The sequence below is a fragment of the Delftia sp. RIT313 genome (assembly GCF_000632165.1).
Taxonomy (GTDB): Bacteria; Pseudomonadota; Gammaproteobacteria; order Burkholderiales; family Burkholderiaceae_C; genus Comamonas; species Comamonas acidovorans.
Genome location: NZ_JFYT01000033.1, coordinates 1 through 56196, shown reverse-complemented (window position 1 = coordinate 56196; position 56196 = coordinate 1). Strand labels below are relative to the sequence as shown.

50 protein-coding genes are annotated in these 56196 nt (G+C 66.2%); 20 read left to right on the top strand and 30 right to left on the bottom strand.

From position 1 onward, the window contains the following. Positions 1-4: 4 nt before the first annotated feature. The 3 genes from rsmA to BW39_RS06885 form a co-directional block, all read right to left on the bottom strand. A complete protein-coding gene (gene rsmA / locus BW39_RS06895) occupies positions 5-772 on the bottom strand; it encodes a 16S rRNA (adenine(1518)-N(6)/adenine(1519)-N(6))-dimethyltransferase RsmA (RefSeq protein WP_043820687.1) in 768 nt (255 codons plus the stop codon). Positions 773-848: 76 nt separating this feature from the next. Then, a complete protein-coding gene (locus tag BW39_RS06890; protein ID WP_043820684.1) occupies positions 849-2276 on the bottom strand; it encodes a peptidylprolyl isomerase in 1428 nt (475 codons plus the stop codon). Between the two features lie 41 nt (positions 2277-2317). Beyond that, on the bottom strand, positions 2318-4753 hold the full coding sequence (locus tag BW39_RS06885) for an LPS-assembly protein LptD (RefSeq protein WP_152547184.1): 2436 nt from the start codon (positions 4751-4753) through the stop codon (positions 2318-2320). Positions 4754-4845: 92 nt separating this feature from the next. On the opposite strand from BW39_RS06885, the gene BW39_RS06880 reads away from it, so the two are divergent. Beyond that, entirely contained in the window at positions 4846-5943 is a 1098-nt protein-coding gene (locus tag BW39_RS06880) for an aminoglycoside phosphotransferase family protein (RefSeq protein ID WP_043820680.1), read from the top strand. 13 nt (positions 5944-5956) lie between these two features. Then, positions 5957-6709, top strand: a complete 753-nt coding sequence (locus BW39_RS06875; protein WP_043820677.1) for a 16S rRNA (uracil(1498)-N(3))-methyltransferase — start codon at positions 5957-5959, stop codon at positions 6707-6709. On the opposite strand, the gene BW39_RS06870 is transcribed toward BW39_RS06875, so the two are convergent. Then, positions 6696-7580, bottom strand: coding sequence for an alpha/beta hydrolase (locus BW39_RS06870; RefSeq protein WP_043820675.1), 885 nt, complete (start codon positions 7578-7580; stop codon positions 6696-6698). The two genes, BW39_RS06875 and BW39_RS06870, sit on opposite strands and share 14 nt — an antisense overlap. Continuing rightward, the gene (locus BW39_RS06865) at positions 7580-9088 is read right to left on the bottom strand and encodes a M20 family metallopeptidase (protein WP_043820673.1); all 1509 of its coding nucleotides are present in this window, start codon (positions 9086-9088) and stop codon (positions 7580-7582) included. Before BW39_RS06865 ends, BW39_RS06870 begins: the two co-directional genes overlap by 1 nt. 11 nt (positions 9089-9099) lie before the next feature. Here BW39_RS06865 and BW39_RS06860 point away from each other — a divergent pair, with 11 nt between their 5' ends. Beyond that, entirely contained in the window at positions 9100-9597 is a 498-nt protein-coding gene (locus tag BW39_RS06860) for a MerR family transcriptional regulator (protein ID WP_235264161.1), read from the top strand. A gap of 52 nt (positions 9598-9649) precedes the next feature. Further along, the gene (locus tag BW39_RS06855) at positions 9650-10300 is read left to right on the top strand and encodes an NAD(P)H-dependent oxidoreductase (RefSeq protein ID WP_043820725.1); all 651 of its coding nucleotides are present in this window, start codon (positions 9650-9652) and stop codon (positions 10298-10300) included. Here BW39_RS06855 and BW39_RS06850 read toward each other — a convergent pair. The 4 genes from BW39_RS06850 to BW39_RS06835 all read right to left on the bottom strand — a co-directional run bounded on the left by BW39_RS06850 (position 10284) and on the right by BW39_RS06835 (position 13934). Beyond that, a complete protein-coding gene (locus BW39_RS06850; RefSeq protein WP_200871502.1) occupies positions 10284-11447 on the bottom strand; it encodes a glycerophosphodiester phosphodiesterase in 1164 nt (387 codons plus the stop codon). The genes BW39_RS06855 and BW39_RS06850 overlap by 17 nt on opposite strands. 72 nt (positions 11448-11519) lie before the next feature. Next, on the bottom strand, positions 11520-12104 hold the full coding sequence (gene metW, locus BW39_RS06845) for a methionine biosynthesis protein MetW (RefSeq protein ID WP_012207840.1): 585 nt from the start codon (positions 12102-12104) through the stop codon (positions 11520-11522). Further along, entirely contained in the window at positions 12101-13249 is a 1149-nt protein-coding gene (gene metX, locus BW39_RS06840) for a homoserine O-succinyltransferase MetX (protein ID WP_043820723.1), read from the bottom strand. The genes metW and metX overlap by 4 nt, the downstream gene beginning before the upstream one ends. A 106-nt stretch (positions 13250-13355) precedes the next feature. Next, positions 13356-13934 carry a TMEM165/GDT1 family protein gene (locus tag BW39_RS06835; RefSeq protein ID WP_034397481.1) on the bottom strand — a complete coding sequence of 193 codons (579 nt, stop codon included), beginning with the start codon at positions 13932-13934 and terminating at the stop codon, positions 13356-13358. Between the two features lie 493 nt (positions 13935-14427). Between BW39_RS06835 and BW39_RS06830 the strand changes: the two genes are divergently transcribed. Both BW39_RS06830 and BW39_RS06825 read left to right on the top strand, forming a co-directional pair. After that, positions 14428-14802: an RNA recognition motif domain-containing protein gene (locus BW39_RS06830; RefSeq protein ID WP_012207843.1), complete on the top strand. Its 375-nt coding sequence runs from the start codon at positions 14428-14430 to the stop codon at positions 14800-14802. A 254-nt stretch (positions 14803-15056) separates the two neighbouring features. Then, positions 15057-15590 carry an RNA recognition motif domain-containing protein gene (locus BW39_RS06825; RefSeq protein WP_043820668.1) on the top strand — a complete coding sequence of 178 codons (534 nt, stop codon included), beginning with the start codon at positions 15057-15059 and terminating at the stop codon, positions 15588-15590. A gap of 104 nt (positions 15591-15694) precedes the next feature. Here the strand turns inward: BW39_RS06825 and BW39_RS06820 are convergent, their stop codons facing one another. From BW39_RS06820 to BW39_RS06805, 4 genes are read right to left on the bottom strand one after another with little or no spacing between them, the layout of a single operon-like run. After that, positions 15695-16495: an SDR family oxidoreductase gene (locus BW39_RS06820; RefSeq protein WP_043820666.1), complete on the bottom strand. Its 801-nt coding sequence runs from the start codon at positions 16493-16495 to the stop codon at positions 15695-15697. A gap of 41 nt (positions 16496-16536) precedes the next feature. Next, on the bottom strand, positions 16537-17154 hold the full coding sequence (gene lptC, locus BW39_RS06815; protein ID WP_013804806.1) for an LPS export ABC transporter periplasmic protein LptC: 618 nt from the start codon (positions 17152-17154) through the stop codon (positions 16537-16539). Continuing rightward, the gene (locus BW39_RS06810) at positions 17151-17711 is read right to left on the bottom strand and encodes a KdsC family phosphatase (RefSeq protein ID WP_012207847.1); all 561 of its coding nucleotides are present in this window, start codon (positions 17709-17711) and stop codon (positions 17151-17153) included. The genes lptC and BW39_RS06810 overlap by 4 nt, the downstream gene beginning before the upstream one ends. Next, positions 17711-18712, bottom strand: a complete 1002-nt coding sequence (locus BW39_RS06805; RefSeq protein ID WP_013804807.1) for a KpsF/GutQ family sugar-phosphate isomerase — start codon at positions 18710-18712, stop codon at positions 17711-17713. Before BW39_RS06805 ends, BW39_RS06810 begins: the two co-directional genes overlap by 1 nt. A gap of 97 nt (positions 18713-18809) precedes the next feature. Here BW39_RS06805 and BW39_RS06800 point away from each other — a divergent pair, with 97 nt between their 5' ends. Then, positions 18810-19367, top strand: a complete 558-nt coding sequence (locus BW39_RS06800) for an adenine phosphoribosyltransferase (RefSeq protein ID WP_012207849.1) — start codon at positions 18810-18812, stop codon at positions 19365-19367. 17 nt (positions 19368-19384) lie between these two features. Here the strand turns inward: BW39_RS06800 and BW39_RS06795 are convergent, their stop codons facing one another. From BW39_RS06795 to rpmH, 7 genes are all read right to left on the bottom strand, one after another. Continuing rightward, the gene (locus tag BW39_RS06795) at positions 19385-20137 is read right to left on the bottom strand and encodes a hypothetical protein (RefSeq protein ID WP_034397495.1); all 753 of its coding nucleotides are present in this window, start codon (positions 20135-20137) and stop codon (positions 19385-19387) included. 176 nt (positions 20138-20313) lie between these two features. Next, positions 20314-20793, bottom strand: a complete 480-nt coding sequence (locus BW39_RS06790; RefSeq protein WP_012207851.1) for a Crp/Fnr family transcriptional regulator — start codon at positions 20791-20793, stop codon at positions 20314-20316. Between the two features lie 218 nt (positions 20794-21011). Next, positions 21012-22433 (bottom strand): tRNA uridine-5-carboxymethylaminomethyl(34) synthesis GTPase MnmE, encoded by a 1422-nt coding sequence (mnmE, locus tag BW39_RS06785; RefSeq protein WP_043820664.1) that lies wholly within the window; start codon positions 22431-22433, stop codon positions 21012-21014. A gap of 98 nt (positions 22434-22531) precedes the next feature. Then, positions 22532-24244 carry a membrane protein insertase YidC gene (yidC, locus tag BW39_RS06780; protein ID WP_012207853.1) on the bottom strand — a complete coding sequence of 571 codons (1713 nt, stop codon included), beginning with the start codon at positions 24242-24244 and terminating at the stop codon, positions 22532-22534. Beyond that, a complete protein-coding gene (gene yidD / locus BW39_RS30115; RefSeq protein ID WP_081816139.1) occupies positions 24241-24531 on the bottom strand; it encodes a membrane protein insertion efficiency factor YidD in 291 nt (96 codons plus the stop codon). Before yidD ends, yidC begins: the two co-directional genes overlap by 4 nt. After that, on the bottom strand, positions 24528-25037 hold the full coding sequence (locus BW39_RS06775; RefSeq protein ID WP_012207855.1) for a ribonuclease P protein component: 510 nt from the start codon (positions 25035-25037) through the stop codon (positions 24528-24530). Before BW39_RS06775 ends, yidD begins: the two co-directional genes overlap by 4 nt. 58 nt (positions 25038-25095) lie before the next feature. After that, a complete protein-coding gene (gene rpmH, locus BW39_RS06770) occupies positions 25096-25230 on the bottom strand; it encodes a 50S ribosomal protein L34 (RefSeq protein ID WP_012207856.1) in 135 nt (44 codons plus the stop codon). A gap of 414 nt (positions 25231-25644) precedes the next feature. Here rpmH and dnaA point away from each other — a divergent pair, with 414 nt between their 5' ends. From dnaA to gyrB, 3 genes are all read left to right on the top strand, one after another. Then, positions 25645-27051, top strand: a complete 1407-nt coding sequence (gene dnaA, locus BW39_RS06765; protein WP_012201941.1) for a chromosomal replication initiator protein DnaA — start codon at positions 25645-25647, stop codon at positions 27049-27051. Between the two features lie 121 nt (positions 27052-27172). Next, a complete protein-coding gene (gene dnaN, locus BW39_RS06760) occupies positions 27173-28291 on the top strand; it encodes a DNA polymerase III subunit beta (protein ID WP_012201942.1) in 1119 nt (372 codons plus the stop codon). Positions 28292-28493: 202 nt separating this feature from the next. Next, positions 28494-31073 carry a DNA topoisomerase (ATP-hydrolyzing) subunit B gene (gene gyrB, locus BW39_RS06755; protein WP_012201943.1) on the top strand — a complete coding sequence of 860 codons (2580 nt, stop codon included), beginning with the start codon at positions 28494-28496 and terminating at the stop codon, positions 31071-31073. Positions 31074-31399: 326 nt separating this feature from the next. Here gyrB and BW39_RS06750 read toward each other — a convergent pair whose 3' ends face one another. Continuing rightward, a complete protein-coding gene (locus tag BW39_RS06750) occupies positions 31400-32329 on the bottom strand; it encodes a LysR family transcriptional regulator (protein WP_043820663.1) in 930 nt (309 codons plus the stop codon). Between the two features lie 239 nt (positions 32330-32568). On the opposite strand from BW39_RS06750, the gene BW39_RS06745 reads away from it, so the two are divergent. From BW39_RS06745 to BW39_RS06725, 5 genes are read left to right on the top strand one after another with little or no spacing between them, the layout of a single operon-like run. After that, positions 32569-33357, top strand: a complete 789-nt coding sequence (locus BW39_RS06745) for a 5-oxoprolinase subunit PxpA (RefSeq protein WP_043820660.1) — start codon at positions 32569-32571, stop codon at positions 33355-33357. 53 nt (positions 33358-33410) lie between these two features. Further along, positions 33411-33659, top strand: coding sequence for an acetyl-CoA carboxylase (locus tag BW39_RS06740; protein WP_012201946.1), 249 nt, complete (start codon positions 33411-33413; stop codon positions 33657-33659). 10 nt (positions 33660-33669) lie between these two features. Next, positions 33670-35067, top strand: coding sequence for an acetyl-CoA carboxylase biotin carboxylase subunit (locus BW39_RS06735; RefSeq protein WP_043820659.1), 1398 nt, complete (start codon positions 33670-33672; stop codon positions 35065-35067). Beyond that, the gene (locus tag BW39_RS06730) at positions 35064-35975 is read left to right on the top strand and encodes a 5-oxoprolinase subunit B family protein (RefSeq protein WP_043820657.1); all 912 of its coding nucleotides are present in this window, start codon (positions 35064-35066) and stop codon (positions 35973-35975) included. Before BW39_RS06735 ends, BW39_RS06730 begins: the two co-directional genes overlap by 4 nt. Then, positions 35965-36942 carry a biotin-dependent carboxyltransferase family protein gene (locus tag BW39_RS06725; protein WP_043820654.1) on the top strand — a complete coding sequence of 326 codons (978 nt, stop codon included), beginning with the start codon at positions 35965-35967 and terminating at the stop codon, positions 36940-36942. Before BW39_RS06730 ends, BW39_RS06725 begins: the two co-directional genes overlap by 11 nt. 119 nt (positions 36943-37061) lie before the next feature. Here the strand turns inward: BW39_RS06725 and BW39_RS06720 are convergent, their stop codons facing one another. Then, on the bottom strand, positions 37062-38186 hold the full coding sequence (locus BW39_RS06720) for a CaiB/BaiF CoA transferase family protein (protein ID WP_043820653.1): 1125 nt from the start codon (positions 38184-38186) through the stop codon (positions 37062-37064). Between the two features lie 133 nt (positions 38187-38319). Continuing rightward, positions 38320-39240 carry a LysR family transcriptional regulator gene (locus tag BW39_RS06715; protein ID WP_043820651.1) on the bottom strand — a complete coding sequence of 307 codons (921 nt, stop codon included), beginning with the start codon at positions 39238-39240 and terminating at the stop codon, positions 38320-38322. A 126-nt stretch (positions 39241-39366) separates the two neighbouring features. Here BW39_RS06715 and BW39_RS06710 point away from each other — a divergent pair, with 126 nt between their 5' ends. The 3 genes from BW39_RS06710 (at position 39367) to BW39_RS06700 (ending at position 41343) form a co-directional block, all read left to right on the top strand. Further along, positions 39367-40338, top strand: coding sequence for a tripartite tricarboxylate transporter substrate binding protein (locus BW39_RS06710; protein WP_043820650.1), 972 nt, complete (start codon positions 39367-39369; stop codon positions 40336-40338). Positions 40339-40349: 11 nt separating this feature from the next. Continuing rightward, positions 40350-40814: a MaoC family dehydratase gene (locus tag BW39_RS06705; RefSeq protein ID WP_043820649.1), complete on the top strand. Its 465-nt coding sequence runs from the start codon at positions 40350-40352 to the stop codon at positions 40812-40814. Positions 40815-40944: 130 nt separating this feature from the next. Continuing rightward, complete coding sequence (locus tag BW39_RS06700) at positions 40945-41343, top strand: YkgJ family cysteine cluster protein (protein WP_013799932.1); 399 nt, start codon at positions 40945-40947, stop codon at positions 41341-41343. 7 nt (positions 41344-41350) lie between these two features. On the opposite strand, the gene BW39_RS06695 is transcribed toward BW39_RS06700, so the two are convergent. The 5 genes from BW39_RS06695 to BW39_RS06675 all read right to left on the bottom strand — a co-directional run bounded on the left by BW39_RS06695 (position 41351) and on the right by BW39_RS06675 (position 49437). Further along, complete coding sequence (locus BW39_RS06695) at positions 41351-42751, bottom strand: sensor histidine kinase (protein ID WP_013799933.1); 1401 nt, start codon at positions 42749-42751, stop codon at positions 41351-41353. 4 nt (positions 42752-42755) lie between these two features. Further along, positions 42756-43460, bottom strand: a complete 705-nt coding sequence (locus BW39_RS06690; RefSeq protein WP_017407046.1) for a response regulator transcription factor — start codon at positions 43458-43460, stop codon at positions 42756-42758. Positions 43461-43691: 231 nt separating this feature from the next. Then, a complete protein-coding gene (locus BW39_RS06685) occupies positions 43692-44897 on the bottom strand; it encodes a TolC family protein (RefSeq protein ID WP_235264160.1) in 1206 nt (401 codons plus the stop codon). A 265-nt stretch (positions 44898-45162) separates the two neighbouring features. Continuing rightward, positions 45163-48267 (bottom strand): efflux RND transporter permease subunit, encoded by a 3105-nt coding sequence (locus BW39_RS06680; RefSeq protein ID WP_043820647.1) that lies wholly within the window; start codon positions 48265-48267, stop codon positions 45163-45165. Positions 48268-48288: 21 nt separating this feature from the next. After that, complete coding sequence (locus BW39_RS06675) at positions 48289-49437, bottom strand: efflux RND transporter periplasmic adaptor subunit (RefSeq protein WP_012201959.1); 1149 nt, start codon at positions 49435-49437, stop codon at positions 48289-48291. A gap of 803 nt (positions 49438-50240) precedes the next feature. Between BW39_RS06675 and dinG the strand changes: the two genes are divergently transcribed. Beyond that, on the top strand, positions 50241-52415 hold the full coding sequence (gene dinG / locus BW39_RS06670) for an ATP-dependent DNA helicase DinG (RefSeq protein WP_081816137.1): 2175 nt from the start codon (positions 50241-50243) through the stop codon (positions 52413-52415). A 1545-nt stretch (positions 52416-53960) separates the two neighbouring features. On the opposite strand, the gene BW39_RS06665 is transcribed toward dinG, so the two are convergent. Both BW39_RS06665 and BW39_RS06660 read right to left on the bottom strand, forming a co-directional pair. Continuing rightward, on the bottom strand, positions 53961-54620 hold the full coding sequence (locus BW39_RS06665) for an acyloxyacyl hydrolase (protein ID WP_043820644.1): 660 nt from the start codon (positions 54618-54620) through the stop codon (positions 53961-53963). Positions 54621-54795: 175 nt separating this feature from the next. Next, entirely contained in the window at positions 54796-55350 is a 555-nt protein-coding gene (locus BW39_RS06660; RefSeq protein ID WP_043820643.1) for a Spy/CpxP family protein refolding chaperone, read from the bottom strand. Between the two features lie 311 nt (positions 55351-55661). Here BW39_RS06660 and rdgC point away from each other — a divergent pair. Beyond that, positions 55662-56196: recombination-associated protein RdgC (rdgC, locus tag BW39_RS06655; protein ID WP_043820722.1), on the top strand; the 535-nt coding region annotated here is incomplete at its 3' end.

The following is a 56196-nucleotide window of genomic DNA, read 5'->3' as shown; positions in this document are numbered from 1 at the left end:
GTGCCTAGGCGCGCGTGAACCGGGCGGCGAGTGCCTCGTATTCGGACACCGGCACTTCCTCGGCGCGGCGCTGCAGGTCGAATTCCCCGTCAAAGCCCTTGGCTTCCAGCCAGCGCCCCAGCGTGTTGCGCAGGATCTTGCGCCGCTGGCTGAAGGCCACCTGCACCATCTCCTCCAGCAGCTTCGCGTCCAGGACCGCCGGCGACTCGCGCGGGACCATGCGCACGACGGCGCTGTCCACCTTGGGCGGCGGATTGAAGCTCTCGGGCGGCACATACAGCACGCTCTCCATCGCATAGCGCCACTGCAGCATGACCGTCAGCCGCCCATAGGCGGCCGTGGAGGGCGACGCCACCATGCGGTCGATGACCTCCTTTTGCAGCATGAAATGCTGGTCCTCGACCACGTCCACCTGCTCGAGCAGGTGAAAGAGGATGGGGCTGGAGATGTTGTAGGGCAGGTTGCCCGCAATGCGCAGCTTGGGCACGCCCAGGCGCGCGGCAATGGCACGGAAGTCCACCTTGAGCACGTCGGACTCGACCACGTCGAGCTGCTCGTGCAGGCGCAGGCGCACGGCCAGGTCGCGGTCCAGCTCGATCACGGTGAGCCGGCCCAGGCGTTCGACCAGGGGCTGGGTCAGGGCCATCAGGCCCGGCCCGATCTCGACCATGAACTGGCCCGGCCGGGGGTCGATGGCGCTCACGATGCCGTCGATGATGCCGTCATCGGTCAGGAAGTTCTGGCCGAAGCGTTTGCGAGGAATGTGTTTCATAGAAAAAGCAAGGCGGTGCGCCATGGCACCGCCTTCCATTGTGGACTGCCGCAGCCGCAGCTGTTCGGGGGGTGTCTTATTGCGGTGGCTCGCGGTACTCGACGTAGGCGCGGCCACGCAGCTCCTGGAGCCAGGTCTGGTAGTCGGTTTCGAGCTTGCGCTCGCGCACCACGTTGCGCACCATGTCGCGCTGCTCGCGCGGCGTCAGCGCAGCCTGGCGGCGCTCGATGAGCTGGATCAGGTGCACACCGAAGCGCGAGACCAGGGGGTCGCTGACCTGGCCGGGCTGCAGCGCATTGAGCACCTGCTCGAACTCGGGCACGAACTGGCCGGGCGAGGCCCAGCCCAGGTCGCCGCCGTTGCGCGCGCTGCCGTCCTGCGAGAACTCGCGGGCCAGCGATTCGAAGCTGGCCTGGCCGCTGTCCACGCGGCGCTTGTAGTCGGCCAGGCGCTTGGCGGCATCGGCCTCGGTCATCTGGTCGCCAATGCGCAGCAGGATGTGGCGCGCATGGTTTTGCGTGACCACGGACGGCATGCCGGCCTGCGACTTCTCCAGCACCTTGAGCACGTGAAAGCCCGCACCCGAACGGAAGGGGCCGACGATGCCGCCCTGCGCCGTCTGGCCCACGGCCTTGGTGAACAGCTCGGGATAGCGGTCCAGCGGGCGCATGCCCATGGCGCCGCCGCCCTGGCCGTCGGGCACATCGGAGAACTCCTTGACCACGGCCAGGAAGTCGCCTTGCGTGCGGGCGGCCTCGGCGGCCTGCTTGGCGCGGGCCTCGCGCTCGGCCACTTCGGCGGAGCTGGCGTTCTCGGGCACGGAAATCAGGATGTGGCCCAGGTTCACGGCGGCCGGTGCCTTGTCGGCACCGCCGCTGCGCTGCTCAGCCAGGTAGCGATCGATGTCGGCATCGGTGACGCGCACGCGGCCGTCCACATCGCGCTCGCGCAGACGTTGCAGCGTGATCTGGCGGCGCAGCTCTTCGCGGAACTGCTTTTCGTTCACGCCTTCGGCCCGCAGGCGGGACTGCAGGCCAGCCTTGTCCAGGCCGTTTTGCCGCGCCACATTGGTCAGCGCCTGGTCCACGGCGTAGTCATCCACGCGCAGGCCCGTGTCCTTGGCTTCCTGCAGCTGGGCCTTTTCGACGATCAGGCGCTCCAGCACCTCGCGGGCCAGCAGCGCCTCGGGCGGCATCTGGCCGCCCTGCTCGGCAATGTTCTGCGCCACGCGCGCCATGCGGGCACGCACTTCGTTGTTGGTCACCGGCTCGGAGTTGACCACGGCGACGATGTAATCGGCCGAGCGCACGCCTGCCTTGGCGCCGCGATCGCGCGACGAGGGCAGGTTGGTGGCGTCCAGCGCACGCGAGACGGAGGCATCGCCGGCCTGGGGCGCCCTGGACTGGCCCGGAACACGCAGGCCTTGCGCCTGGGCTGTGGTGGCCAGCAAGGCCAGCGCCACAGCGGCAGCTGCGCAGCAATGGGTCTGGGAAAGAAAACGCATGGGAGAGATGCCTTGCAAAAAGCGTGTTTGGAGCGTTGGCTCTAATCGTAGTTGGTGAAGCGGCTGGGAGGCGTCACGGACTCGCGCAGGTACTGGTAGCGCGGCACATTCTGCTTGAGGCTGCGCTGCGGGTCTGCACCCAGGCTCAGCCGCGAGAAGCCGACGAACTCGATCTGGAACAGCAGCCGGGTATTGGACTGGGTGATGGAGCTTTGCAGGCGCTCCAGCACCACGCGGCCAATCCAGCAGCAGCCGTCGTACTCCAGCCCGACCACGGTATCGACGAGCTTGCGGTCCTTCAGGCTGTAGTTCAGCCGGCCCACCGTGTACCAGCGCCCGCCGCCCTGGCCACGGCCGGCGCCCAGGTCGCGCCCCTTGTCGCCCCACAGGTCGTTGATGGGCCATTGCCAGCCCACATCGACCAGCTTGCTGGCGTCGGTACGCGCCACGGTGTCGTACTGGGTACGGTAGGCCACGTTCACCGTGCGGTAGGAGCTGGGGCTGTAGCGCGCACCAAAGGTGGTACGCACCGAGCGGTTGAGGTCTCGGTTGTACTGGGTCGTGCCTTCGGTGGACCAGGCGTCGGTCCAGTTGATGGCCGCGCCCAGCAGCACGTCGGACAGGCGGCTGGTGGCCGGCACCTCGCCGGGCAGGATGACCTTCTGGTCGGAGAAACGCACGCGCTGCGCAATGCCGAAGCGCGCCTTTTCCGCACCCGTGGTCCCGTCGATCAGGCGCGTGGTCGCACCCAGGGTCAGCAGGTGGTTGTCGGCAATGCGGTCCTGGCCGTTGTAGTCGTTCTCGGAGTAGATGCTCGCGAAGTTGAAGTCGTTGCGCGCCGTGTCATACAGCGGCAGAAAGCTCTGGTCGCGGTAGGGCGTGTAGGTGTAGAAGGCGCGCGGCTCGAAGGTCTGCAGCAGCTGGCGGCCGAACAGCGTGGTGTCGCGCTCGAACACCAGCCCGCTGTCCACGCTGACCGTGGGCAGCGTGCGCGAGGCATTGCGGCTGCCGTTGCTCATCAGGCTGTCCACCTGATAGTTGCTGGTGTGCAACTGGATCCTGGGCGTGATGAAGGCGCCCGGCGACAGGAAGGGGCGGCTCACCTGGGCCAGCATGTAGCTGCGCTGGCCGTTGTTGTAGGTCATGCCGGCCAGGGGCTTGTCGATCTCGAAGCGCGTGGTGTCGGCCACAAAGCTGAAGTCCAGGCCGTGCGGCAGGTCCAGCGGCGTGTAGCGCCATTGCAGCTGCGGCTTCATGCCGTAGGGCGGGGCAATGGGCGCCGATGCATCCTGCATGGTCTGCCAGTACAGGGTGCGCAGGGTCAGCACATTGTCACCACGTGCCCAGGACAGGTTCACATCGTTGGGCAGCAGGCGCTCGCGCAGCGATTTCGCGGCCAGCGGGAAGTCACGCCAGTAGTTGTCGTCGCTGACGCGGTTGAGGTTCATGTTCAACCCCAGGCCACCGATGGGCGAGTCGATGACGCCCCGGTGCTGCAGCGAGTAGGCCCAGCGGTCCCGGTCGCGCTGGCGGTCGCCGGGCATGTAGGCCGCATAGGCCTCGCCCGAATAGGTCGGCTCCAGGTAGCGGAACTGGGCGCCCAGGTTGACGCCGCGCTTGCTCATGACCGAGGGATACAGGGTCATGTCGCGGTTGGGCGCAAGGTTCCAGTAGTAGGGCTGCGTGTATTCGATGCCGCTGAGCTTGTCCAGGCCCATGGTGGGAGGCAGCAGGCCCGACTTGCGCTTGTCCGACAGCGGAAAGCTCATGCGCGGCACGGGCAGCACGGTCACGCCCTTGAACTGCAGGGCCGCGCCCTCGGCCACGCCCACTTCCTCGGCCATATCGATGTGCAGGGTCCGGGCGCGCAGCATCCAGGCCGGCTCCCAGCTGGCCTCGTCATCGCGCTGGCAGGTGGTGTAGGTGGCGTCGTGGACCACGGCATGGTCGCGGTCGATGAAGTCCACGCGCGAGGATTTGCCGTAGGCGCCATTGGCCAGGAAGCGATATCCGGCGTTGTCGAAAAAGCCCTTGAAGGCATCGACCTCCAGGTCCAGCTGCGAGCCCTCGTAGACATTGCCGGCCTGGTTGATGTGCACTGCGCCCGAGGCATTGACGCGGTCGTCGGGCACCTGGTATTCGAGCCGGTCGGCGCGGATCATGGTGTCGCCACGGCGCAGTTCGGCATTGCCCTCGACCACCGAGTTGATGTCCGGCTGGCCGCTGAGCGCGTCACCGCGCACATAGACGGGCTGCTGGGAGCGCACCGCCTCGGGATAGGTTTCCTGCATCAGCGTGCTGGGGCGCAGCGGGCGGACTTGCTGCAGCCGGCCTTCGTCGGCTGCAGCGGGCTGGGCCTGGGCCATCGTGGAGCCACCGGCCCATGCGAGAGCCACAAGCCAGGCCAGCGGGCGTACAGCGGGGCGCGCGGGCGCGCGGGCAGCCAGCGGATCGGGGAGCGGCGGTCGGAGGTACACGGTGGTCAACAGCGGCGGGTGGACAAAGGCGCAAGCCTAGCATCACCGCCGGGCATTCGCCGGGGTGGCGGTTTGTAGAATCGCGATTATCCATGAGCCATCCAAACACCCCCACGGCCGGCGTTGTCTGGGCCGACCCCGCCCGCCACGCCGCCTTCGACGCCTGGCTGGCCCCGCTGTCCGCCCGCCACGCGCTGCGCCCCGAAACCCTGCGCCCTGCCTCGGCCGATGCCAGCTTTCGCCGCTATCTGCGCCTGGACACCAGCGCGGGCGCCAGCCTCATCGTCATGGATGCCCCGCCGGACAAGGAAGATTGCGCGCCCTTCGCCAAGGTGCAGGCGCTGATGGCCGAGGCCGGGCTGGCCGTGCCGCAGATCCTGGACTGGGATGCGGCGCACGGCTTCATGCTGCTTTCCGACCTGGGCGGCCACACCGTCATCGAGGCGCTGGACCCGGAAAAGCCCCAGGACGCGGAAGCCTGGTACCGCTCGGCGCTGGAGGTGCTGCTGGCCTGGCAGACCGCCTCGCGCCCGGACGTGCTGCCCGCCTATGACGACGCGCTGCTGCGCCGCGAGCTGCAGCTGTTCCCCGACTGGTACATCGCGCGCCACCGCGAAACCGTGCTCGACGACAGGCAGCAGGCCACGCTGGCCAAGGCCTTCGACCAGATCGTGGCCCACAACCTGGCGGCACCCAGCGTCTTCGTGCACCGCGACTTCATGACGCGCAATCTCATGCAGCCCGTGACCGCCAGCGGCCCGCTGGGCGTGCTGGACTTCCAGGATGCGGTCTATGGCCCGGTGACCTATGACATCGCCAGCCTGCTGCGCGATGCCTTCATCAGCTGGGAAGAGGACTTTGTCATCGACATTACCGTGCGTTACTGGGAGAAGGCGCGCAAGTCGGGATTGGTCGGCGCGCGCAGCCAAAGCGGCTGGGGCGACGATTTCGGCGAGTTCTACCGGGGCGTGGAGTGGATGGGCCTGCAGCGCCACCTCAAGGTGGCCGGCATCTTCGCGCGGCTGACGCTGCGCGACGGCAAGCCCCGCTACCTGGCCGACGCGCCGCGCTTCATCCACTACATCCGCTCCACCTGCAGCCGCTACCGCGAGCTGACGCCGCTGCTGCGCCTGGTGGACCAGATCGAAAACATCCAGCCCCAGGTCGGCTGGGCCTACGGGCGCGTCTGAGAACGGATACGCCATGCCACGCTTTCACTGCCCCATTGCGCTGCGCAGCGGCGCCGACATCGACCTGCCGCCCGGCGCGGCGCGCCATGTGCAGGTGCTGCGCCTGCAGCCCGGCGACGGCATCACCCTCTTCGAAGGCCGCGCCGGCGAAGGCTTCAGCGGCGGCGAGTTCGAGGCCACCGTGCTGCGCATGGGCCGCAGCGACGTGGCCGTGCGCATAGGTGCGCACCACGCCGTGGAACGCGAGCCCCTGCGCCCCGTGCACCTGCTGGCCGGCATCACGGCCAACGAACGCATGGACTGGCTGGTGGAGAAGGCGGCCGAGCTGGGCGCCGCCAGCATCACCCCGCTGGTGGCCGAGCGCAGCGTGCTCAAGCTCAAGGGCGAGCGCGCCGAGAAAAAACTCGCCCACTGGCAGGCCGTGGCCGTATCGGCCTGCGAGCAGTGCACGCGCAACCGCGTTCCCCCGCTGCACACCCCGGCAGACCTGGAGGACTGGCTGGAGGGCGGTGCGAAACAGCTGCCGCCCGGCACGCTGCGCCTGCTGCTGTCGCTGGGCGAGGGCACGCGGCCGCTGGGTGAGATCCTGGATGCCACGGCCGAGGATGCACCCGTGGTCTTTCTCTCCGGCCCCGAGGGCGGCCTGTCGCCTTCCGAGGAGGCCCTGGCCCGCGCCCAGGGCTTTGTCCCCGTCACGCTGGGGCCACGCGTGCTGCGCGCGGAAACCGCGCCCCTGGCCGCGCTGGCGGCGCTCACGCTGGCCTGAAGCGGCCCAGCCAGTCGCGCAGCCGCGCGAACACGGGCGCGGCGAAGTCATCGCGCTCGTTGAACAGCTCGTGGTAGGCGCCGTCAAAGCACTGCGCCTGTACCACGGCTGGCGGCGCGCGGTCGGCAAAAGCCTGGCTGCCGGCCGGTGCCACCAGCCTGTCGTCCCCCGCCCACAGCAACAGGCTGGGCACGCTCCACTGCCCCGCGCGGGCCAGCACTTGCGGACCGCCCTGCGCCAGAAACCGCGCCAGCCGCGCGCAGATGCGGTCATGGCACAGCGGATCGGCGCGGTAGGCATCGCAGACCGCCGCGTCATGCGAGAGATAGGGAATCTGCAGGCCGTTGGACACGCGCAGGTCGGGCACCAGGCGCGGCAGCGTGCCCACGAGCAGTTTCTGGATGGGCGACAGGCCCACGTCGAGGGCCGGCGAAGACAGCACCAGCGCATCGACAGGCCGGATGGCACGCGCCACGAACAGCGCAGCTACCAGGCCGCCCAGGCTGTGGCCCAGCAGCACCAGCGGCTGGCCAGCGGGCTGCTGGGCACGCGTGGCATCGACCACGGCCGCCAGGTCATCCAGCAGCCGGCCATCGGCCGTCAAGCCGCCGCGCGGCCCTGCCGAGCGCCCATGGCCGTATTGGTCGTAGCCGCGCACCGCATAGCCCCAGGCATTGAGGCGCCGGGCCAGCGCCTCATAGCGGCCGATGTGCTCGCCCAGGCCGTGCACCAGCAGCACGGTGGCGCGCGCCTGGCCCCCGTCCACGGGCCAGTCGCGCAGTGACAGCTCGGCGCCGTCGCTGGACGCAAGGCGCGTGACCTGGCCTTGCGAGGCAGGTGCAGGAACGGGTGCGGGGGCCGGCACTGCCATCACGCCACGCCAGCAGCGCCCGCCTCGGCGGCTGCCTGCGCCCCTGCCATGGCGGCGATCACCTGGGCCACGGCGGCCGTGAGCTTCTTGGCATAGGGCACGTGCAGGAATTCATTGGGACCGTGGGCATTGCTCTTGGGACCGAGCACGCCGCAGACCATCATCTGGGCCTTGGGGAAGCCCTGGCTGAGCATGTTCATCAGCGGAATCGTGCCGCCCTGGCCGATGTAGCCGCAGGAGGCGCCGAAATGCGCCTGGCTTGCCGCGTTGAGCGCGTCCTCGAACCAGCCGTCCATGGCTGGCGCATTCCAGCCGCTGGCGCCCGACAGGCCCTGCCAGGTCACACGGGCCTGGTAGGGCGCGTTGTCCTCCAGCAGCGCCTTCATTTCCTGCACGCAGGCGGCGGCATCGACCAGGGGCGGCAGGCGCAGGCTGAGCTTGAAGGCGGTATAGGGGCGCAGCACGTTGCCGGCGTCCTGCAGCGCGGGCAGGCCCTCGGCGCCGGTCACGCTCAACGTGGGCTCCCAGGTGCGCTTGACCAGGGCCTGGACCGGGTCGGTGGTGGTGGGCAGGGCGAACAGCGTGGAGCCGCCGCAGTCGTAGTGCGCCCAGGGGAAGCGGGCATAGGTTTCCTCGCCCAGGATGGCCGCCGTGTCGCGCATCTGCGCCATGCGCTCGGCCGGCACCTCGCAGTGGAAACTGGCGGGCAGCAGGCGCCCGGTCTTGCTGTCCTCCAGCCGGTCCAGCACCTGGCGCAGGATGCGGAAGGACGACGGCACGACGCCCGAGGCATCGCCCGAGTGCACGCCCTCGGTGAGGATTTCCACCTTCAGCGTGCCGCTGGCCATGCCGCGCAGGCTGGTGGTCAGCCACAGCTGGTCGTAGTTGCCGGCGCCGCTGTCCAGGCAGATCACCAGGCCCACATCGCCCAGGCGCGGACGCAGGGCATCGACATAGGGCAGCAGGTCACGCGAGCCGCTTTCCTCGCAGGTCTCGATCAGGCCCAGGATGCGCGGGTGTGCCACGCCCTGGCGCTTGAGCTCCTGCACGGCCGCGATGCTGGCGTAGACCGCATAGCCGTCATCGGCGCCGCCACGGCCATAGAGCTTGCCGTTCTCGTACTTGGGCGTCCACGGGCCCAGGTCGCTGCGCCAGCCGTCGAACTCTGGCTGCTTGTCCAGATGGCCGTACATCAGCACCGTGGGGCTGGAGGCCGCCTTGTCCTGCGTGCCTTCCACCTCGAAGAACAGCACCGGCGTGCGGCCCGGCTGGCGCACGATCTCCAGCGTCAGGCCAGCCACCTTCTGCGCCAGCACCCAGTCGGCCGCATTGCGCAGCACGGTCTCCAGGTGGCCCTGCTGCTCCCAGTCGGGCGCGAACATGGGCGACTTGGCGGGAATGGCGATGTACTCGGTCAGCGCCGGGACGATGCGCTCGTCCCAGGAGCGGCTGATCTGGTCAAGCGCGGCTGCGGGCTGCAGCAGCTGCGAAGGGGTGCGTGCGTTCATGGCGGGTCCTCGTGTCATGGGTCGGCGCACCGTTCGAGCGAAGCCAGCGCCGCGATCCGGTCATTGTGCGCCAAGGCGGCACGGACCCCGGACACCCCGCCGCCAACGACTACGATCGCGCCATGTATATCGGAGAACTCGCCCGACGCGCCGGCTGCTCGCCCAAGGCCGTCCGGCTGTATGAATCACGGGGCCTGCTCGGCGCCGTGGCACGGGCAGGCAGCTACCGCGTCTATGGCGAGCAGGACCTGGTGCTTGTGCAGCGCATACGCCAGGCGCTGGGACTGGGCTTTCGGCTGGACGAGCTGCACGGCCTGCACCGCATCCATGAGGCCACAAGCTGGGAAGCGCTGGCCCGGCTGCTGCGCGAGCGCAGCACCCAGGTTCAGGCAGAAATCCGGCGCCTTCAGGCACAGCAGTCCCAGTTGGCGGCGCTGGAGCGCGAACTGCTCGAATGCAGCCTGGAGACGGCAGGTACCCAGGGCGCCTGCGAACCCGCATTGGCCTGAGCACGCGGCCTGAGCCCGGGTGCTTGACCCTGCCCCAAGGGGCAAGGCGAACATTGGCGCCATGTCTCCAAGAACCGCCCACCCTCCTGCCGATACGCATCCCCAGCGCATCCTGATCATCCTCGGCCACCCGTCGGCCAGCAGCCTGTGCGCAGGCCTGGCCGACGCCTACGCACAGGGCGCACGCGACAGCGGCGCCGAGGTACGCCTGCTGCGCCTGGGCGAACTGGACTTCGACCCGCTGCTGCATGCCGGCTACCGCCAGGATCAGCCCCTGGAGCCTGACCTGCAGCGGGCCCAGGCCGACATCCTGTGGGCCAGCCACCTGGCATGGGCCTATCCCACCTGGTGGGGCGGCCTGCCGGCCTTGCTCAAGGGCTTCATCGACCGCATCTTTCTGCCGGGCTTCGCGTTCAAGTACCGCAAGGGCTCGGTGCTGTGGGACCGGCTGCTGGCCGGCCGCACGGCCGACCTGCTGGTGAGCATGGATTCACCGCCCTGGTACTACCGCTGGGTGGCGCACATGCCGGGGCACCATCAGATGCGCCGCGCCATCCTGGAATTCAGCGGCATCCGGCCCGTGCGCATACACAGCTTCGGCCCCGTGCTCGGCGCCGAGGCCGCCCGTGTGCAGCAGTGGCTGGAGCAGGCGCAGGCAGCAGGCAAGCGCGCGGCGGCGCGCCGTCTCAAGGCTTCGGTTTGAGCAGGTCATCGATGGCCGCGCGCCCCACCGACGGATCGTCGGTGAAGATGCCGTCGATGCCGGTGCGCAGGAAATCGTCCATGTCGGCGCGTGCATTGCCGCGCCGGGTGCCGTCCTGTGCGGGCGGCGATTTCAGGCTCAGGGGCAGGAAGGCGTTCTCGGGCCGCAGCGTCCAGGGATGGACCAGCAGCCCCGCACGGTGGGCATCGGCCACCAGCGCCGTGGGCGCCGCATTGGCGCCCTGCACCACGGGGATCACCATGCTCTTGCTCGGCCCGATGCCGTTGGCATAGCGCGCGATCTCGGCCAGGCCCACTGGCGTGACCATGTCGGCATAGCCGGGGCCCGTGCCGCGCGCCACGCTGTCATAGGGCTTGCCCTTGGGCGCCAGCAATTGCACCAGGCGCAGGCTGCTGCGCGCACGGATCCAACGCAGGTTCTCGACCTCGAAGGACTGCACGAAGACTGGCGCCTGCGTATGGTTCCAGCCGTTGTCCGCAAGCAGCTTCAGCAGCACGGGCTCCAGCGGCAGGCCGATGGACTGGAAGTAGCTCGGGTGCTTGGTCTCGGGATAGAGGCCTATGGTGCGGTTCGTGCGCGCGCTCTCCGCCTTTGCCAGGTCGATGACCTCCTGCAGCGTGGGCACCTCGAAACGGTCATTGAACTGCACATTCGCCGGGCGGATCGCCGGGATGCGTTCACGCGCAAGCAGCGTCTTCAGCTCGGCCAGCGTGAAATCCTCCACGAACCAGCCCGTGATCGCCTGCCCGTCGATGGTTTTGGTGGTCTTGCGCGCCGCGAACTCGGGACGGTCGGCCACATTGGTGGTGGCCTCCTTGAGGCTGCCGTCGGCCGCGAGGATGGCGATGGCGTTCTCATGCCGCGCCACCAGCACGCCATCGCGCGTGATGACCAGGTCGGGCTCGATGAAGTCGGCGCCCGCGCGTATGGCCTCCCGGTAGGCCTCCAGCGTGTGCTCTGGCCGCAGCGCCGATGCACCGCGGTGCGCGATCAGCGCGGGCCGGGGAGGCCAGTCCGCGGCCTGCGATGGGGGATTGGCGGCCTGCGGCGTGGCGCAGCCTGCCAGCAGCAGGCCGGCGGCCGCGCCGGCCAGGGCCAGCGCGCAGCGGCGTGGGAAGCGGTTCATGTCTGCCTTTCGGGTTCGCAATCCGTCGATTGTGCGCGCCACCCATGACACGGGCATGGACCGGACCGCCGCTCAGGCGTGCTCGAAATGGAAGACGGCCGTGCCCGCCATGAGATTGGGCAGGGTACGCACGCTGCGGCCATCCTGCAGGCCGAAGGAGTCCAGGATGCGCAGCCGGTTCCGGGTGGCCAGCACCTCGAAGTCCTTGTAGGTGCCCACGCGGATATTGGGCGTGTCATACCACTGGTAGGGCAGGCGCCGCGTCACCGGCATGCGCCCGCGCAGCACGGACAGGCGGTTGGGCCAGTGCGCGAAGTTGGGGAAGGCGACGATGCCCGCGCGGCCTATGCGCGCCGTCTCCTGCAGCATGGTCTCGGCATTGCGCAGATGCTGCAGCGTGTCGATCTGCAGCACCACGTCGAAGCTGTTGTCCTGGAAGATGGCCAGGCCGTCCTCCAGGTTCAGCTGCAGCACGTTCACGCCCCGGCGCACGCAGGCCAGCACATTGGCGTCGTCCAGCTCCACGCCGTAACCGGTGCAGCCGCGCTCGCGCTGCAGGTGCGACAGCAGGGCGCCATCGCCGCAGCCCAGGTCGAGCACGCGCGAGCCCTTGGGGATCAGGCGCGCAATCGCCTGCATGGTGTTCAGCTCGGTCATGCGGCCTCCTTGGCGGCTGTCTGGGTTTCCTGGGCGATGTTGTCAAAGTAGGAGCGCATCACCTTCATGTAGCGGGGGTCGTCGAGCAGGAAGGCGTCATGGCCGTGGGGCGCGTCGATCTCGGCGTAGCTGACGTCGCGGTTGTTCTCCAGCAGCGACTTGACCAGCTCGCGGCTGCGCGCGGGGGCAAAGCGCCAGTCGGTGGTGAAGCTCACCAGCAGGAAGCCGGCCTTGGCCACGGACAGCGCCCGGGTCAGGTCGCCGCCATGCGCGCGCGCCGGGTCGAAATAATCGAGCGCACGCGTGATCAGCAGGTAGGTGTTGGCGTCGAAGTAGCTGCTGAACTTCTCGCCCTGGTAGCGCAGGTAGCTCTCGATCTGGAACTCCACGTCCTGCGTGCTGTACTTCAGGTCCAGCCCCTCCCTCAGCTGGCGGCCGAACTTCTGGTTCATCACATCGTCGCTGAGATAGGTGATGTGGCCGATCATGCGGGCGATGCGCAGGCCCCGCGCCGGCACCACGCCGTGCTCGTAGAAATGCCCGCCGTGGAAATCCGGGTCGGTGACGATGGCGCGGCGCGCCACCTCGTTGAAGGCGATGTTCTCGGCATTGAGGTTGGGCGCGCTGGCCACGACCACGGCGTGGCGCATGCGGTCAGGATGGCGCAGCGACCACGACAGCGCCTGCATGCCGCCCAGGCTGCCGCCCAGCACGGCGGCCAGCTGGCCAATGCCCAGCCGGTCCAGCAGCCGGGCCTGGGCGTCCACCCAGTCCTCCACCGTGACCACGGGGAAGTCGGCGCCATAGATCTTGCCGGTGTCGGGATGCGCGTGCATGGGGCCGGTCGAGCCAAAGCACGAGCCCAGGTTGTTCACGCCGATCACGAAGAACCGGTTCGTATCCACGGGCTTGCCCGGGCCGATCATGTTGTCCCACCAGCCCTCGCTCTTGGCCTGGCCCTCGTAGACGCCTGCCACATGGTGGGAGGCATTGAGCGCATGGCAGACCAGCACCGCGTTGCTGCGATCGGCATTGAGCTGCCCGTAGGTCTCGTAGGCGAGGTCGTAGTCCCGGATCGAGCCGCCGCCCTGCAGCGGCAGGGGCTCGTCGAAGTGCATGGTTTGTGGTGTGGCGATGAAGGACATGAAAAAACCCGGCATCGCTAAAAACGAGGCCGGGTTCTCTGGTGTCGTCTTTAGCAGGATTTATAAAGCGCCCGCAAGCAGAAGCAAATCGGCGCATGAAGGCTCATTATGCCAAAACGCCCGTCCCCGGAAGGAACAGGGCCAGCACGCCCAGCACCAGGAAGATCACGGCCGAGACCACATGCACCAGGCGTATGGGCACGCGCTTGACCAGCTTGTCGCCCAGCCACACCACAGGCGCGTTGGCCAGCATCATGCCCAGCGTCGTGCCGGCCACCACCCACAGGTAGGCGTTGTACTTGGCCGCCAGCATCACGGTGGCGATCTGCGTCTTGTCGCCCATCTCGGCCAGGAAGAAGGCCACCAGCGTGGTGCCGAAGACGCCCCAGCGCGAATGCCCGGAGACCTCGTCCTCGTCGAGCTTGTCGGGGATCAGCATCCAGATCGCCATGGCGATGAAGGACAGGCCCAGGATCCAGCGCATGGCGTTCTCGCCCAGGTAGCTGGTGATCCAGGCACCCACGGCACCGGCCAGCGCATGGTTGACCAGCGTGGCCACGAAAATGCCCGCAACGATGGGCCAGGGTTTGCGAAAACGCGCGGCGAGCACCAGCGACAGCAGCTGGGTCTTGTCCCCCATCTCGGCAAGTGCCACGACGGAGGTTGAAATCAGGAAGGCTTCCATGGTGTGGGGATTTATCCGGCCGGATAGAGCACGCATTGACCACGCTCCGACTCCGGCCTTTGGATCGGTGCGCGGTCAATGGTCTCGATCGGTCACACGCAGCATTGCACTGCGCGCCGCATACGCCATAGGCCAGCGAAGGCCCAAGTTTGTTGACGCATGCATCCGGCTACTGAGCCGAACGATCTACTCCCCAAAGACTGAGGCGGCGATCATAGCAGCCCCCCGATCCGCATGCCGACCACCACTGCCGCCACGGCACTTGCTTATGCGCTGCCGCAATTTCAGGGTTACTCCCAGGGGCATTCTGTGGCGGGCACGACGAATTTTTGCGAAACAGTAATAACGTGCGAAAACTTCTGCCACATAATGGGCAGGCTTTCGTTCGGGCTTCGGCTCAATGAGGGCGAGTGCGTTTGCGTCTCTAACGTTGTCATCCCGTGTTGACTCCCTAGGGCTCCATCGCGTTTTCCAGTTTTTTCAGGAGTCCTCCATGGGCAACAAGCTTTACGTCGGCAACCTGCCGTACACCTTCCGTGACAGCGATCTGGAGCAAGCCTTCAGCGAATTCGGCGCCGTCAACAGCGCCAAAGTGATGATGGAGCGCGACACCGGCCGTTCCAAGGGTTTCGGCTTCGTCGAAATGGGCAGCGATGCCGAAGCACAAGCTGCTATCCAAGGCCTGCACGGCCAAAACCGCGGCGGCCGTGACCTGGTGGTCAACGAAGCCCGTCCGATGGAGCCCCGCGCTCCCCGTAGCGGCGGCTTCGGCGGCGGCTTTGGTGGTGGCGGCGGTGGCGGCGGCTTCGGCGGCGGCAACCGTGACGGCGGCTACGGCGGTGGCGGCGGCCGTCGCAACAGCTACTAAGCACTCGCTTAGAGCTTGCTTTAGCAAAAAATGGGGCCTTCGGGCCCCTTTTTTGTTGCCAAACGTTATCAGCTTGTGTTTTCGAGCATTTATCTTTTTGATTTTTGTGCTTCATAATTTGGTTTCGGGCAGACCCGTTCGAACGCTATGTGTTTAGGAAGGTTGGACAGGCTCTTGTATACAAAGAACCTGATGTCTGTGCGTCCTGAAGCCGAGCGCAAACCAGTGAGCATTGAGGAGTTGAGGAGTTTTTGATGGGCAATAAGCTTTACGTCGGCAACCTTCCCTATGGTGTGCGTGACAACGACTTGGAGCAGGCATTCAGCCAGTTCGGCGCTGTCACCAGCGCCCGGGTCATGATGGAACGCGACACAGGCCGCTCCAAGGGATTCGGGTTTGTCGAAATGGGCAGCGATGCCGAAGCACAGGCAGCCGTTCAAGGCATGAATGGCCAGCCATTGGGCGGACGCAGCCTCGTGGTGAACGAAGCGCGCCCCATGGAGCCCCGTCCCCCGCGCTCGGGCGGCTTTGGTGGCGGCGGCGGTGGTGGCGGCTATGGCCGTGGTGATGGCGGCGGCGGTGGCTACGGTGGCGGTGGCCGCGGTGATGGCGGCGGCTACGGACGCAGCGATGGCGGCGGCGGCGGTGGTGGCTATGGCCGTGGTGACGGCGGTGGTGGCGGCTACGGCGGCCGTGGCGATGGCGGTTTCCGCAGCCCCTATGGCTCCGGCCCCCGCAATGGCGGCCGTGGCGGCGGCTGGGGAAACAACAATAACAACGGAGAATGAGACCCCGGTCTCCATGTTCTCCCAAACAAGAAAAGGCTCCTTCAGGGAGCCTTTTTTGCGGGTGCAAGTTTATGCATGAACATATTCCCTGAGCACGACGAGCTTCAGGGATTTTTCGAATGACGATGTTTGCGCTTTCGTCCTACAAGCAGCCGATCAAACAAGGGGTTTGGCAGAATTTTCATCAAACGGCCAACCCACGCCATTTGCCAGGGGATGATGGCCAGGCTGCGCCCGGCATCAATGGAACGCCAGGCCCTTGCAGCAAACTCATGGGGCTGCAATAGGAATGGCATGCCATAGCGGTTACCGCGTGTGAGGGGTGTATCTACATAACCAGGAAGCAATGTAGTGACTTTTACGCCACTACTTCGCAATTCACCGCGAAGGCTTTCGCAATAGGCAATGACTGCAGCCTTGCTGGCGCAATAAGCACCATGTCCCGGAAGGCCGCGCAGCCCGGCCACGCTGGCGATACCGACCAACTGCCCGCTGCCACGCCACACCATGGGCGTGATAAAGGGATGGAAACTGGCCGCCACGCCCATGGTGTTGACGGCCAGCACCTGCTGCATGGTGTCGATATCCTCGCGCATCGAGGTGTCCACACCCCAGCTGACGCCGGCATTGGCAATCACGACATCGGGCAGGCCCTGCTGCTGCTCACAGCGCCGGGCGGCAGCGATGATGCTGTCGGGCACGGCCACATCGGCCTCGTAGATGGCGAAGCGCGACGCCTCCAGGCCCTGCTGCGCAGCCCATTGCGCCATCACGTCGCCACGCCGTGCAACCAGTGCCAGCGACCAGCCTTGCTGGTAGGCATGCCAGGCCAGGGCCTGGCCTATGCCGCTGGATGCGCCGGTGATGAAGGCCAGGGGTGCCGGGCTGCGCGAGGATGTCGTCATGGCTTGTTCTCCATCGGCAGGCCTGCGCTTGCGCTGGCGCCTTACTTGGTCCTGGACGGCTGCAGGGTGCCGCGCACGCGGCCCTGCAGCTTCATCACCAGATCCAGGTTGCTGTACTGCATGCTGTCGGCCGTGAAACGGTCCTTGTCACGGGTCAGCACCACGGGCTGGTTGGAACTCACTCTTTCCTCGTTGGGCCAGGCGTGCAGGAATTCGCCCTGGAATTGCAACTGCGGCTGCGGTTGTTTACCTGCTGTCACAAATGGCTCGCGCGTGACGACGGCATTTCCAAACATCTGCACCTCGGAACCATCGGCATTGCTCAGCGCCCGCTTGGCGCTGCCGCGCGTGATGCGGCCTTCAGGCGAGACCGCGAACATGCGCACGTTGTCGATTTCGAGGGTGTCGGTATCCGGATAGTGGCGGCCCATGCTGCCCTCAATCTGACTCTTGAGCCGCCCCGTGGCGTCGAAGCTCTTGATCGAGAAATCCTTCATGAAGTAGTCGGGCTCATGCGCCACGGCCTTTTCGGTGCCGCTGGCCACGGGCTGCGGTGCATTGCGCACCAGCCACCAGGTGCCCAGCGCCAGCAGGCCCATCAGCAGCACGGGCAGGTACAGGGAAAGCCGGTCACCGACGCGGCGCCAAGCCTGGATCATGATGCGTATTCCGCCAGCAGCCCGGCATAGGCGCCACGCGCGGCCAGCAGCAGGTCGCACAGCTGGCGCACCGCCCCTTCGCCACCGCTGCGCGGCGTGATCCAGTCGGCCACGGCCAGCACCTCGTCATGGGCGTTGGCCGGCGCGCAGGCAAAGGCGGAGCGGCGCATCACGGGCAGGTCGGGCCAGTCGTCGCCCATGGCTGCCGCCTGGTGCCACTGCAGGCCCAGCTCGCCCAGAATGGCCTCAGCGGCAGGCACCTTGTCTTCCGTGCCAAAGCGCGCATGCGTAACGCCCAGGTTGCTCAGCCGCAGGCGCAGGGCCGGCGAATCGCGGCCCGTCACCACGGCGGGCGTGATGCCGGCCTTTTGCAGCAGTTTCAGGCCATGGCCGTCCAGCGTGTTGAAGCGCTTGAGCACCTCGCCTTCGCCAGAGAACAGCAGGCCGCCATCAGTGAGCACGCCATCGACATCGAAGAAGGCCACCCGCACATCCTGTGCCAGCAGCAGCAGTTGTGCGTCCCAGTTCTGCACGGGCGTCAAAGGAGCGCGTGCCATCAGATCACCTTGGCGCGCATCAGGTCGCGGATATGGACCACGCCGCGCAGCTGACGCTGCGCATCGGCCACCAGCACCGCGGTGATGCCGTGCTCCTCCATCATGCTGGCGGCGTCCACGGCCAGCGCGTCTTCGGCGATGGTGCGGGGCCCCTTGTGCATGACATCGCCGGCCTGCAGCGCGCGCAGGTCGGTGCCGGCCTCCACGCGGCGGCGCAGGTCTCCGTCGGTGAAGATGCCCTGCAGCACGCCTGCCGCATCGACGATGGCCGAGCAGCCCAGGCCCTTGGCGCTCATCTCGCGCATCAGTTCGACAAAGCTGGCATCGGCCCCGACCTTCGGCAGCTCATTGCCGCTGCGCATGACATCACGCACATGGGTCAGCAGCTTGCGGCCCAGCGCGCCGCCCGGATGGGAGCGCGCAAAGTCCTCGGCGCCAAAGCCGCGCGCATCGAGCAGGGCCACGGCCAGGGCGTCGCCCATGGCCATCTGCGCCGTGGTGCTGGCCGTGGGCGCAAGGTTCAGGGGGCAGGCCTCGCGCTCGACACGGGTGTCCAGCACCCAGTCGGCATGGCGGGCCAGCGTGGATTGCGCGCCGCCGGTCATGGCCACCAGCGCAATGCCCTGGCGCTTGATGGCCGGCAGCAACGCAGCGAGCTCATCGGCCTCGCCGCTGTTGGACAGCGCCAGCACCAGGTCGATGCCGGTCACCATGCCCAGATCGCCATGGCTGGCCTCGGCCGGATGCACGAAGAACGCAGGCGTGCCCGTGGAAGCCAGGGTGGCGGCCACCTTGCGCCCGACATGGCCGCTCTTGCCCATGCCCATCACGACGACGCGGCCGGACAGCCGCAGGATGCGCTGCACCACTTCGCCGAACACGCCATCAAGGCGCTGCGACATGGCTTGAAGGGCATCGGCCTCGATGCCCAGGGTGTCGCGGGCCAGGCGCAGGGCACGGGGCGTGTCCAGCGCATCCAGGGTGGCAGCATCAGAATTCATCTGGATGATTTTAGGCGGTCTGGCCATCCGGCGGCGGCGGTCGCCATCGGGCGCCTGGGTACACTGGCCCGTCTTCTCCAGCCCCCGATCCAGCGCCATGCATACCACCCCCAGCGTCAACGACTACCTGCGCACGCACATACGCACCGTTCCCGACTGGCCGGCGCCCGGCGTGCAGTTCCGCGACATCACGCCGCTGCTGCAGGACCCGCAGGTCTTTCGCGTGATGACCGACGCCTTCGTGCACCGCTACATGCAGCGTGGCATGCGCCCCGATGTGGTGGCCGGGCTCGATGCGCGCGGCTTCATCCTGGGCGCCGTGGTGGCCCACGAGCTGGGCGTGGGATTTGTACCCATCCGCAAAAAGGGCAAGCTGCCCTTCACCACGGTGGAGGAAACCTATGAACTCGAATACGGCAGTGCCACCGTGGAGCTGCACACCGACGCCGTCAAGGCGGGCGACCGCGTGCTGCTGATCGACGATCTGATCGCCACCGGCGGCACCATGATGGCCGGCAAGCGGCTGCTGGAAAAACTCGGCGCCACCGTGATCGAGGGCGCGGCCATCGTGGACCTGCCCGAGCTGGGCGGCTCCACCCTGCTGCGCGATAGCGGACTGCCGCTGTTCACGCTGGTGGATTTCGCCGGCCACTGAGCCAGGCCGCAGCCCGGTCAGCGCAGTTCGCCGTACTGGGTGACGCCCAGGTCCAGGTGGTCCAGCGTGCTATGGGGAAAGTCCGCACCGCGATCGCCTGCGCCCGGCCCGAGCAAGGGGCCCGAGCGGCGCACACCAGCGGGAGCCGCTGCAGCAGAGCCTGCAGAACCCGCTCCCCGCCCGGCTGCGGGCATGGCCGCCACGGCGAGCTTGAAGGCCGCCATTTCCTGATCGTCTATGGGTTCGAAGGGCGCCATGTCCTGCCTGCGGCGCTGGGGCGCTGCCGCCTCCATCGAGGCCGCCACCGGCACGGCCATGGGCGGGGCAGGACGCGGTGCGCGCGTCGCTGCGGAATGCACCTGGGCTTGGGCCTGGGCTGCAGCGTTCTGGTCGCTGACCCGCCAGTACACGGCCGTCACGACCGCGCCCATGCGGGCCTTGGCCGCCTGGGCCAGCATGGCCTCGATCTCGCTGAGCCGCGCGGTTTCGCTGGCATAGGCCCGCGCCAGGTCCATCATCACCACGAAGCGCTGGCCCACGTTGTCCAGCGAGAGCACCTTGAACTTGTAGCTGGCCGACAACACACCGGCACGCACCATGACATCGCGCACCACACCATAGAGCTGCTCACGGCGCTCGGAACGCTCGCTGCGGCGCCCGCCGGGCCCTGCATCACGACGCGCCACGGCACTGGCCTGGCCATCGTCTCCGGGCGAACCACGGCCCTGCTCCGGCACAGGCTTGCGGGAAAACCAGTTGAACACAGACATGGGGGCTCTCATTGTCACGAATAGTCACAAACTCGCGGCATTGTGCCTGCAACTTTGCGACATTTCGAGCACGGGCGCAGCAAAACCGCTGTATCAATTTGTCGCAGCGCAAAGGCCGGCCTGTCACCGCCCCGCGCCCGCACAGCGCCCCGCCCCAGGTGCTGCCCGGGAGCCTTTCAGGTACTGGCCACCCGGCGGCGGCTGTCCACCGCACGGCGGGCAAGCACCTGGCCGGCCGCCATGACCAGGGCCAGCGCCACACCGGGCTGGCGATTGCTGAGTTCGGCGAAGCGCATGGCCGTCAGGCACCAAAGCCGTCCCGGCGCAGCCGCCTGCACAGTGGCATGGCGCGCACGGTGGGCGAAGAAGGCGCCCTCGCCCAGGATGGAACCCGGGCCGACGATGGCCAGGCGGATGCGCTCCTTCGCATCCTGGTAGTGCACGCTGAGGCTGCCGGACTCCACGAAGTACAGATTGCGGTCCAGCGAACCTTCGGCAAACAGCAGCTCGCCCGCCGCCAGCGTGACCGGCACCAGGTAGGGCGCCAGCAGATCCCATTGCTCCAAGGTCAGCGCGTTCTGCACACCATCGACAGCCACGGCCGACGACATGGCCTGGGCCAGTGGCCGCAAATCATTGTGGGAGGAAGAAGACATGGCGGATCCGGTTCGAATTGGGCCGCGCACCCGCGCCAGGGCTGCGCCCGGCGGCAGGCAGCGACGAGGGCCGCTGCGGCACGCCGCATGCTAAGCGACGGCAGCGGGCACGCCAATGCCGACAAGCGGGTTTTCGGCGGCAAATTTTGTAGCAAAAGATAAGTATTGCAGCAACTCTGCTGGCTGTGCGAATGGGTCGGGGCCATCCGGCAGCCCGGTCACTTGCCGATGCAGAAGCTGGAAAAGATCACGCCCAGCAGATCGTCGGAGCTGAATTCCCCGGTGATGGAGTTCAGCGAGACCTGGGCCAGGCGCAGTTCCTCGGCCAGCAAGTCCAGGTGGGCGGCCTGGGCCGCCAGCTGCAGCTCGGCCTCCTGCAGGTGGGTGGCCACGGCCTGCAGTGCCTCCACATGGCGCGCGCGCGCCAGGTACAGGCCTTCTGGGGCCGACTGCCAGCCGGCCACGTCCAGCAGGCGCCGGCGCAGGGCATCCAGGCCGTCGCCCGTGCGTGCCGACAGTGCCACGCTGCCTTCACGGCCGCCATGCGCCTGCATCTGAGCGGGTTCCGCGCGATCAGTCTTGTTCCAGACGTCGATGACGGGCACCTGGCGCGGCAGCTTCTGGGCCAGGGTTTCGGCAATGGCGGCATCGGCCGCCAGGTAGTCGTGCTCGCCCATGCGTGTGAGGTCGTGCAGGAAGAGCACGGCATCGGCCGCGGCGATCTCGTCCCAGGCGCGCGCGATGCCGATGCGCTCGACCTCGTCGCTGCTCTCGCGCAGGCCTGCCGTGTCGATCACATGCAGGGGCACGCCCTCGATCTGGATGGTCTGCTGCACCTTGTCGCGCGTGGTGCCGGCAATCGGGGTGACGATGGCCAGCTCCGCACCGGCCAGCGCGTTGAGCAGCGAGCTCTTGCCCGCGTTGGGCTGGCCCGCGATCACGACCTTGATGCCTTCGCGCAACAGCGCACCCTGGTGGGCGCGCGACAGCACCTGGTCCAGCTTGCCGCGCAGCCGCGCGAGCTGGCCGCTGGCATCGGCCTTTTGCAGGAAGTCGATCTCTTCCTCGGGAAAGTCCAGCGTGGCCTCGACCAGCATGCGCAGGTGCACCAGCGCATCGCGCAGGCCATGGATTTCCTCGGAAAAAGCGCCCGACAGCGAACGGCTCGCACTGCGCGCGGCGGCCTCGGTGCTGGCGTCGATCAGGTCGGCAATGGCCTCGGCCTGGGCCAGGTCGATCTTGTCGTTGAGAAAGGCACGCTCGGTGAATTCACCGGGCTGGGCCAGGCGCAGGCCCGGCAGCACGCTGCGATGGTCTTCGCCAGAGGCTTGCGCAGCCTCCAGGCAGCGCGCCAGCAGCAGTTGCAGAACGACGGGGCCGCCGTGGGCCTGCAACTCCAGCACATCCTCGCCGGTATAGCTGTGCGGCGCCGGGAAGAACAGGGCCAGGCCGTGGTCGATGGGGCCGCCCTGGGCATCGCGAAACGGCAGATAGGTGGCCTCGCGCGGCTTGAGGTCGCGCCCGCACAGCGCCCGCACCAGCGGCGCCACGCCCTTGCCGGACACACGCACGATGCCCACGGCACCCCGCCCCGGGGCGGTGGCGATGGCGGCGATGGGGTCGTTGTGGCGGGGCAGCATGGATGGAGCTTTCTTGGGAGGGATTTCAGGCCGCCGATGATAGGCCGCCCATGAAAAAGCCCGCCGAAGCGGGCTTTGGAGCAAGGGCCTTCGCAGGCTTACTTGGCCGGCGTGGACTTGCCGAATTTGGGCAGGTTGAACTGCGGCGGCACGCCCATGCGGGTGTTGATGATCCACTGCTGGGCGATGGACAGGATGTTGTTCGTCAGCCAGTACAGCACCAGGCCGGCCGGGAAGAAGAAGAACATCACGCTGAAGACCAGGGGCATGATCCACATCATCTTGGCCTGCATCGGATCCGGCGGAGCGGGGTTCAGCGCCGTCTGCAGCAGCGAGGACAGGGTCATCAGCACGGGCAGGATGAACAGAGGATCCTTGGCCGACAGGTCAGTGATCCAGCCGATCCAGGGCGCGTTGCGGATTTCCACGCTGGACAGCAGCACCCAGTACAGCGCGATGAATACCGGGATCTGGATGATGATGGGCAGGCAGCCGCCCATGGGGTTGACCTTTTCCTCGCGGTAGATGCGCATCATCTCCTGCTGCATCTGCTGGGGCTTGTCCTTGAGACGCTCACGCATTTCCATGATGCGCGGGTTGATGGCCTTCATCTTGGCCATCGAGGAGTAGGCCTTGGCATTGAGCCAGTAGAAGGCGATCTTCAGCAGCAGCACCAGGGCCACGATGGACCAGCCCCAGTTGCCCAGGAAGCCGTGCAGCTTGTCCAGCAGCCAGTACAGCGGCTTGGCCAGGATGGTCAGCCAGCCATAGTCCTTGACCAGCTCCAGCCCGGGCGCCAGCGATTCCAGGCGCTTTTCGATCTGGGGACCGGCGAACAGGCGCGCTTCCACGCTCTTGCTCTGGCCAGGCTCGATGGTGCCCACCGGCGTGATCATGCCGACGGCGTAGAGGTTGTTGTCCACCTTGCGCAGGAAGTTGTCGCGCTGGATGCCTTCGGCCAGCAGCCAGGCGCTGGCGAAGTAATGCTGGACCATGGCCACGTAGCCGCCCGAGGACGACTTCTCGACGCTGGCCTTGCCGCTCTCGATGTCCTTGAACTCGACCTTCTGGTACTTCTTCTCGTCGGTGTAGACGGCCGGGCCCGTGAAGGTGGAGTACATGGTGGACTGTTCGCCTTCGGGCTTGTTGCCGTCGCGCACCAGTTGCAGGTACAGCTGCGGGCTCACGGCCGCCGTGCCGGTGTTCACCACTTCATGGCGCACGCCGATGTCGTAGGCGCCGCGCTTGAGCGTCCAGATCTTGACCAGCTTCACGCCACCCATGTCGGGCGACTCGAAGCGCAGTTCCATCTGGTCTTCGCCGTCCTTGAGCTCGCGCGCGCCGGGCAGCGCGGTCATGGTCGTCTTGTGCGTGGGGAAACCGCCGCCGATCAGGCCCGACTGGCCCAGGTACACGCGGTGCACGCTCTCGTCGAACAGCACCACGGGCTTGTCCTTGTGCACGGAATCCGCGTACTTGAGCAGTTCGGCATGGCGCAGCGTGCCGCCCTGGCTGTCGAAGGTCAGGCGCAGCACGTCGGTGCTGATGGTGACGTTCTGGCGCGGGGCTGCCTCGGGCGCGGCGGCAGCGCCGCCAGGCACTTCGCCGGCACCGGCCGTTGCCGCAGCAGCCGCCGAGGGCACGCTGGCATCGCCGGGCGCCTTGCCCGTTTCAGGTGCCGGGGCCGTGGCGACGGCAGGCGCGGGGAAGAAAGTGGCCTTCTTGCCGCTGTGCACTTGCCATTTGTCCCATAGCAAGACCAGCGAAAAGCCAAATATCACCCACAGGATGGTGCGGCGAATATCGTTCATGAAGACTTCTTAGGTGAGGAAGGTTGGGTGTTTTCGGGCGCAGCCGTCAGGCTGGTGAACAGCCTGGGCTTTTGCTCTGGCACAGGGTCATGCCCCCCGTCACACCACGGATGACAGCGCGCCAGGCGGCGCAGCGTCAGGTAGGAGCCTACCGCAGCGCCGTGTTGCTCCAACGCTTCAAGGGAATAGGCCGAGCAGGTGGGCGTGAAGCGGCAGACCGAGCCCAGCCAGGGACTGAGCATCAGCCGATAGCCGCGCACCAGCGCCATCAGCAGCCGCTGCATCATGGCGCAACCCCGATGCTCTCGCCAGCGGCTGCGGCGCGTTCCTGTGCGGGCTGCGGCAGCTCGGGCGCAGGCTGCGACAGGCGTTTCGCCGCATAGGCGAACAACTGCTGCAGCTCGGCGCGCACGGCCTGCCGGAGCACATCAGAAGTGGCGCTCACGAACTGGCGCCGGTCAAAGCCCGAGCGCAGCCGCACCACATGGGCGCCTTGGAGCATCAGGGTCTCATGCTCGCTGCCCACGGCATAGATCTGCCGCTTGATAGTGTGTCGCGTCACCGAGCGGCGCGCCCAGCGCTTGGGCACCATGGCGCCCAGCCAGGCATCCTGGCGCACGGCGCCAACGCCGAACAGGGCCTGCGGGTCTTGCGACCCGGGCCCTGTCGGTGGCGCCATGGCGCCGCCCTGCTCCGTCAGAACGAGACGGTGCAGGGCGAAATGCGCGGTACGCGATACCGTACCGGCAGCCATGGCGGCCTGAAACTGCGGACGTGTTTTCAGCCGTTGCATGCCAGCACCCCGTTCAGGGGTTCAGTGCAGCGAGCAAACCGCCCAGCAATGGCCGGCCTTAGACGGCCAGACGCTTGCGGCCCTTGGCGCGGCGAGCGTTGATCACGGCGCGGCCGCCCTTGGTCTTCATGCGGACCAGAAAGCCGTGGGTGCGGGCGCGACGGGTCTTGGAGGGTTGGTAAGTACGTTTCATGTTGGTTCCTAGAGAAGGTTCAGTTTTGCACCGGTCCCGTATCCGGCACGCTACACGCAGTGCAGCCAGCAGCCGCCACAAAGGCAAACCGCCAGGCCACCTGCCAAAAATCTGCACGATGCACTTGCCATGTGCAGCCCAAGGAGCAACCCCGAGAGGTTTCGCCCAAGGCCGCCAGCGGCAGCATGCAGACCCGATGCAGACGGGCGGGACATATCACCCTGAACACATTCAGGGAAACCCGCGATTATCACAGCGTTGTCCACTTGATGCAATGCCCTTCGAACCCGAAGGATGCCTGCCCATTTTGCGACAAGGCGGAGGACAAGCTCCTGATATTTTGTGGATAACTTCCGCAAAAGCTACAATGGCAGCCTCGCAACAGTTCCTCCTATCCACAACTAGACTTCGACAATGACAGAGGAACCTACGAACGATGCAGGCCAGGGCCTGTGGCAAGTCTGCGTTGAGCAACTGGGGCAGGAAATGCCCGAACAGCAGTTCAACACCTGGATCAAGCCCCTGACCGCGCACGTCGCCGAAGACTTCTCCAAAGTCACCGTCTACGTGGCCAACCGCTTCAAGCTCGACTGGATCCGCGCCCAATATGCAGGCCGCATCTCGGCCATGCTGGAGTCGCTCTATGGCCAGCCGGTGACGCTTGAGTTGGCACTCGCTCAGCGGGAAAGCGTTGTGCGGACTTACGTCCGCCCCTCCTCCAGCGAGCGCTCGGCCCCGCCGGAAACCATTGTCACCTCGGTGCCCACGGTCACCAGCGAAGACGCGGCAGCGCCCGTCTTTCGCACGCGCCTGAACGCCGCGCTGACCTTCGAGACCCTGGTGGAAGGTACGGCCAACCGCATGGCACGCTCGGCCGCCATGCATGTGGCGGGCTCGCCCGGACACCTGTACAACCCGCTGTTCATCTACGGCGGCGTGGGCCTGGGCAAGACCCACCTGGTGCATGCCGTGGGCAACAAGCTGCTGGCCGACAAGCCCGACGCCAAAGTTCTCTACATCCACGCCGAGCAGTTCGTCTCGGATGTGGTCAAGGCCTACCAGCGCCGCACCTTTGACGAATTCAAGGAGCGTTACCACTCGCTGGATCTGCTGCTGATCGACGACGTGCAGTTCTTCGCCAACAAGGACCGCACGCAGGAGGAATTCTTCAACGCCTTCGAGGCGCTGCTGGCCAAGAAGAGCCACATCGTGATGACCTCGGACACCTATCCCAAGGGTCTGGCGAACATCCACGAGCGGCTGGTATCGCGCTTCGACTCCGGGCTGACGGTGGCCATCGAGCCGCCCGAGCTGGAGATGCGCGTGGCCATCCTGATCAACAAGGCCCGCGCCGAGAACGCCGAGATGCCCGAGGAAGTCGCCTTCTTCGTGGCCAAGAACGTGCGCTCCAACGTGCGCGAGCTCGAAGGCGCGCTGCGCAAGATCCTGGCCTATTCGCGCTTCAACCAGAAGGAAGTCTCCATCCAGCTGGCCCGCGAGGCCCTGCGCGATCTGCTGTCCATCCAGAACCGCCAGATCAGTGTGGAGAACATCCAGAAGACGGTGGCCGATTACTACAAGATCAAGGTGGCCGACATGTACAGCAAGAAGCGCCCGGCCAGCATCGCCCGGCCGCGCCAGATTGCCATGTACCTGGCCAAGGAATTGACCCAGAAGAGCCTGCCCGAGATCGGCGAGCTGTTCGGCGGGCGCGACCACACCACCGTGCTGCACGCGGTGCGCAAGATCGCCGGCGAACGCCAGCAACTGACCGAGCTGAACCAGCAGCTGCACGTGCTGGAGCAAACTCTCAAAGGTTGATGAAAACTCCCCCGTTCTGGTCGTATGTACGCGGCAAAATGGGGGATTCGAGCGGCAAGAGGGGGCTCATTTGTGAGCCGCCGCTCCTACCGAGACCCGCATCCTTAAATCAGAGGTTGACATGATCGTCCTGAAAGCCACACAAGACAAAGTTCTCGCGGTCCTGCAATCGGTGTCCGGCATCGTCGAACGCCGCCACACGCTGCCCATCCTGGCCAACGTGCTGATCAAGAAGACCGGCAACGCATTGCAGCTGACCACCAGCGACCTGGAAATCCAGATCCGCACCACCGCCGAGCTCGGCGGCGACACCGGCGACTTCACCACCACCGTGGGCGCGCGCAAGCTGATCGACATCCTCAAGACCATGCCCGGCGACCAGACCGTGAGCCTGGAGACCCAGCAGGCCAAGATGGTGCTCAAGGGCGGCAAGAGCCGCTTCACGCTGCAGACCCTGCCGGCCGAGGACTTCCCGCTGGTGCAGGAGGCTGCGGCCTTCGGCCCTTCCTTCAGCGTGCCGCAGAAGGTGCTCAAGGACCTGCTGGGCCAGGTCTCCTTCGCCATGGCCGTGCAGGACATCCGCTACTACCTCAACGGCATCCTGTTCGTGGCCGAGGGCAAGCAGCTGTCCCTGGTGGCCACCGACGGCCACCGCCTGGCGTTTGCAAGCAGCCAGCTGGACGTGGAAGTGCCCAAGCAGGAAGTGATCCTGCCGCGCAAGACCGTGCTGGAGCTGCAGCGCCTGTTGTCGGATGCCGGCGGCGAGAACCAGCCCCACATCGAGATGCAGTTCGCCAACAACCAGGCCAAGTTCACCTTTGGCGGCATGGAGTTCGTGACCAAGCTGGTCGAGGGCAAGTTCCCCGACTACAACCGTGTCATCCCGCGCAACCACACCAACAGCGTGACCCTGGGCCGCGCCCCGCTGCTGGCCAGCCTGCAGCGCACGGCCATCATGACCAGCGACAAGTTCAAGGGCGTGCGCCTGACGGTGGAGCCCGGCACCTTGCGCGTGGCGTCCAACAACGCCGAGCAGGAAGAGGCCATGGACGAGCTGGACATCGACTACGGTGGCGACACCATCGAGATCGGCTTCAACGTCACCTATCTGATCGACGCCTTGTCCAACATGAGCCAGGACATGATCAGGATCGACCTGCAGGACGGCAACAGCTCGGCCCTGCTGACCATCCCCGAGAACGACAGCTTCAAGTACGTCGTGATGCCCATGCGCATCTGACCGCGCGCCACACGACACCGATGCCTGACACATTGCGCAGCCCCTGCACCCGCCGCCCGGTGGCACAAGCCGGTGCACGGTGCGCAACCACCCTACCCGACTCGTAGCCCGCAGCGCGCGTCCCTACGCACCGCGCCAGCGGCCGAATCGAACATTTTCAAGCGAAGCGACAGCTTCCGACGGAACTACCCCAGGGCCTTCCATGACCGACGAGAACAAGCCAGAAAACCAGACCATTGCCCCCGAAGGCTCAGACTCCAGCGGCTATGGCGAAGGCGCGATCCAGATCCTCGAAGGCCTGGAGGCCGTGCGCAAGCGCCCCGGCATGTACATCGGCGATACCTCCGATGGCACGGGCCTGCACCACCTGGTCTTCGAAGTGGTGGACAACTCCATCGACGAAGCCCTGGCCGGCTACTGCGACGACATCCTGGTCACCATCCATGCCGATGGCTCCCTGTCCGTCATCGACAACGGCCGCGGCATCCCCACGCGCGTGAAGATGGACGACAAGCACGAGCCCAAGCGCTCGGCGGCCGAGATCGCCCTCACCGAACTGCACGCGGGCGGCAAGTTCAACCAGAACAGCTACAAGGTCTCGGGCGGCCTGCACGGCGTGGGCGTGTCCTGCGTGAACGCGCTGTCCATCTGGCTCAAGCTCAACGTGCGCCGCGATGGCGAGGTCTACGAAATCGACTTCTCGCGCGGCCACGTGCAGAACCGCCCGATCGAGATCGTGGACGGCGTCGAGGTCTCGCCCATGCGCGTGGTCGGCAAGAGCGACAAGCGCGGCACCAAGGTCCACTTCCTGCCCGACACGGAAATCTTCACGCAGAACCATGAGTTCCGCTACGAGATCCTGGCCAAGCGCCTGCGCGAACTGTCCTTCCTGAACAACGGCGTGCGCATCCGCCTCAAGGACGAGCGCGACGGCCGCGAAGACGACTTCTCCGGCGCCGGCGGCGTCATGGGATTCGTGCAGTTCATCAACGCCAACAAGAAGGTGCTGCACCCCACGGCCTTCCACGCCAACGGCACGCGTCCTGCGGAAAGCTACGGCGGCATCCCCGGCACCGAGATCGGCGTCGAAGTCGCCATGCAGTGGAACGACAGCTATGCCGAGCAGGTGCTGTGCTTCACCAACAACATCCCGCAGCGCGACGGCGGCACCCACCTGACGGGCCTGCGCGCCGCCATGACGCGCGTGATCGGCAAGTACATCGAGCAGAACGAACTGGCCAAGAAGGCCAAGGTCGAGGTCAGCGGCGACGACATGCGCGAAGGCCTGTGCTGCGTGCTGTCCGTCAAGGTGCCCGAACCCAAGTTCAGCAGCCAGACCAAGGACAAGCTGGTCTCCAGCGAAGTGCGCGCGCCCGTGGAGGACATCGTCGCCAAGGCGCTGACCGACTACCTGGAAGAAAAGCCCAACGACGCCAAGATCCTGTGCAGCAAGATCGTCGATGCCGCGCGTGCCCGCGAGGCCGCGCGCAAGGCCCGCGAGATGACGCGCCGCAAGGGCGTGCTCGACGGCATGGGCCTGCCCGGCAAGCTGGCCGACTGCCAGGAAAAGGACCCGGCGCTGTGCGAGATCTACATCGTCGAGGGTGACTCCGCCGGCGGCTCCGCCAAGCAAGGTCGCGACCGCAAGTTCCAGGCCATCCTGCCGCTGCGCGGCAAGATCCTGAACGTGGAAAAGGCCCGCTACGAAAAGCTGCTGACCAGCAACGAAATCGTCACCCTGATCACGGCCCTGGGCACCGGCATCGGCAAGGCCACGGCCGAATCGGGCAAGAGCGGCAGCGACGACTTCGACCCCAACAAGCTGCGCTACCACCGCATCATCATCATGACCGACGCGGACGTGGACGGCGCCCACATCCGCACCCTGCTGCTGACCTTCTTCTACCGCCAGATGCCGGACCTGGTCGAGCGCGGCCACATCTACATCGCCCAGCCGCCGCTGTACAAGGTCAAGAACGGCAAGGAAGAGCTCTACATCAAGGACGGCCCCGCGCTCAACCAGTACCTGCTGCGCATCGCACTGATGAACGCCAGCGTCAGCACCGGCGGAGCCAACCCGCGCACGCTGGACGGCGAGGAACTGGCCAAGCTGGCCAACATGCACCTGGCGGCAGAGACCGTCATCGACCGCCTGTCCAACTTCATGGATGCCGAGGCCCTGCGCGCCATCGCCGACGGCGTGCAGATCACGCTGGACAGCATCGAGGCGGCCCAGGCCTGCGCCCCCATCCTGGAGGCCAAGCTGCGCGAGTTGACCACCACGGGCGTGCCCGCCGAGGTCACGGCCGAAATCGATCCGGTCTCCGAAAAGCCCGTGCTGCGCATCAGCCGCCACCACCACGGCAACATCAAGAGCTCCATCCTCACCCAGGAGTTCGTGCGCAGCCACGACTACGCCGCGCTGGCCGACGAAGCCCAGAACTTCAACGGCCTTCTGGGCGAAGGCGCCAAGGTCACGCGTGGCGAGGGCGAAAAGGCCAAGAGCGACAAGGCCGGCGACTTCCGCCAAGCCATGCAATGGCTGCTGCACGAAGCCGAACGCACCACGGCCCGCCAGCGCTACAAGGGCCTGGGCGAAATGAACCCCGAGCAGCTGTGGGAAACCACCATGGACCCCACCGTGCGCAGCCTGCTGCAGGTGCAGATCGGCGACGCCATCGAGGCCGACCGCGTGTTCACCATGCTCATGGGCGATGAAGTGGAGCCACGCCGGGAATTCATCGAGACGAATGCGCTGCGGGCGGGCAATATCGACGTGTGATCGCGCAGGTTCTCCTCCATCTCGTAGAACCTTCGACGTCGCCATCGAGCTGTTGACCCTGCAGTGCGGCATTGGATTGCACAGCATGGCGCCAACAGCAACGCAAAGCCCGGGATCAGCATGCCACTGATACCCGGGCACCAGCGCATCGCCAGATCAAGCGTGCAAAACAACGGCTGGAAAGAGAATGTCGATCGATCCGAGAATCGCCGGCATTCTTCACCCGGGCCATGATGTGATGCCTCAATTGATTCATTCGCATGCGCGAGAAATTCGTTGGAAGCCGTTTTGCTGAATGCAGAAACGGGCATGTCCAAACAACGACATCAACCGCCGGGCCTCCTTCTGCCTTGATGCACGACCGGCTCGAGAAACAACTGCCGAAAGTAGTCGCGAAACGCCGTCATCGCTGGGGAAAATTCGATGCCTTGCTTCCACCCAAGCCCGATGTTCATCGTAGGCACGGCGTCGCGCAGACTGATGGTTTCAATGCGCTTTCCCTCCAGCGACCAAGGTCGATAAACCATATCCGAGAGAACGGTCACGCCTAGGCCATTCGCCACGGTGCTGCGCACTGCTTCTACCGAGCTCGTGCGCAGCCTGATCTGAGGCTGGTACGGCGTCTTGCTCCAATATTTCATTGCAGTGCCCGCAGCCTCGTCCACGGTGAGCAGGATGTAGGGCTCGGCCGCCACATCGGCCAGCGTGACTTCCGCCTTTTCGAGCAGCGCATGCTTGGCCGGCACCCACAGTCGGCGTTGCGAGCCAAAGAATGTCTCGAGCGACAGCTCGCGCAGCACCACATTGGAGGTGAGCAGTACTCCCATGTCGTATTGCTGCGTGATCAGCCCCTCCTCAATGGCTTCACGCACTACTTCGTGCACCTTGACCTTGATCTGCGGATGCAATTGCTCGAAACGCTGAAGGTGATGGGGCAAGAAGTAGCCGAGCACCGTGTAGGTGGCGGCAATGGTCAGCGTCCCCTCGACATTCACTCCCTCATGCGGCATGTGGACCGCCTCGTCTGCAGCCGAGAGCACGGCATAGGCATGGCTCAGAAACCGCCGTCCGGCCCGGGTCAGTTCCACGCCATGAGGCTGTCGCTCAAACAGCTGCTGCCCCAGCATTTCCTCCAGCTCCCGGACTGCCGTGGTCACCGCCGATTGCGAGATGTTGAGTTGCAGTGCCGCATGTGAGATGCGCCCCACTTCGGCCACCGCCGTGAAGTATTTGAGCTGGCGAAGGGTCAGAGACATGGTGCGGTCTTCCTGGGGTATTTACTTATCTCTCAAAAATTACATGCCAGCGCGCGCAAATCCGATACCGAGGATTCACTGATCTGCAGGGTAGCGTTCATTGCAGGCAGTCGGCGTATCTGTTTTTCAGATATCGCATCGCCTGTAAATAATGCTTTTCAGCCGATTTTCAGCTGACTAATCTTCACCTTGTCCCGCATTGCTGCCATCTGGCCGTGCCAACAACACAAGGCAAAAACGTGAAGAAGACGCTGATTGATCTGAACTCCGACATGGGCGAAAGCTTCGGTCCATGGGCCATCGGCGATGGTGTGGACCAGGAATTGATGCCGTTGATCAGTTCGGCCAATATCGCCACAGGCTTTCATGCGGGTGATCCGAACATCATGCGCAAGACGGTGTTGTTGGCCCGGGAAAACGGCGTGGGCATCGGCGCGCACCCGGGCTTTCGCGACCTCGTGGGCTTCGGGCGCCGCCATATCAATGCACCGGCCGACGAGCTGGTGAACGACATGGTCTACCAGCTCGGCGCGCTGCGCGAATTCGCGCGGCTGGCCGGCATGACGCTGCAGCACATCAAGCCGCACGGCGCGCTCTACATGCATGCGGCGCGCGACGAGGCGCTGTCGCGCGCACTCGTCACGGCCCTGCAGCAGATCGAACCGACGCTGCGCCTGTTCTGCATGGAATCGTCCGTCACCTTCCAGGTGGCGCGCGAATTGGGCCAGCCCGTGGCGCGCGAGTTCTATGCCGACCGCGACTACGACCTGAGCGGCTCCATCGTCTTCACCCGCCGCGTCGGCGCGCTCGACCCCGAGGCCGTGGCCGCCAAGGTGCTGCGCGCCTGCACCGAAGGCGTGGTGCGCACGGTCGAAGGCCAGGACCTGGCGATCGGCTTCGACTCGGTGTGCATCCACAGCGACACGCCCGGCGCGCTGGCGCTCGTGCAGGCCACGCGCCGCGCACTGGCCGAGCACGGCATCGAAGTTGCAGGTTTTGCCGGTGCGGCTGCGCCGGCGCAGCCTTGAGTTTTCCGTTCTTCCCGCTTTCGTTCCTGTTCCCGCTTTCCAGGAGTGCATCGATGCCCGCTACCCATGAAGTCCTGAGCCCGCTGCCGGGCACCTTCTACCGCCGTTCGGCGCCTGACGCGCCGCCATTCAAGGCCGAAGGCGACACCGTGGCCGTGGGCGATGTGATCGGCCTGGTCGAGGTGATGAAGCAGTTCAGCGAAGTCACGGCCGACGTGGCCGGACGGCTGCGGGGCTTTGCCGTGGAGAACGGCGAACCCGTCGATCCTGGCCAAGCGCTGGCCGTCATCGAAACGGCGTGAGGCCCGGACCATGACCGCCGCATTCGACAAGCTGCTAATCGCCAACCGCGGCGAGATCGCGGTGCGCATCATCCGCGCCGCGAAGGAACTGGGCCTCAAGACCGTCGCCGTCTACAGCGACGCTGACGCGCAAAGCCTCGCGGTGCGCATGGCCGACGAAGCCGTGCGCATTGGCCCGGCGCATGCCACCAGGAGCTATCTGAGCGTAGACGCCATTCTTGAAGCGGCAGCCGACAGCGGCGCCGGCGCCGTGCATCCGGGCTACGGTTTCCTGTCGGAGAACGCCGCGTTCGCCGAGCGCATCGAGGGCGCGGGTCTGGTGTTCGTCGGCCCGACACCGCACGCGATCCGCACCATGGGCGACAAGGCCGCCGCGCGCGCCGCGGCCATGAAGGCCGGCGTGCCCACCGTGCCCGGCAGCGTGGGGGCAGTGACAGATGCCGACACCGCCGTTGCGGTGGCAAAGGACATCGGCTACCCCATCATGATCAAGGCCTCGGCCGGCGGGGGCGGGCGCGGCATTCGCGTGGCGCACGACGAAGCCAAGCTGCGCCAGCAGTTCGCCACCGCCACGGCGGAGGCGCAGGCCGCTTTCGGCAACGGCGAGGTGTACCTCGAACGCTTCATCCGCCAGGCGCGCCACATCGAGGTGCAGATCCTGGGCGACGGCCAGCGCGTGGTTCACTGCTTCGAGCGCGAATGCTCGCTGCAGCGACGCCGCCAGAAAGTGTGGGAAGAAGCGCCCTCGGCCGCCATCAGCGAGGCCACGCGCGCGGCGCTGTGCGAATCGGCGCTGCGGCTGGCCCATGCCGTGGCCTACCGCGGCGCGGGCACGCTCGAATACCTGTACGACGACGACACGCGCGAGTTCTTCTTCATCGAGATGAACACGCGCATCCAGGTCGAGCACCCCGTCACCGAGATGATCACCGGCATCGACCTCGTGAAGGAGATGCTGCGCATCGCGCTGGGCCAGCCGCTGCGCCTGCAGCAGGAAGACATCCGGCTGACCGGCGCGGCCATCGAGGTGCGCATCAACGCCGAGAACGCCGCGAAGAACTTCATGCCCAGCCCGGGCCTCGTGTCGCAGCTCGTGGTGCCGGGCGGCCCCGGCGTGCGCTTCGACACCATGCTGTTCCCCGGCTGCACCGTGCCGGCGTACTACGACTCGCTGCTGGGCAAGCTGATTGTGCACGACACCGATCGCGCCGGCGCGCTGGCCCGCATGCGGCGCGCGCTCGACGAGCTGCAGGTCGAAGGCATCCACACCACGATCCCGCTGCACCGCGCACTGTGCGAGGACGCGGGCGTGGCGCAGGCCGCATTCCACACGGGCTTTCTCGAAACCTGGCTGGCGTTGAATCCGCTGGCCGACGCACCCGCCCCACTTGCGGAGGTGACCGCATGACCGCTGCCAGCACCCTCCCCACCCAGGCCCGCTACAGCTTCGGCGGCGACGAGCACCTGTTCGTCGAGATCAGCGAAGAGATGTCGCTGCCCGCGTTCTTCAAAGGCATGGCCATCTGCAATGAGCTGCGCCGCCGCGCACAGGCGGGCGAGATCACGGGCGTGACCGAGATCTGTCCCGCCAACGCCGCCTACCTCGTGCGCTTCGATCCCGATGCGATCGCGCCCGACGCACTGCTCGCCATGCTCAAAGACATCGAAGCGGGCCTGGGCGATGCCGACCTGCAGATGCAGACGCGCATCGTCGAGATTCCCGTGCTCTACAACGACCCGTGGACGCACGAGACGCTGATGCGCTTTCGCGAGCGGCACCAGGACCCGTCGGGCACCGACATCGAGTACGCGGCGCGCATCAACGGCCACGTCTCGGTCGAGGCCTTCATCGAGGCGCACTCGTCGGCGCCCTGGTTCGTGTCGATGGTCGGCTTCGTGGCCGGCCTGCCCTTTCTGTTCCAGATGGTCGAGCGCCAGCGCCAGATCCAGGTGCCCAAGTACCTGAGCCCGCGCACCGACACGCCCAGGCTCACGCTGGGCCACGGCGGTTGCTTCAGCTGCATCTACTCGGTGCGTGGTGCGGGCGGCTACCAGATGTTCGGTGTCACGCCCGCGCCCATCTTCGACCCGGCGCAACGGCTGTCCTACCTGAAGGAGCTGATGGTGTTCTTCCAGCCCGGCGACATCGTCAAGTACAAGCCCATTGACCGCGCCGAGTACGACCGCCAGATCGCGCAGGTCGAGGCCGGCACCTACGCGCTGCGCATCGCGCCAGTGTCGTTCTCGCTCAACGATTTCCTGGCCGACCCGGGCGGCTACAACCAACAGCTCCTGAAAGTGCTCCATGGCGATTGAAGTGCTCAAGCCCGGCCTCGCGACCAGCGTGCAGGACGCCGGCCGCCCCGGCTACTACCACCTGGGCATTCCGCTGTCGGGTGCGCTCGACCAGCAAAGCCTGGTGCTCGCAAACCTGCTGGTCGGCAACGACGAAGGGGCGGCCGTCATCGAAAGCACGCTGCTCGGGCCCGAGCTGCAGTTCGACGCGCCCGCGCTGGTGGCCGTGACCGGCGCCGACGCGAAGATCAAGCTCAACGGCAATGAGGTGCCACGCAATACCGCATTCGCGGTGCAGGCCGGCGACAGGCTCGGCTTCGACTTCATGAAGCTCGGCGCGCGCATGTGCATCGCCGTGGCCGGCGGCATCGACGTGCCGGTGGTGCTGGGCAGCCGCTCGACCTATGGCCTGGGCGCATTCGGCGGCTTCAACGGACGCAAGCTGCTGGCCGGCGACAGACTGCCCGTGGGAGTACCGTCCGCCGCCGCCCGCGCGGGTCGCACGGTGCAGGCCGCATTGCTGCCGGTGCTCGACAAGGAAGTGGTCCTGCGTGTGCTGCCGGGCATCTACTTTCACCGACTGCAGGAGGTGTCGGTGCAAAGCTTCTTCGCCGACACCTGGACCGTCGGTTCCGAAGCCGACCGCATCGGCTACCGCTACAAGAACGGCACGCCGCTGAAGTTCCACGAGCGCACGCCGCCATTCGGCGCGGGCGACGACCCGTCGAACATCGTCGATGCGGGCTACCCATACGGTTCCATCCAGGTGCCGGGCGGACGCGAACCGATCATCCTGCACCGTGATGCGGTCTCGGGCGGCGGCTACGCGATGGTGGGCACCGTCATCAGCGCCGACATGGATCTCATCGCCCAGATGCAGCCAAACCACAAGGCACGCTTTGTCGAAGTCGATATGGCGCAGGCGCTCGAAGCACGCGCCGAGCGGCGGCGAAGCATCGAGCGCTTGCGTGCAGCGCTCGCGGCCTGAGCGCGACCCTTTTCGTCCCTCTCAAGAGAGCCGATGACAACCAAGGAAGCGGTCGAGTTCGCCACGCTCGAATGGGTTGCGTCGTTCAACCGCCATCGCCCGCCTGGACCCATCGGGCATCACTCTTGCCGGCCTCGAGCCTGCCCGCCAAACTCCTCCCACAGCGCCTGCGTATGCTCGCCCAGCGCGGGCACGGCGCCCATGGCGGCTTCGGCATCCGACAGCGTGGCCGGGGGCAGCAGGGCCTGGATGCTGCCGGCGGGCGTGGCCACCTCGCGCCAGCGTTCGCGCGCCTGCAATTGCGGATGGTTCCAGACCGCGTGCATGTCGTTGAGCGGCGCGTTGGCGATGCCGCCTGCATCCAGGCGCTGCATGGCCTGTTCGCGGCTCAGGTGAGCCAGCACGGATGCGATCACCGCATCGAGTTCCGCGCGGTGCGCCACGCGCTGCAGGTTGGTGGCAAAGCGCGCGTCCTGCGCCAGCGCGGGCTGCTGCAGCACATGGGTGCAGAAGCTGTGCCATTCGCGGTCGTTCTGCAGGCCGAAAATCAGGCTCTGGCCATCACCGGCCGTGTACTGGCCATAGGGCGCGATGGAAGGATGGGTCAGCCCGCTGCGCGCAGGCGCCGTGCCGCCGTAGTGGGCGAAGTTCAGCGGGTAGGACATCCATTCGGCCAGCGCCTCCAGCATGGAAACCTCCACGCGCAGGCCCCGGCCCGTGCGGGCGCGCTGCAGCAGGGCGGACAAAATGCCCGAGTAGGCATACATGCCGGCCGCGATGTCGGCGATGGAAATGCCCACGCGCGCGGGCTGGTCGGGCGTGCCCGTGACCGAGATCAGGCCAGCTGCCGCCTGGATCAGCAGGTCATAGGCCTTCCTGTCGCTGAGCGGGCCGCCCTCGCCATAGCCCGATATATCGCAGACGATGAGACGCGGATATTTCTCATGCAGGCTGTCGAAATCCATGCCCATTCTCTGCATGGCACCCGGGGCCAGGTTCTGGATCAGGATATCGGCGTTTTCCAGTATTTTCCCGACGATATTCTGCCCCTCGGCGGTCTTGATATCTGCGGCCAGGCTTTGCTTTCCCCGATTGGCCCAGACAAAAAAGGATGATTCACCATGGACCTTGTCGTCATAGCCCCGTGCAAAATCCCCATCGGGCAATCGCTCCAGCTTGATGACCCTGGCACCCAGGTCCGCCAGCTGCCGGCTGGCAAAAGGCCCTGCCACGGCGTGTTCCATGGCCAATACCGTCAAACCATCCAATGGGCGTGTCTGCATTTTCTTGAACGAGGCGAATATTCGATTCGCCGCATTCTAGAAGTGCGACCATCACCCAGCCAGTCGGCATTTTCTAAGCGGAATTTCAAATCTTCTAAGGCAGGGTTTCCTGCACGGCGCCTTCCTCGGGCAAAGGCTGGGCCGCCACATAGGCCACGAAATCGCGGGCATAGGCGGGCAGGGTTTCGGGTTCGCGCGTGACCACCTTCTGCTCGCGCTGCGCCCAGGCCTCGTCCAGACCCACGGCAGCCAGCCGGCGCGCCTGCAGCGCCGGCCGGGCAATGGAGCGTGGCACCAGCGCAATGCCCACGCCTTCCTGCACGCACTGCAGCACGGCCTCGAATGTTGGTGCGTGCACACGTACCCTGGGATTCATGCCCAGTTTGGAAGCCATGCCTTGGAGGTAGAGGAAGTTGCTGGTCTTGCGGCCGATCGAGACCAGGTCGTAGGTCAGCGCAGTTTCTAGCTGCACCCTGCTGCTGGCGGCCAAGGGGTGACCAGCGGGCACCACAAACACCAGTTCATCGTGGCCATAGGTGATGGCATGCAGGCCATGCAGATCGATCTGGCCGGCCACCAGGCCCACGTCGGCATTGCCGTCGAGCACGGCGCGCACCGTATCTTCGCTCAGGCGCTCCTCCAGGTCCACATTGACGTTCGGATAATGGGCCAGATAGCGGCTGAGCACGGGCGCAATTCCCGTCAGCGTGCTGCTGTTGGCAAAGACGCGGATATGGCCTGATATTCCATTGATATGTCTTTGCATTTCTCCGTGCAAGCGGTCCACGCTGCCGAAAATGGAATCGGCGTATTTCTTGACCGTCATTCCCGCCGGGGTCAGCACCATGCCTTTGGACGTTCTTTCAAACAGCGATGCACCCATGGCCTGCTCCAGATTCTTGAGCCGGTAGCTGGCAGATGGCGCCGTCAAATGCATTTCAGCCGCGCCTGCGCTGAGGCTTTTGGCCTGGGCAATGGCAAGGAAAACCCTGAGATCCGTCAATTCATATCGCATCCGTTACATGCCCGCCGGGAGCATTTCCTTGGTGTTAGACGGTTTCTAACCGCCCTATCAATGATTCGACTGGCTGCATTGGCCGCGCATTTCTATAGTCGGCGCCAGGAGACAACGGAGAAAATTATGGACTTCAAGACGGCAAGACGCCAAACCCTTCTCACCGCCCTGCTTCTGGCCGCCGGCGCGGCCGCATCGCAGGACTATCCTGCGCGCCCCATCAAGCTGGTGATTCCCTACGCGGCAGGCGGCCCCACCGACACCTTCGGCCGCGCCATGGCCGATGTCTGGAGCCAGAAGCTGGGCACGCCCGTGGTGATCGAGAACCGCACGGGTGCCGGCACCCTGGTGGGCACGGAGGCGGTTGCCAAGGCAGCCCCTGACGGCTACACCCTGCTGCTGACCACGGTGGCGCATGCCGTCAATCCCTACATCCACGACAAGCTGGGCTACCGCACGGAGGAAGACTTCGCGCCCGTGGGATTGCTCGCCAGGGCGCCGCTGGTGCTGGTGGTGGACAAGCGGCTGCCCGTGCAGAGCCTGCCGGATTTCCTGGCCTATCTGCGGGCGCGGCCCGGCCAGGTCAACTATGCCTCGGCGGGCGTGGGCAGCGCTCCGCACCTGGGTGCGGAGCTGCTGAACCTGATGGCGGGCACCCGGGCCCAGCATGTGCCCTACCGGGGCAGTGCGCCGGCCATACAGGACCTCATCGGCGGCCACCTGGCCTTCATGCTGGACAGCGCTCCCACGGGCCTGGCCCAGGTCAAGGCGGGCACGGTGCGCCTGCTGGCCACCACCATGGCCCAGCGCCTGCCGCAGACACCCGACACGCCTGCCATTGCCGAGCAGGTGCCCGGCTACGAGGCCTATACCTGGAACGCCGTGTTCGCCCCCGCAGGCACGCCGCCAGCGCTGATTGCCCGCCTGCAGTCCAGCCTGCAGGCCACGGTGGACGATGCCGGGCTGCAGAAAAAGGCCTACGACATGGGCCTGGTGCTGGAAAAGCAGCCGCGCCCCCAGGCGCTGGCCGCCTTCCTCAAGCAGGAGCTGGACAAATGGGGCAAGGTCGCCCGGGCCGCCCACATGAGCGCGAACTGAGGAGAGTCGCCATGCCACGCCACCCATCCCTGTGCGCCCAGCGCTACTTTGAAGACTTCGCGCTGGGCGAGGTCTTCACCCTGCCCTCGCGCACCATGACCGATGCCCTGTTCGCCGCCTTCCAGCTGGCCAGCGGCGACAACCATCCCGTGCACTACGACGTGGAGTACTGCCGTGCGCGCGGCATGCCCCACATGCTGGCCCACGGCTACCAGGTGGCCATACAGACGGCGGCAGGCGCCGGCCTGTTCCCGCACATGGTCGAGGAATCGCTCAAGGGCTTTCTGGAGCAGGGCAGCCGCTTCCTGGCCCCGGTCTATGTGGGCGACACGCTGTACTGCACGCTGACGGTGTCCGAGCTCAAGCCCGGCAACACCACGGGCGTGCTGACCCTGGCCACCGAGGTGCTGAACCAGCGCGACGAGCGGGTGTCCGACGGGTTTCAGAAGTACCTGCTGAGGAAGCGGCCGGCCTGAAGGCCAGGGGATGGATGCAGGGGCAGCGTCCCCCAAAGACCCGCCCCGTCGCTTGGCTACGCCGGCGCGGCAACCGCCGCCGGGCTTTCTGGCGAAAAATAGCGGCCCTGCACACGCCCATCCCCCCACCATGAGATCCCCCATCAGCATCGTCGACGTCGACCGCCTCGACTCCTGGAGCAAATACAAGCCCGGCATGTGCGACAGCTGTGCGGCCAACTGCTGCACCATGCCGCTGGAGGTGCAGCTGCCCGATCTGGTGCGGCTGGAGCTGGTGGATCCGTTCGAGGTGGACAACGTGGAGCCCAAGCTCATCGCCAAGCGGCTGATGAAGATGCGCTTGATCGACCACTACAACCCCAAGCACAACATCTTCACCATGGCGCGGCGCGCCAGCGGGGACTGCAATTTCCTGGATGCCAAGTCGCGGCGCTGCACGGTCTACGACAAGCGGCCCGAAACCTGTCGCCTGCACCCCAAGAAGGGCCCCAAGCCCGGCTTTTGCGCCTACGGTCACAAGGACCGCTGAAACGGCTTCAGGCCGTGGGCAACCCGGGCAGCCAAATGCGCGCCTGCAGGCCCGGATGCATGTTCTCGAAGCCCAGCTTGCCGCCGTGCAGCTGCACGATGGCCAGCACGCTGGCCAGGCCCAGGCCATAGCCTTCGCGGTCCGATTCGGCGCGGTAAAAGCGGGTGCTCATCTTCTCGCGCGTCTGCGCGTCCACGCCCGGCCCCCGATCCTGGACGATGATTTCCACGCCCCAGGCGCCGCCGTCCATGCCGTGCTCGTGGGCCACGCCCGCGCGCAGCAGCATGTCGGCGCCGTGGTCGCTGTCGGGCAGTGATCCGTACTTGATGGCGTTGTCCACGAGGTTGGCCACGGCGCTGGCCAGCAGGTCGCCGTCACCCAGCGCCATGGGCGTGCCCTCGACCTCCAGGCGCAGCACGCCGCCCGCGTCCTCGACCAGCGGTTCGTAGAACTCCACCACGTCGACCAGCAGGGCACGCAGGTCCACGGGCGCGAAGTTCTTGCGGCTGGCGCCGCTTTCCACTTCGGCAATCTGCAGCAGCTTGTCGAAGACCACGCCCAGCTCGGCCACTTCCTGGGCCACCAGCGCCAGCGTCTCGTTCTTTTCCTCGGGCGTGGCCTGCTGGGCATTGCGCAGGCGCAGCAGGATGCGCGTCAGCGGCGTGCGCAGGTTGTGGGCGATGGTGTTGGAGACATGGCGTATGCCGTCCATCAGCAGTTCGAGCCGGTCCAGCATGGTGTTGATGTCGCGGTTGAGCAGCGTGAACTCATCGTCGCGGCGCGTGACCGGAATGCGCTGGCGCAGGTCGCCCGTGGCCACGCGCGCCATGGTGCTGCGGATGTCGGCGGCACGCTCTTCCACCACCCGCCGGAAGGCCCCGGCGCCCAGCACGGCCATGCCCAGGGCCACCAGGCCGGCCAGCAGGCTGGCGCGGCCGAACAGTTCCTCCACATCGCTTTGCACCTGCATGTCGCTGCCCACGGCCAGCAGCTTGCCGTCGGACAGCTGGGCCACGGCCACGCGGCCCGCGATGATGCGGCCGTTGCGCCGCACCTTGAGATCGCGCACGCCCATCTCCGTCAGGCGGCGTGCGGGCACCACGTCGGCGTTGCCGATGATGGGATTGCCGTCGCCATCCATGAGGATGAGGATTTCGGTATCGGTGTTGACGCCGTCCAGCAGGGTCTGCTGGATCTCGGCCTCCAGCGCGGGCTCGCCGTACTTGTCGCGGTGCTCGACCAGGCGGCGCATGTGGTTCTCGGCCTGCCGGTCCATGCGCATGCGCAGCACGCCCACGGTCTGCACGTAGAACACCGACAGCACGATGGACATGGTCAGCACCAGCAGCACGCCGTAGGTCAGCGCCAGCCGGAAGGCCGTGGAGCTCCAGGGCTTGGCCAGCGACATGGGATCAGGCCACCTGCGGCAGGTCCTGCGGCCGGTCCGACAGGCTGTAGCCCACACCGCGCACGGTGTGGATCAGCGCAGGCTCGAAGCCCTTGTCCACCTTGCCGCGCAGGCGGCTGATGTGCACGTCGATGACATTGGTCTGCGGGTCGAACCGGTAGTCCCACACCGACTCCAGCAGCATGGTGCGCGTGACGATCTGGTGCGCATGCTGCATCAGAAAGGCCAGCAGGCGGAACTCGCGCGGCTGCAGGGCCAGCGGCTGGCCTGCGCGCTCGGCGCTGCGCGTGAGCAGGTTCAGCCGCAGGTCGGCCAGGCGCATCTCGCGCGCAGGGGCCGGGATCTGGGCGCGGCGCACCAGGGCCTCCAGGCGCGCCGAGAGTTCGGAGAAGGCAAAGGGCTTGGTCAGGTAGTCGTCGCAGCCGGCCTTGAGGCCGCGCACGCGCTCGTCCGTGGCCGACAGGGCGCTGAGCACCAGCACCGGCGTCTGCTTGCCCATGGAGCGCAGCGTCTGCAGGATCTGCAGGCCGTCGAAGCCGTTGGGCAGCATGCGGTCGAGGATGATCACATCCCAGCTCTCGCCCACGGCCATGGCGATGCCCTGCACACCATCGCTGCACACCGCCACCTGCGCGCCCTGCTGGCGCAGGCCTTCGGCGATGTAGCGCGCGTTCAGCGCGTCGTCTTCGATGATGAGATAGCGGTACATGCGGGCGGCAGGGCCTGACTCGAAACTGAGGCAGACACTATACGGCGCGCCAGACTCCGCCGAGATCGGTGGGGGTGCCGGCATGTTTACCACCTCTTTTCAGCCTTGGGCTGCGCTGCGCGGCATCGCACCGCATGAAACTGGCGTGATCCGGACCAGGCACACCGCGGGGTGCCTCCCAGGGTCCGACCGCCCCTCCCGCACAGCAGGAGGGGAAGGGCGTCAAGCGCCTCAGGGCGCTGCCCACATCGGCAGATCGCCGCTGGCCACGCGCACCTGCCACTCGGCCAGCATCATTTCCTTGACCAGGTCCAGGTGCTCCAGGCGGTGCTCGTTGATCGATCCCAGCGAATCGATCAGCTCCAGGATGGAGCCCTGGCCCAGCTTGTAGGCGTCCTGGGCCATCTGGTTGAGCGGCGCGATCTGGGCCAGGCCCTGCTTTTCGTAGGCGCGCACGGCATCGCGGCGCAGCTTCAGTTGCTTGATGGCGCGCTGCAGCTCGGTACGCGCCTCGATCAGCGCGGCGTCGTAGCGCAGCTGGGCCTGTTCGGCCTCCACCTGGGCACGCGCGATGGGGCCTTCGCGGCGATCGAACAGCGGCAGCTCCACCGACACGCCGATCTGGTTGTAGTTGCCGTCAAGGCGGTTGCGCACGCGCGCCACGCTCACGCTGGGCGTGGGCAGGGCTTCGCGGCGCTCCAGCTCGACCTTGTGGCGCAACTGGTCCAGCTCGGCCTGGGCGGCCACCAGGGCCGGCAGGCGCAGGCGCGCGGCCTCCCAAAGCTCCTGCTCGTGCAGCAGCTGGCCCACGGGCACGGCCTGCAGGCTGCCCGTGGCGCGCGGCGCCCATTGGGGCAGGGCGGCCAGGGCGGCGGCATGCGAGGCGGCGTCCTGCCAGTCCGACTGGGCCTGGCTGACCTGCATGGCCATCTGGGCCTGCTGCAGGCTCAGGCGGGCGCCGTCATAGCGGCTGCGCGCGCCGGCCTCGATCTGGCCGCGCACGATATTGCCTGCGCCGTTCAGCGACTCCTGCGCCTCTTCCCACACCTTCAGGCGCTGCTGCGTCATCAGCAGGTCGATGAAGGCCGTGGCTGCATCGTTGAGCGTGGTGGCCACGGCCACCTCGACATTGGCACGCGCCGCCGTCTCGCCCTTGCGCGCGTTCTCCATGCGCAAGCGCCGCTGGCCGAAGATGGGCAGCGGCTGCTCGATGCCCCACTGCTTCTCGCCCGGCTTGCTGCTGTACGACGCCGTGGGATTGGGAAACGCCGCCGCCGTGCGGCTGTCCGCCTGCGCAATCCCGATCTGCAGCCGCTGCGCCGCCAGCTGGGGCTGGTTGCGCACCACCATCTGCAGATACTCCTGCATCCCCACCGGCTGCTGCGGCGCAGCCGCCGGAGCCACCTCGGAGGCAGGCGCCGCAGTGATGGCCGGCACAGCCGCCCCGCCAGGTACAGCGGGTACAGCGGGTACAGCGGGTACAGCGGGTACAGCGGGTGCAGCGGGTGCAGCCTGCTGCGCAAGCGCAGAACCCGCCCCCCAGCACAGCGCCACAGCCACAAACAGGGCCCGATAACGGGCGCTGCCTGCAAAACCGGCGCGACCAAAAGCCAGGGACGCCGAGCTAGAGCCGCCTCGCGGCGAGGGCGTCGTCCCCCCCGCGAAGCGAGAGGGGGAAGCGGCGAAGCCGCTCAGGGGGCTATCACTCTTTTTCATCGAGTTCTTCCTGCGTCAACATGTTCTTGGGGCCCAGCAGCGCATAGAGCACGGGCAGCAGCACCAGGGCCACCAGGGGCAGCACCACCATGCCGCCCACGATCACGGAGGCGAAGGGCTTTTGCGTCTCGCTGCCCACGCCCGTGGACAGTGCCATGGGCAGCAGGCCCAGCAGCGCCAGCAGCGCCACGAGCACGATGGAGCGCATGCGCTCGGCAGCGCCCTCGACCAGGGCCTGCATCATGGGCATGCCCTGCCGTCGCAATTCCTCCACGGCCGAGATCACCAGCAGGCCGGCCAGCGCCACCTGTCCCAGCAGCGCGATGAAGCCGATGGCCGCGCTGATGGACAGCTCGATGCCCGCAAAGTGCAGGGCCGCGATGCCGCCCACCATGGTGAAGGGCGCGCACAGCAAGATGATGCTGGCGCTGCGCGCCTGGCCCAGCGCGCCGAACAGCAGGGCGTAGACGATGATCAGCGACAGCGGCACCACGATCTTCAGGCGTGCGGCCGCGCGCTGCTGGTTCTCCCACTCACCGCCCCAGACGGCCTGGTAGCCCTCGGGGATCTTCACGTTCTTCTTGAACGTGGCCAGCGTGTCCTTGACCACGGAGCCGATGTCGCGGCCTTCCACGTTGAACTTGAGCGCCATGTAGCGCGCATTGCCTTCGCGGAAGATGGAGGAGTTGCCGATCTTGATGGCGACCTGGCCCACCGAATGCAGCGGCACCGAGCCGCCGTTGGGCAGGGGGATGGCGATGTTGCGGATGCGCTCCTCATCCATGCGGTCCACATAGGGCAGGCGCACGCGCACGGGCACGGGGTACTCGCCCTCCCACAGCGTGGTGGAGATGTTGCCGGCCAGCGCCGCCTCCAGCGTCTTTTGCGCGGTCTCCATGGCAATGCCCTGGCGCGCCAGCGACTGGCGGTCGAACTCCACGTGGACCTGGGGTGCAGGCGCATCGCGGTACAGGCCCAGATCGACCACGCCGTCGATGTCCTTCACCAGGTCCACGGTCTGCTGCAGGATGGCGCGCAGTTGCGGAATGTCGGGGCCGAAGACCTTGAGCACCACCTGGCCGCGCGCGCCGGACGTCGATTCCTCCACGCTGTCGCGGATGGGCTGGGCGAAGTTGAACGACACGCCCGGAATCTCGCTCAGCGTGGCGCGCATCTGCTCGATGAGCTGGGGCTTGGTCAGGCCCTTGCGCCATTCGCCGTGGCCCTTCAGGCGCACCAGAACCTTGGCCAGGTTCAGCGTCTCGTTGTCGGTGCCGGACTCGGGCCGGCCCTGCTCGGTGGTGACGGTGATCACCTCGGGGAAGGTCTTCAGGCGCAGGCGCACGTCGCGCAGCACTTCCTGGCCCTTTTCCAGCGAGATCGATGCGGGCATCTGCACCAGCACGTAGGCGTCGCCCTCATCGAGTTCGGGCAGGAATTCCGTGCCCAGCCAGGCGGCCGACACGCCGGCAGCCACCAGAATGGCCAGCGAGCCGACGATGACGATGACGCGGCGGCGCCCGGCACCCAGCAGGGTGCCGATCCAGTGCTGGTAGCCGTGGTGCGCGCGGTCGAAGATCTTGGGCTCTTCCACCATCACGTGCTGGGGCTTGAGGAACAGCGCGCACAGCGCCGGCACCAGGCCCATGGCGAAGACCAGGGCACCCAGCAGCGCGAAGCTGTAGGTCATGGCCAGCGGACGGAAGATGCGGCCCTCGATGCTTTCCAGCGAGAACACGGGGATCAGCGCCGCGATCACGATGGCCATGGCGAACAGCGTGGGCTTGGCCACGGCAACGGCCGAGTCGATGATGATGTGGCGCATGTCCGCCTGCGTCTGCGGCTTGCGCAGGCGGGCGTTGCGGATGATGTTCTCGGCCAGCACCACGGCGCCGTCCACCATGATGCCGAAGTCGATGGCGCCCATGGAGATCAGGTTGGCCGGCATGCCCAGCAGGTGCAGGCCGATGAAGGCCACCAGCAGCGACAGCGGGATCACCGTGGCCACGATCAGCGAGCCGCGCAGGCTGCGCAGGAACAGCCACAGCACGCCCACGATCAGCGTGGCGCCGAACAGCAGGTTGTGCTGCACCGTGCCCAGCGTGTGGCCGACCAGGTCGGAGCGGTCGTAGTTGGTCTCCATGTGCATGCCCTCGGGCAGGCCGCCGTCATTGAGCGCGGCCACCTTGGCATGGATCTGGTCCAGCACCACCGAGGGGTTCTCGCCGCGCTTGAGCAGCACGATGCCCTGGACCACGTCGTCGGCATCGTCCATGCCCACCGAGCCCTGGCGCGGCGTATGCGACTGCACCACGCGCGCCACGTCGCCAATGGTCACGGGCGCGCTGCCGCGCATGGCCACCACCACGCCCTGGATCTCCTGCGGCGTGCGCAGCAGGCCGATGCCGCGGATGATCAGCGACTGCTCGCCGCGGCGCATCAGGCCGCCGCCCACGTTGCGGTTGGACTTGGACAGGGCATCGCTCACGTCTTCCAGCGACAGGCCCAGCGCATACAGCTTCTCGGGATCCACCTCGACGTGGTACTCCTTGACGAAGCCGCCGATGCTGACCACGTCGGCCACACCCTGCACCTGCTTGAGGGTGCGGACCACGCGCCATTCCTGCTCGGTGCGCAGCTGTGCCAGCGTGTGGCGGTCGCTCTTCAGGCGGTAGTAGAAGATCTTGCCCAGCGGCGTGTAGTCGGGCGCCATCTCGGGCGTGACGCCGTCGGGCAGATTGGCCTGGGGCAGGCGCTGCGACACCTCGGCGCGCGCATGGAAGCTGTCGGCATCGTCATTGAAGACGAGGTTGATCATGGCCAGGCCGAAGTAGCTCTCCGAGCGCAGCGACACCAGGCCCGGCGTGCCGTTGAGCTCGCGCTCCAGCGGCTGGGTGATCTGGCGCTCCACCTCCTCGGGGGCCAGGCCCGGCGCCTGGGCAATCACGCCGACCTGCACATTGGTCACATCGGGATAGGCCTCGATGGCCGTGTGCAGGTATGAATACACGCCATAGATGGCGATGATCAGGGTGGCACACAGGGCGACGAGCCGCCGGTGCACCACAAACGCTATCAGGGAACGCAGCATTGATGAGTCTCCTGGCCGCGATCAGAGCAGCTGGCTGGCTGCGCCGTCGAGCAGCAGGCCACCGCGCACGACGATCTTTTCACCCGACTTCAGGCCCGACACCACGGGCACCATGCCGCGCGAGGGCCGGCCCAGCACCACGGTGCGGGCCTCGAACTGCTGCTCGCCGGTCTGCACGAAGACGATGCTGCGGCTTTCATCCTTGATGAGCACGGCCGTCACGGGGATCAGCATCTCGTGCTCGTTGGAGACCTGCAGGCCCACGCGCGCCTGCATGCCGGAACGCAGCACGGGGTTCTGCGCATCGAGCTGCACGATGACGGAGGCGCGGCGCGACTCCTTGTCCAGCGTGGCGCCCAGGTGGCGCACCGTGCCGGTCAGGGGCTTGGGCAGCTGCGGCACATCGACCTGCACGGCACTGCCCAGGCGGATGCCGGGCAGATCGCTTTCAAAGACATCGGCCACCACGTTCATGGCGGCGGGATCTCCGATCAGGAACAGCTCGCCGCTGGGCTCGACCGAGGCGCCGACCACGGCCTTGCGCTCGGCGACCACGCCGGCGCGCGGCGCCCGCAGCACCAGCCGGTCGCCGCCGCCTTGCCCCAGCAGCGCCGACGTGCCCTGGGCACGCGCCAGCTCCTGGGCCGACTCGCGCAGCTTGGCCTGGGCCGCACGCAGATCCACTTCCACGCCCACGCCCTTGTCCACCATGGTCTGCTGGCGCCGCACTTCCACGGTTGCCACGTCATGCGCGCTGCGGGCAGCTTCCACCTCGTAGCGCACGCGCAGCGCCTCGGGGCTGACCAGGGTGGCCAGCTCGTCGCCGGCCTTGACGATGTCACCCACGTGGGCACGAACCGACACCACGCGCGCGGCCAGCGGCACCGAGACAGTGGCCACGCGGTCCTCGGCAAAGGCCACACGCGCGGGCGCCCAGGCCATTTGCGTGCCCTGCGGATCGGCCACCACGGCGATGTCCAGCATCTTCAGCGACTCGGGCTTGACCCGCACCACGCCGGCCGGCGCGGGCGCCTGCGCGGCAGGTTCGTTCTGTGCCGATGCCTTGGATGCATCGCAGCCCGCCACAAGGCAGGCCACGGCGATGACAGCGCATGCCGATGCCGCCGGAAACCGGGCTGCCTTGGGCAGGCCCGCAAATGTCTTGATCATTCTTGCCCCTTCAATCCATGCCTGGAGCGCAGGGACTGCAGCGAGCCGACCCTTGTCTCCTGAGATGAAACAGATGCTAGAAAACGCATCTTCCTGCGTGCGTGAAGCCTTCATTACCGTTTGGTAAGACATTCGCGTACCTGGGCCGGCGCCCGGGGCCGATCCCTGGCAGGGATCGCCTGCGCTTTTTCGAGATCCAGCGCGATCCGCTGCGCCGCCGCGGACCTGCCGCCTGGCGGTGCACCAAGGCCCCAGCCGCAGCAGCTGCAGCGGCCGCAGACCTGTGGATATCCCGGGGAAAAACGCGCTCTGCAAAGCCAAAGATCTGCACAGGCCCTGTTTTCCACAGTGGTGACAACTTCCACCGTCTTCTGGAAATCGCGGGGAACCCGAACCCATGAAAAACCCGTTGCAAATCAACGGTGAATGGCGACAATTACCCAATCAATCCACAAGCATGCCAACAACATGCACACAGGATTGATCACAGGCCAAACGCCCTGGCCGCTGTGGGCAAGACTGTGGATGCGGCCACGCGCATGGCCATCAACGGCCATGGGAACAATCCAGGAACAGCCGGTGGACAGATGTCCATCCCGGTGACCGATACCCACCTGTGCACACATGCGATTGGCGGGTTCAGTGATCCATATGACGGGCAGCTTGTAGGCTGTACGGCATACGAAAAACGCGCTTTGTGCGCTGTATTTCATAAGATTTCGCATCTTATTTAATACATATCACTGTACGAATCTTTATAAACAGATGGACCAAGATGATCCATTTGGTCAAAACACGCCGAAATGCATGAAAAAAAATGGGCTGATCAGGCCCTGAAATCCTTTGATGACGTGGTCGGGGCCATCCCAGGGTTCCGAAATCGTGAGGGGCAGCGAAAAATGGCGGCCCAGATCGCGCAGACCTTCAGCCAGGCCCAGCTGGGAAAAATCGATGAGGGCGCACCGGAGCCCACCCGGTCCATTGCCGTGGTGCAGGCCGGAACGGGGGTGGGCAAATCGCTGGCGTACAGCATTCCCGCCATTTCGATGGCGCTGGCGCGCGGCACCCGGGTGCTGATTTCCACGGCCACCGTCGCCCTGCAGGAACAGCTGGTGAACAAGGATCTGCCCGCGCTGGCCCAGCAGCTGGAGCAGCCCTTCAAATTCGCGTTGGCCAAGGGGCGGGGCCGCTTTGTCTGCAAGCTCAAGCTGGAGCGGCTGGCCAGCACCGGCGAGGCCCAGGACGAGGATCTGGACGATCTGTTCGCCGAGGAAAAGGCGCAGGCCCAAAGCCGCGTGGCACGCCCGGCCCAGGAGCTGGAGGCGCGCATGCAGTTCTACAAAAGCATGGCCAACGCGCTGGCGTCCCAGGCCTGGGACGGCGACCGCGACTCTCTGGAAACCCCGCCCGAGGCCGAGGCCTGGAGCCCCGTGGCGGCCGAATCCTCGTCCTGCACCGGCAAGCACTGTCCGGCCTTCAGCAACTGCGTCTATTACGAGCGCCGCAAGGACCTGGTGGCCGCCCAGGTCATCGTGGCCAACCACGATCTGCTGCTGTCCTCCCTGGGCGCGCGGCTGCTGCCCGAGCTGGACAACTGCCTGCTGGTGCTGGACGAAGCCCACCATCTGCCCGCCACGGCGCTGGGCCAATTCGCCGGCGAGATGGACCTGAGCCGCCTGGGCTGGATAGACAAGCTGACCAGCCGCGCCCTGCGCGTGAATACCCTGGTCGAAGTGGAGGAACTGGCCGACCTGCCCAGCCATGCCAGCCAGTTGCGCCAGCAGCTGCAGGAACTGGCGCGCCTGGTGATGGAGCTGTACGGCGATACGCTCAAGTCGCAAAAGGACAGCTGGGGGCCGGCGCGGGTGCGCGCACCGCGCGGCATGCTGCCCGAGCCCCTGCTGGAGCCTCTGGGCAAGGCCGCCCACCATGCCAACAGCTTTCTGGATGCGCTGCGCGCCATCTCCAAGGCACTGCGCGCCGCCATCAAGGACAATCCAGAGGAAGCACGCAGGCTGTCTACAGCTTATGCACAGGTTGGCGCACTGGCTCCCCGCCTGGAATCCGTCTATGACACGGCCCAGCTGCTGATGCAACAGCCAGCGCAGGATGACGACAGTAGCCGCGTTCCCAATGCCAAATGGTTCACGTTGGAGACAGATGGCGAGTACGTCGTGGTCAAGGCCCATGCCAGCCCCATCCTGCCCGGAGCCACGCTGCGCCACCATCTGTGGTCCCAGGTGCGCGGTGCCGTGCTCACGTCGGCTACCTTGACCAGCTGTGGACAATTCGACTTCTTTTTGCGCGAGGCAGGCCTGCACGACGATGCGGCCGTGACCACGCTGGAAGTGCCCAGCCCCTTCGACTACGCGCGCCAGGGCACCCTGGTGGCGCGCGAAACCGTGGCCGACCCCAAGGAGGCCGCCCGCTTCACCCAGGAGATGGTGGACGCGCTGCTGGGCGACCTGTCCCGCGTGCAGGCAGGCGCCCTGGTGCTGTTCACCTCGCGCGAGCAGATGCGCCTGGCGGTGGATGCGCTGTCCACGGCCATGCGCTCGCAGGTGCTGGTGCAGACGGCCATGCCCCGCGCCCTGCTGCTGGCCCGCCACCGCGATGCCGTGGAGATGGGCGAGCCCTCCATCATCTTCGGCATGCAGTCCTTCGGCGAGGGCCTGGACCTGCCCGGCGCGCTGTGCGAGTCCCTGTTCATCACCAAGCTGCCCTTTGCCCCGCCCGATGACCCTGTGGGCGAGGCCCGGGCCGAATGGCTGCGCAGCAGCGGCCGCAACCCCTTCAATGAGCTGGTGGTGCCGGCCACGGCGATCCGCCTGGCCCAGTGGGTGGGCCGCGCCATACGCACCGAGGAAGACCAGGCCCATGTGTATTGCTATGACCGGCGCCTGGTGAACACCAGCTATGGCCAGCAGCTGCTCAAGGGCCTGCCGCCCTTTGCCTTGCAGCGCCGCCCGGCACGCTGAACCGGACCCTGTGGAAAGCATGCGAAAAACAGGTAGTACCCTGTCGCCACTACATTCCTTTGCATACGCAAGTCATTGATCACGGCTGATTTTTTCAATCAGCGAGCTTGCCGATTGCCCACAGGCCACTTGCACACAGCCTGTGGGCAACCGTATTTCCCGGCTCCCGCATCTCCCTACATGCCTGTGCAGCACGGTCCCCGGATCCCGCGGGATACCGCTGGATCTCGCAGACCGTGCCTGCTCCCCGGCCCGGCCATACCCTCCATACCCCGCCAACGGGCCAGCAGAACGCCCAGGACGCGCTGGCGCGGGCAACCCAGGGCCTGACAGCTGCCAAGCCTCCACGGTCCTCTGCAGGCCGCTGAAGCGCTCGGGCTGATTCACGTCCTCTTGCCCTGGTGCGCCAGCAGCCATCACTTTTCGTGATTGCCCTTGCCTGGACTGGATCTGCTGCTCCTGATCTGGATGCGCAGTCCTCTTGCAGGCCGGCAACAAGGGGTTGAATTTTTTTGAATGACCGAACACTGCCTCTGGCGCATCCGCTTGCGTCCGCCTGGCAGGCCGCGCTTTCCTGAAGTCTTCCACGTCCAGTGCACAGCCCGTTGTGGAAAAGCGCCCGTTCCACAGCGTTCCTGCGAGGCCGCGAAGAAGTCTTGTCTTCGTGCATACGGCCATGGCGCGCGAACCGATCCGGAATTTTTTGAACACAGGCGCGCCAATTTCGCTGGAGCAGTCCCTCGTCTGGACATGCCCAGGCTCCAGACAACCTGGCACGTCTGTTTTTTTGAAAAACCGTTCGGCCTTCGCTTCCCGCGTGACTTCGCCTTCGGTTGTTCTTTGATCTTCTTATAAAGAATAGTCGTAGTAGTAGAGGCATGACATCTCTGTGGATAACTCACTATTCCTCAAAAAAAACAATGTCTTGCCCGATTGAAAAACATGTGATCAAAGCCCTGTTCCCGGTGTCTCCCGAACGGGGATAGTTTGCCTGTTTCGATTTTTTCTGTGGATAACTGTTGAGTTGGTCTTCATCTATCCACAGTTTTGTGCGAGGTGCATTTTTCCTTTATTGAACTTCAAGTTATTGATCTATAAGGATTTTTCAGTTTATCCAGATAAAAATGAGGCTTGCCGGACATGGATGAGCACATGGTCTGGCAGTGCTGTGACCTGTTGACAGGCCGTTTTTCCTGACGGACCGGCTGCCTTTTTTTATCCAGAACGGTCTTGCCGCTGTGAAAAACCGCCCTTGGCTGTTATTCCTATCTCTCTTATTTTTTAATTAGTAGTAGTAGTAAGTGAAGTGCTTAATTGTTGATAACTGAATTTGTCTTATAAAAATCAACAACTTAAGACACTACAAACCCTGTGGTGGATGCTGCTCCGCTGCTGCACCCGTTTTGGGCACAACTTTCCATGGCGCATCCTCCTTGTGGATAAGCAGGGATTTACGAGATTTTTATGCCCAGGTTTTTCCACAGGGTGGCTGAGGACAAAAAAAGACCACCTCGAAGGTGGTCTTGCCGGGATCCGCAACCGTGATCAGAAATGGTGGGCGTAGCGCAGCTGCAGGAAGTTTTCGCCGGGGTTGGGTTTCTTGATGCCTGCGTTGGAATGGTGCTCCAGCCGCAGCACCAGCTCATGCTGGCCCTGGCTGCCAAACAGGTAGCCCACGCCGATATGGGTGGCGAAGTTGTAGCGCGTGGGGAATTCCTTCTCGTCCGTGATGTAGCGCCGGTTCAGTGCCCAGCTCAGGCCCACGCCGGTTTCTGCAAACCAGGGCGACTGTCCGTTGCTGCCACGCCAGCGCAGCGTGGGATTGATGCCCACCACCCAGGTGCTGCGGTGGCTGCCTTCCAGGGGGGCGGACCATCGCGCGCCCCAGATATCCCAGTAGCCGCTGAGCTGGCCGCCCCACAGCGCATGGCGCCAGTTGCGCCAGGGCACGGTGACGCCCACGGTCCAGGCGTCGGCACTGTGCTCGGCCGCGCCGTATTGCAGGTACATGGAGGGAGAGGATTCCGGCGTGGACTGCGCCTGCGCCGCCAGGGGCAGGACGGCCGCTGCAGCCAGCAGCACGGCGGCAAAACTTCCGGGTCGTCCTGGTCGCTCTGGTCGCCCTGAACGTTCTGGTGGATGTTTGCGCGCCGTTGCGTGGTTCTGGCAGCTGGATGGCGTCGTTTGAGTGTTTTTGGGGGCCATGATCTTCTCCGGGGCAGCACACAATGCTGTGCCTGTTCCACTCTAGGCAGTCCGGGGAAGATCGGGGAGTCAGCAAAAAAGCCCTTGCACTGTCGGCCGCCTGACAAGGCGTCCGTGCAAGGGCTGGCGCAAGCAATCCGGCTGCCCGCTGGTGGCGGGCAGGCCAGGTGGCTGCTTACTGGGCGGGTGCCGGGGCAGGGCGGGCCTGGCCGCTCTTGTGGTCATGGCGCGGGCCGTGGTCCATGCCGTGGTGGCCGGGGTGGCCCTTGTGCAGCGTGGCGACATCGAAGGTCTTTTGCTGGCTGGCGTCCAGCTGGGCGTAGAAGGCCTTGGTGGCTTCGCCGCGGCGATCGGCATCGGCCGCGCGCTGGGCGCGCATTTCACGCATCTTGTCGATGCGCTGGGGCGTGGTCAGCTTGGCGAAGTCCTCGCGCTCCATGCGCTGGGGACGCTCGCCGGGCTTGAAGGTGGCCGCATAGGTGTTCCATGCGGTTTCCTGGGCCGGCGTGAGCTTGAGGTCGGCCTTGAGCTTGGCGATGCGCTGCTGCATGTGCTCCATGCGGTCGCCGTGCTTGTGCATGGAGCGATCGGGCTTGGGCGCTGTGGTGGTAGCGGCGGCGGCGGGGGCTGCCGGCGCGGCGGTCTGGGCGTACGAGGGCAGGGCGAACGATGCCAGCAAGGCGGTGGCAGCGGCGGCGCTGGCGAGGGTGCGGCGGAAGGTGGTGGTCATTCCAAAATCCTTTCTGGAGAGGGTGACTGAAGGCCGCCGTCAAGGCACTTGGCGAGCCCTGTGCAGCGGATGATTGAAGTGTGGTCGTCCGATGTATCGGGGCAGTGAGGTTTTGCGCACGGCTTGTAAAGAATTGACAAGCTTGTGCAGCGCCGTCCGGTGCCAGGCATGCACAATGACCGGGCGGGGCGCCAAGGCATGGCGCCCCTGCTGTTTTTTTCTGTTTTCTCCCTCTGGATGGAGGCGGCGCAGCCCGGTGTTGCACACCCCTGCTGCGGCGCAGCCGCAGTCCGTCCGAGCAAAGGTTCGCTATGTTCAAAAACATGATCGTCTATCGCATTGCCGAGAGCTGGCAGGGCGATTTGCAGCAGCTTGAAGAAGCCCTGGGCAAGAGCCCGTTTGCCGAGTGCGGCGCCACGCAGGAGCGCAGCGCCGGCTGGGTGCCGCCGCGCGGCGAGCCCCATGGCCCGCTGGCCGAGTCCGTGGCCAATCAGTGGGTGATGCGCTTCATGACCGAGGCCAAGATGCTGCCGGCCAGCGTGCTCAACCGCCGCGTCAACGAAAAGGCTGCCCACATCGAGGCCACCGAAGGCCGCAAGCCCGGCAAGAAGGAAAAGAAGGAACTCAAGGACGAGGCCAAGCTGGACCTGCTGCCCATGGCCTTCACCAAGCAGGGCGCCATGTGGGTCTGGCTGGACCCGCAGGCCCGCACCCTGGTGCTGGACACCGGCAGCCAGGCGCGCGCCGACGAGGTGGTCAGCTCGCTGGTGGAGGGCCTCACAGGCTTTGCGCTGGCCCTGGTCGATACGCAGACCAGCGCCCAGGCCGCCATGGCGCACTGGCTGA

Coding starts and splice junctions, on each gene's coding strand:
- BW39_RS06730 (WP_043820657.1), top strand. CDS start 35,064: ATGACCGCTGCCAGCACCCTCCCCACCCAGGCCCGCTACAGCTTCGGC.
- metW (WP_012207840.1), bottom strand. CDS start 12,104: ATGACCGAGCTGAACACCATGCAGGCGATTGCGCGCCTGATCCCCAAG.
- BW39_RS06720 (WP_043820653.1), bottom strand. CDS start 38,186: ATGGAACACGCCGTGGCAGGGCCTTTTGCCAGCCGGCAGCTGGCGGAC.
- BW39_RS06880 (WP_043820680.1), top strand. CDS start 4,846: ATGAGCCATCCAAACACCCCCACGGCCGGCGTTGTCTGGGCCGACCCC.
- yidC (WP_012207853.1), bottom strand. CDS start 24,244: ATGAACGATATTCGCCGCACCATCCTGTGGGTGATATTTGGCTTTTCG.
- BW39_RS06800 (WP_012207849.1), top strand. CDS start 18,810: ATGCATACCACCCCCAGCGTCAACGACTACCTGCGCACGCACATACGC.
- BW39_RS06725 (WP_043820654.1), top strand. CDS start 35,965: ATGGCGATTGAAGTGCTCAAGCCCGGCCTCGCGACCAGCGTGCAGGAC.
- rpmH (WP_012207856.1), bottom strand. CDS start 25,230: ATGAAACGTACTTACCAACCCTCCAAGACCCGTCGCGCCCGCACCCAC.
- BW39_RS06865 (WP_043820673.1), bottom strand. CDS start 9,088: ATGAACGCACGCACCCCTTCGCAGCTGCTGCAGCCCGCAGCCGCGCTT.
- BW39_RS06810 (WP_012207847.1), bottom strand. CDS start 17,711: ATGGCACGCGCTCCTTTGACGCCCGTGCAGAACTGGGACGCACAACTG.
- BW39_RS06680 (WP_043820647.1), bottom strand. CDS start 48,267: ATGCTGCGTTCCCTGATAGCGTTTGTGGTGCACCGGCGGCTCGTCGCC.
- BW39_RS06875 (WP_043820677.1), top strand. CDS start 5,957: ATGCCACGCTTTCACTGCCCCATTGCGCTGCGCAGCGGCGCCGACATC.
- BW39_RS06705 (WP_043820649.1), top strand. CDS start 40,350: ATGCCACGCCACCCATCCCTGTGCGCCCAGCGCTACTTTGAAGACTTC.
- BW39_RS06715 (WP_043820651.1), bottom strand. CDS start 39,240: ATGCGATATGAATTGACGGATCTCAGGGTTTTCCTTGCCATTGCCCAG.
- BW39_RS06825 (WP_043820668.1), top strand. CDS start 15,057: ATGGGCAATAAGCTTTACGTCGGCAACCTTCCCTATGGTGTGCGTGAC.
- gyrB (WP_012201943.1), top strand. CDS start 28,494: ATGACCGACGAGAACAAGCCAGAAAACCAGACCATTGCCCCCGAAGGC.
- BW39_RS06690 (WP_017407046.1), bottom strand. CDS start 43,460: ATGTACCGCTATCTCATCATCGAAGACGACGCGCTGAACGCGCGCTAC.
- dnaN (WP_012201942.1), top strand. CDS start 27,173: ATGATCGTCCTGAAAGCCACACAAGACAAAGTTCTCGCGGTCCTGCAA.
- lptC (WP_013804806.1), bottom strand. CDS start 17,154: ATGATCCAGGCTTGGCGCCGCGTCGGTGACCGGCTTTCCCTGTACCTG.
- yidD (WP_081816139.1), bottom strand. CDS start 24,531: ATGATGCAGCGGCTGCTGATGGCGCTGGTGCGCGGCTATCGGCTGATG.
- BW39_RS06700 (WP_013799932.1), top strand. CDS start 40,945: ATGAGATCCCCCATCAGCATCGTCGACGTCGACCGCCTCGACTCCTGG.
- BW39_RS06710 (WP_043820650.1), top strand. CDS start 39,367: ATGGACTTCAAGACGGCAAGACGCCAAACCCTTCTCACCGCCCTGCTT.
- BW39_RS06740 (WP_012201946.1), top strand. CDS start 33,411: ATGCCCGCTACCCATGAAGTCCTGAGCCCGCTGCCGGGCACCTTCTAC.
- BW39_RS06870 (WP_043820675.1), bottom strand. CDS start 7,580: ATGGCAGTGCCGGCCCCCGCACCCGTTCCTGCACCTGCCTCGCAAGGC.
- BW39_RS06805 (WP_013804807.1), bottom strand. CDS start 18,712: ATGAATTCTGATGCTGCCACCCTGGATGCGCTGGACACGCCCCGTGCC.
- BW39_RS06890 (WP_043820684.1), bottom strand. CDS start 2,276: ATGCGTTTTCTTTCCCAGACCCATTGCTGCGCAGCTGCCGCTGTGGCG.
- BW39_RS06675 (WP_012201959.1), bottom strand. CDS start 49,437: ATGATCAAGACATTTGCGGGCCTGCCCAAGGCAGCCCGGTTTCCGGCG.
- BW39_RS06790 (WP_012207851.1), bottom strand. CDS start 20,793: ATGTCTTCTTCCTCCCACAATGATTTGCGGCCACTGGCCCAGGCCATG.
- BW39_RS06750 (WP_043820663.1), bottom strand. CDS start 32,329: ATGTCTCTGACCCTTCGCCAGCTCAAATACTTCACGGCGGTGGCCGAA.
- BW39_RS06795 (WP_034397495.1), bottom strand. CDS start 20,137: ATGTCTGTGTTCAACTGGTTTTCCCGCAAGCCTGTGCCGGAGCAGGGC.
- BW39_RS06660 (WP_043820643.1), bottom strand. CDS start 55,350: ATGACCACCACCTTCCGCCGCACCCTCGCCAGCGCCGCCGCTGCCACC.
- dinG (WP_081816137.1), top strand. CDS start 50,241: ATGCATGAAAAAAAATGGGCTGATCAGGCCCTGAAATCCTTTGATGAC.
- BW39_RS06735 (WP_043820659.1), top strand. CDS start 33,670: ATGACCGCCGCATTCGACAAGCTGCTAATCGCCAACCGCGGCGAGATC.
- BW39_RS06835 (WP_034397481.1), bottom strand. CDS start 13,934: ATGGAAGCCTTCCTGATTTCAACCTCCGTCGTGGCACTTGCCGAGATG.
- BW39_RS06820 (WP_043820666.1), bottom strand. CDS start 16,495: ATGACGACATCCTCGCGCAGCCCGGCACCCCTGGCCTTCATCACCGGC.
- rsmA (WP_043820687.1), bottom strand. CDS start 772: ATGAAACACATTCCTCGCAAACGCTTCGGCCAGAACTTCCTGACCGAT.
- metX (WP_043820723.1), bottom strand. CDS start 13,249: ATGTCCTTCATCGCCACACCACAAACCATGCACTTCGACGAGCCCCTG.
- BW39_RS06665 (WP_043820644.1), bottom strand. CDS start 54,620: ATGGCCCCCAAAAACACTCAAACGACGCCATCCAGCTGCCAGAACCAC.
- mnmE (WP_043820664.1), bottom strand. CDS start 22,433: ATGCTGCCCCGCCACAACGACCCCATCGCCGCCATCGCCACCGCCCCG.
- dnaA (WP_012201941.1), top strand. CDS start 25,645: ATGACAGAGGAACCTACGAACGATGCAGGCCAGGGCCTGTGGCAAGTC.
- BW39_RS06695 (WP_013799933.1), bottom strand. CDS start 42,751: ATGTCGCTGGCCAAGCCCTGGAGCTCCACGGCCTTCCGGCTGGCGCTG.
- BW39_RS06775 (WP_012207855.1), bottom strand. CDS start 25,037: ATGCAACGGCTGAAAACACGTCCGCAGTTTCAGGCCGCCATGGCTGCC.
- BW39_RS06830 (WP_012207843.1), top strand. CDS start 14,428: ATGGGCAACAAGCTTTACGTCGGCAACCTGCCGTACACCTTCCGTGAC.
- BW39_RS06850 (WP_200871502.1), bottom strand. CDS start 11,447: ATGAACCGCTTCCCACGCCGCTGCGCGCTGGCCCTGGCCGGCGCGGCC.